This is a genomic window from Halomonas sp. AOP27-A1-41, from assembly GCF_052378605.1.
GTDB lineage: Bacteria > Pseudomonadota > Gammaproteobacteria > Pseudomonadales > Halomonadaceae > Vreelandella > Vreelandella citrativorans.
Genome location: NZ_JBQSXT010000015.1, coordinates 1 through 57,013, shown reverse-complemented (window position 1 = coordinate 57,013; position 57,013 = coordinate 1). Strand labels below are relative to the sequence as shown.

Sequence of the window (57,013 nt, the reverse complement as noted above, 5' to 3'; positions counted from 1 at the left end):
GCATCGGAGTGGACCGGTATTGAACGCTATGAAAGTCTCTCCTCCCTACTGGAGGCAGCTGACGCAGTCAGTCTTCATGTCCCCCTGACCGAGGATACTCGACACCTTATTGATGCTGCTGCTCTTCAGCGAATGAAAAACAGCGCCATTTTGATCAACGCGGCACGAGGCGGCATCGTTGATGAAGGCGCATTAGCAACAGCATTGCGTGAAGGCCGGTTGGCCGGCGCTCTTCTTGATGTGTTTGAGCAGGAGCCATTGATGCAAGGTTCGGTGCTTGAAGATATTCCTAATCTGATCGTGACTCCTCATATCGCTGGTGTTACTGATGAGTCCAATGCTCGTATCAGCCAGATGACAGCAGACAATGTTCGTACAGTCTTGGACAAAGAGGGCGTGAATGTATGAGTGATAACATTGAGCTAAACGTGGCGCAGGTCCGTGAATTAGCTATGGCTGCTATGCGGGGGCGCGGCTTTGGTGAGGTTGAGGCTGCTGCTACAGTGACGGCCTTGCTGGCTGCTGAGCACGATGGTTTACCATCACATGGTCTTTCGCGGTTACCGTTCTATCTGGACCAAGCCGCAAGTGGCAAAGTTGATGCATCAGCAACACCTGCTGTCGAGGTTAATGGCGCCGTGGTACTTGTTGACGCTAAATACGGACTGGCGTTTCCTGCTGTGGAGCGTGGTCTGGAAGCTGGCTATACATGTGTTACGAAATCAGGCATTGCGGCAGTATCCATCGCTCGCTCTCATCATTTCGGCGTAGCCGGTGTGCCGGTAGAAGCTGCAGCACGGCGAGGTTACTTGGCCTTGGCTTTCAGTAATGCCCCTTCTGCAATGGCGCCCTGGGGTGGCAAACAACCCTTATTTGGTACTAATCCCATCGCATTCGCGTGCCCTCGTCGTGCCGGTGATCCGCTTTTGATTGATTTATCGTTATCAAAAGTAGCACGTGGAAAAGTGATGTTGGCAAAGATCAAGGGGGAGCCGATCCCGGAAGGCTGGGCATTGGATACCGATGGACAACCAACAACTGATCCCGATAAAGCAATTGCAGGCAGTATGACGCCTGCTGGTGATGCTAAAGGAGCAGCCTTGGCACTGATGGTTGAATTACTCACCGCTGGTCTTACGGGAAGTAACTTTGGTTTTCAGGCAAGCTCCTTTTTTGATGCAGAAGGTAAACCACCCGGCATTGCCCAACTGATTCTACTGATAGACCCTCAGCGTTTCTCGCCGGGGTTCGTTGAACATGCTGAAACGTTATTTGCCGCTATGCTAGACCAGCCCGGTGTCCGAGTCCCCGGCGAACGTCGCTTTCAGCAACGACGCGAAAGAGGTGAAAATATAACGATAGCCACTTCTTTAGTACACGATCTTGAAAACCATGCACAGGCAAATTAATAACCAGTGTTCTTGTGCCAATGGTTCGATTCTTAAGAGCATAATGTTTGGCATGGTTCTAATAAAATACTTTGCTCGGAATTTACGAGTAACTCTATGAGCAAGTATCTTAGCTAAAGTAAAGATTGTTATAGTTAGTTGGATGCCTTCTTTGTTCTCGAGTATATGTTGTGTGCTGAATGCTTTTTGCGAATAAGTATATTTGGCTAATGTTTTGAGATGAGGTTGCTTATGACCTTGGTTGGTATAAGTAATTGTTTCCAATTTTAGTGCGTTATATCGTAGCTTTAAGAAGTTATTAAGATCAGAAAGATAATAGAGTTTCTTGCGAGGCTATTTTGTGATGTTTTAAATGCGCAGCTTACATCAGTTATATGCCTTGAATAGACATATGTGTATTAGGAGAGCAGGTGGATGAGATTGCCTATGTTCGTGCCGTCTGAAGAAAATAGTTTTACTCGCTTAATGCGTTGGATAAGTAGTTTCCGAAATATTGGCCGGGGGCTATTAGTATGTGTAACGATAGCATTAGCGACAACTTTTATTGCTGATCATTATGGTGGGCCAACGCTTCTTTATGCGCTCCTTTTTGGTATGTCACTGCACTTTCTGAGTGATGAAGAGCGTTGTCGCCAAGGAGTTGAGTTCGCGTCTCGTACTGTTCTTAGGGTGGGGGTCGCATTGTTGGGAGCAAGAATGACATTTGAGCAAGTAGGTGAGCTTGGCATAGTGCCTGTGCTTACTGTTATCGGGTCTGTTGCTATCGTTATTATTATGGGAGCAATTTTAGCCAGGGTGCTCGGGCTGCCGAAAGATCTTGGCCTGTTAACGGGGGGCTCTGTTGCTATTTGTGGCGCATCGGCAGCATTAGCGCTTTCGGCAGTCATGCCGCGTCATGAAAATAGTGAGCGTAATACTATTCTTACAGTAGTTGGGGTAACCACGCTTTCAACCGTTGCTATGGTGGTTTATCCATTGATTGCAGGGGTTCTGAACCTTGCTAACACACAGGCAGGAATTTTCTTGGGAGGGACTATCCATGACGTTGCCCAAGTGGTTGGTGCTGGTTATATGATATCGGAGGAAACCGGAGATACCTCAACACTCGTGAAGCTAGTACGCGTTGCCATGTTGGTACCCACTGTTGTGATTTTTATGTGGATGTTTCGCTCGTCACGTCAGGGCGAAGGGGGGGCTACAAGGGTTCCAATGCTACCAGGTTTTCTAGTGGGCTTTGTCGTTCTTGTGATAATTAATAGCCTGGGCTTAATTCCAGAGATAGTTAATGACGGAATGTCAACGATGTCACGCTGGTGCCTTGTTATAGCCATTGCAGCGTTGGGTATTAAAACCTCTTTCCAGAAACTTGCAGTCGTAGGATGGAAGCCAGTGATATTAATGGTATTGGAAACACTGTTATTGCTTATTATTGTGCTTGGAATGGTGTTGTTCGCTGGCGAAAATATTTAAAGTTTCTAATAAACACGATGTTGACGTTTTTTTACACAAAAAAATTATCGAGCAGTGGGCGCTTATGAATTGCCGAGTGCCTTCAGAATAGCCAGCGGTAATGCCTAAAGTAGCACCGGTGTTGATTGATGCATTGCCCTTAGGGCAAGCATTGGTAGCTGACAAGCAGGATAGCAGCGGGCATGTAAGTGGCAGGCCACTGGTTACCCGTCTTGTACAGCTTACGATCAGGTCGCATTGAGGTAATTATACCGCTTGATTTTTGCGCATACTGCTCCTGCCAGTGACGATGTTTGGAAAAGCTCATGCCATGCATACATCAAAGGTTGAATGGCTTTATTAAAACGCAACATGAGAACCTGTAACGTTTTATAAAGATGTGGTGGTCGAAATCAACCGCCGTCAAGCGGGCTGTACTTGGCATCAGAACAAACCATGACAGCTTATTGTCGGCTTTCAAACCGTAGGGAGTACCCGTGTGAGAATAGGCGCACCTAAGGAAACGAGTCGGGGAGAAGCACGTGTGGCGCTTACCCCTGAAAGCGCAAAGCAGATCCAAAAGCTGGGCCACGAGTGTCTGATTGAAACAGGCGCTGGTCTTGCGGCGGGCTTTAATGACAACGCTTATCGTGATGCTGGCGTTACCGTAGTGGATAGTGCTGACGCTCTTTGGCAGGGCGCTGAGGTGGTCATTAAAGTCCGCGAGCCTTCTGATGAAGAAGCGGCACGACTACGAGAAGGACAAACGCTGATTGCGTTTTTCTGGCCCGCTCAAAACGAAGCGATGCTTGAGAAGTGCCGTGCCCAAGGCGCCACCGTGATTGCGATGGATATGGTGCCGCGCATTTCTCGTGCCCAGAAAATGGACGCGCTCTCCTCCATGGCCAATATCGCCGGTTACCGCGCGGTAATAGAGGCAGGCAATAATTTTGGCCGCTTCTTTACCGGCCAGGTAACTGCTGCGGGCAAAGTGCCTCCGGCTAAGGTGCTGGTAATTGGCGCAGGCGTTGCCGGGCTTGCGGCCATTGGTACCGCCACCAGTCTGGGTGCTGTGGTGCGTGCCTTTGATGTGCGTCCGGAAGTCTCCGAGCAGATCGAGTCGATGGGCGCTGAGTTCCTGTTCCTGGATTTTGAAAACAGCGAAGACAGCGAAGATAGTCAGGATGGCTCGGCAAGCGGCGGCTATGCCTCGCCCTCAAGCCCTGAGTTTCGCGAAAAGCAGCTGGCTTGTTTCCGCGAACAGGCGCCCGATGTGGACATCGTTATTACCACTGCGCTGATCCCCGGGCGCCCGGCGCCCAAGCTGTGGCTTGAGGATATGGTCGCGGCCATGAAACCCGGCTCGGTGATTGTTGATCTGGCGGCTGAAAAAGGCGGTAACTGCGATTTAACCCAGCCCGATGAGCGTATCGTCTCCGATAACGGCGTGATTGTGGTCGGCTATACCGACTTCCCCTCACGCATGGCGACCCAGTCGTCCTTGCTGTATGCCACCAATATTCGCCATATGCTGACCGATTTAACGCCTGAGAAAGATGGCGTGATCAATCACAATATGGATGATGACGTGATTCGTGGCGCGACAGTGACTTACCAGAGCGAAGTGACCTTTCCGCCGCCCCCGCCCAAAGTAAAAGCGATTGCTGCGGCCAAACCGAAGAAGAAAGAAAAACAGCCGACGCCCGAGGAGAAAAAAGCTGCAGAAGCATCAGCGTTTAAGGCCCAGTCCAAGCGCCAGGTCGGCATATTGGCCATCGGCGGAGCGCTGATGCTGCTGCTCGGCCAGATTGCGCCCGCGTCCTTTATGCAGCACTTTATTGTCTTCGTGTTGGCGTGCTTTATCGGCTTCCAAGTGATCTGGAACGTAAGTCACTCGCTGCATACACCGCTGATGGCGGTGACCAACGCGATCTCGGGCATCATTATTTTGGGGGCGATTCTGCAGATTGGCTCCGGCAGCGCCGTAGTGGGCGTGTTGGCGGCGATCTCGGTACTGATCGCAACCATCAATATCGTGGGTGGCTTCCTGGTGACACGCCGGATGCTGGCCATGTTCCAGAAATCCTGAGCGGCGGAGAGACGATATGTTAGGTCAAGGATTCGTATCTGCCGCGGCGATCGCGGCAAGCGTACTGTTTATTCTGTCGCTAGGCGGCTTGAGTAACCAAGAAAAAGCCAAGCGTGCTGTGTGGTACGGCATTGTGGGTATGGCGCTGGCAGTATTTTTTACTGCCTTAGGGCCGGGGATTGGCGGCTACTGGTGGCTAATTCCGATGATGGTGATTGGTGCTGGCATCGGTGTCTATGTGGCGGGCAAGGTCGAGATGACCGAAATGCCGCAACTAGTGGCAGCGTTGCACAGTTTTGTCGGCTTAGCCGCGGTGTTTGTCGCCTGGAGCGCGGATTTAGAGCGCCGCCGAGTACTGGCGGCACAAGCGGCCGATGGCGTTATGCAGGAGTTTTCTGCCTTTGCCGCGCTGGTAGCCACCAAGGCGCCTGACGAACTCACTTTTCTGCAGATTGAAGTGGTGTTCGCTATCTTTATCGGTGCAGTGACTTTCACCGGTTCGGTGGTAGCGTTCGGTAAGCTGGCTGGTAAAGTGGACGGCAAACCTCGCCAACTGCCCGGTGGACATATACTTAACGCCGGCGCGGCGGTGCTGTCACTGCTGTTAGCGATTTTGTACCTTAACAGCGCTGGCTTCTGGACGTTGATTGTATTGGCGGCCCTGTCGTTCTTTATCGGCTATCACCTGATTATGGGGATTGGCGGCGCCGATATGCCGGTGGTGGTGTCGATGCTCAACAGCTATTCCGGCTGGGCGGCAGCGGCTATCGGTTTCACGCTCTCTAATGATCTGTTGATCGTGACCGGGGCGCTGGTGGGCTCCTCCGGTGCGATTCTCTCCTACATCATGTGTAAGGCGATGAACCGCAATTTCGTTAACGTGATTTTGGGGGGCTTTGGCGGAAGCACCGGGCCCGCAGCGGAGATCGAAGGCGAGCAGGTGGCGATTGATGCCGGCGGTGTGGCCAGTGCCTTGAACGATGCTGATAGCGTGATCATCGTGCCTGGTTACGGCATGGCGGTAGCGCAAGCTCAAAGCGCCGTCAGCGATTTGGTGCGCAAGCTGCGTGCGGCAGGCAAGACCGTCCGCTTTGGTATTCACCCCGTGGCGGGGCGTTTGCCGGGTCATATGAACGTGCTGCTGGCCGAGGCCAAGGTGCCTTACGATATCGTGTTGGAGATGGATGAAATCAATGACGATTTCGCCAGCACCGACGTGGTGATCGTGATTGGCTCCAATGACATCGTCAACCCGGCCGCCGAAGAAGACCCCAACAGCCCCATCGCCGGTATGCCAGTGCTGAGGGTCTGGGAGGCCAAGCAAGTGTTTATCTCCAAGCGCGGCCAGGGCACTGGCTACTCGGGTATCGAAAACCCGCTGTTCTTCAAGGAGAACAGCCGGATGTTCTACGGTGATGCCCGCGATAGCCTGAACGCGTTGCTGCCACTGGTCGATTAACGCTCCACAACGCAGTGCAACCCAACGAACAGGGCGCCCAAGGGCGCCCTGTTCGCGTTTAATCGGCACGTCTCGCTCACTGTCATGGTTACCGGGAAAGGGTCTTGTTGCTTGTGGATTAAAAATTACTATCACGTTGTTTGCTAAATGCAAGTTGTAGCTATAGCTAATGTGCTTTAAAACAGTGCCATGTCAATGAGTCGCCCGCTCGCGCGTTTTGAAAGCGTCATGTTGAGAGACGTCATTGGGTGTTCCTCTGGTTACGCCAGGGGGTAAGCGCAATAAAGGGAGATGAACACATGAGTGGTAAATGCCCGATAATGCACGGCGGTAACACAGCCGCCAGCAAGTCCAATACCGACTGGTGGCCTAACGCTCTGAACCTGGACATCCTGCACCAGCACGATACAAAAACGAACCCGCTGGGTGAAGATTTTAACTATCGCGAAGCGCTTGAAACATTGGATGTAGAGGCACTGAAAGCGGACCTTCGCCAACTGATTACCCAGAGCCAAGCGTGGTGGCCAGCGGACTGGGGCAGCTACGTAGGCATGTTTGCCCGGGTTGCCTGGCATGCAGCAGGTTCTTATCGCCTGGCGGATGGCCGTGGCGGCGGTGGTACCGGCAACCAGCGTTTTGCACCACTGAACTCCTGGCCGGATAATGCCAATACCGATAAAGGCCGCCGCCTGCTGTGGCCGATCAAGAAGAAGTACGGCAACAAGATTTCCTGGGCCGATTTGATGATTCTCTCCGGCACCATGGCCTATGAAGTCGCGGGTTTGAAAACCTTCGGCTTCGCGTTCGGTCGCGAGGATATCTGGCACCCGGAAAAGGACACCTACTGGGGCGCTGAAAAAGAGTGGCTGGCGCCTTCCGACGGCCGTTACGGCGACGTGGCAAAGCCCGACACCATGCATAACCCGCTGGCCGCCGTGCAGATGGGCCTGATCTATGTGAACCCCGAAGGCGTGAACGGCCAGCCTGACCCGCTCAAGACCGCCGCCCAGGTGCGTGAAACCTTCAAACGCATGGCGATGAACGATGAAGAGACGGTTGCCCTGACGGCGGGTGGCCACACTATCGGCAAGTGCCATGGTAACGGCACACCCAGCGATCTAAGCCCGGAACCCGAAGCGGCTGGCCCCGAGCTTCAGGGCCTTGGCTGGATGAAAACCAAGGGTCGTGGCATTGGCCGTGACACCCTGGTAAGCGGTATTGAAGGCGCCTGGACTAAGAACCCGACGCAGTGGGACATGGGCTACTTCGAGATGCTGTTTGGCCACGAATGGGAATTGAAGAAGTCCCCTGCCGGCGCTTGGCAGTGGGAACCTGTCGACATTAAGGAAGAGGACATGCCGGTAGACGTGGAAGATCCTTCCATCCGCTGCATGCCGATCATGACCGATGCCGATATGGCCATGAAGGTCGACCCAATTTACAACGAGATCTGCCAGCGCTTTATGGCGGACCCGGCGTACTTTGATGATGTCTTCGCCCGCGCCTGGTTCAAGCTGACCCACCGCGACATGGGCCCGAAAGTGCGCTACGTGGGCCCGGATGTGCCCCAGGAAGACCTGATCTGGCAAGACCCGGTGCCCGCAGGGCCGGCCGATTACGACGTTGACGCCCTGAAAGCGCGTATCGCCGCTAGCGGTTTGAGTATCAGCGACATGATCAACACCGCCTGGGACAGCGCACGCACTTATCGTGGCTCTGACATGCGCGGTGGCGCCAACGGCGCACGCATTCGCCTGGCGCCCCAGAATCAATGGGAAGGTAACGAGCCAGAGCGATTGGCCCGCGTGCTGTCGGTGCTGACGCCGATTGCTGAAGAAAGCGGTGCAAGCCTTGCCGATACCATTGTGCTGGCAGGTAACGTAGGTATCGAACAGGCAATAAAAGCCGCTGGCTTAAGCGCCACGGTGCCCTTTGCCCCCGGCCGTGGTGATGCAACGGATGAAATGACCGATGCCGAGTCGTTCGAGGTGCTTGAGCCCTTGGCGGATGGCTTCCGCAACTGGCAGAAAGACGCCTACGTGGTCAGCCCCGAAGAGATGCTGCTGGACCGCACCCAACTGCTTGGCCTGACCGCAGCGGAAATGACCGTACTGATCGGCGGCATGCGCGTATTAGGCACCAACCACGCAGGCACCCAACATGGCGTGCTCACCGAGCGCGAAGGCGCATTGACTAACGATTTCTTCGTGAACCTGGTGGATATGGCCAATACCTGGCATCCGGCGGGCGACCATTATGAGATTCGTGATCGTCAAACGGGTCAGGTGAAGTGGACAGCTAGCCGTGTTGATCTGGTGTTTGGCTCCAACTCGATTCTGCGTGCCTATGCCGAAATCTACGCTCAGGATGATTACGTCGAGAAGTTTGTCAGCGACTTTATTGCCGCTTGGACAAAAGTGATGAACGCTGATCGGTTTGATTTAGCGTAATGCCACGCGCCCTATAAGGGGCGCGTGAGCAGTCACTGTTATTGGTGTACCCCCTCTTGCCCGCATCGAAAGATGCGGGCTTTTTTTATTGCCTGAGAAAGCATTAGCGATGCAATTAATCTTCAGTAGACGTACACAAGACGCAGGCAAATCGCTACTCTGGCAAACTCGGGCAGCGCGTTGGTGTGGTTTAGAAACCATAGTGGCACTGCATACGCCTTCTCCCAGCTTTGACAACCCAAGGTGAACCGTGAAACGAGGCAAGTGGATAGTGGCCGTTTGGCTAGTGGTGCTGCTCAGCTGCGTAGTGCCTTACACCCTTCTGACAAATACCGCCGCTTGGTACGGCAGCTTTCTTTTCTGGACTTGCGCTGGACTCGTGGTGATTGCACTTAATATCTTTATTACCCAGGATTTTAAGGAACACGATCGTGACTGAGGCGATGATCTGGGGGGCCATTGCCCTTTACCTACTGGTAGCGGTCGGGATTGCGGTTCTCTCGCGGCAGGGGGCTGCGAACAGTATGTCGGGCTATTTTCTGGGTAACCGGCAGATGAATGGGTTTGTCTCGGCGCTAAGCTACAGCGCAACCACGTATAGCGCCTTTATGATGGTGGGGCTGGCGGGGCTAACCTACGCCGGTGGCGTCGGTGCACTGGGCTTTGAAATTATCTATTTTGCGGGTGTTTCTTTGGTGGCTGTTTTCGGTCCGCGTTTTTGGGCTGTCGGCAAAAAATTTGGCTTTGTTACTCCCAGCGAAATGCTGGGGTATCGTTATCACAGTAAGCCGGTCGCCATGGCCGTTGCTATCACCAGCTGTATCTTTCTGATCCCTTACTCTGCTGTGCAGCTGGCCGGTGTGGGCTATCTGCTGGAAGGCATGACGGATGGCGCCATCACGTTTACCACCGGGGTGGTAATGGCGACGTTAATCGCCGTTTTCTTTTCCTATATTGCCGGTATTCGTTCGGTGATGTGGACCGACTCGTTACAGGCGCTGATGATGATTGTTGCCTCAACGCTGGTCGCATTGCTGGTGGTCCAGGGGCTGGGCGGTTTCAGCGGCCTGTTTGGCACGTTTGAGGCGGAGCATCCTGCAGCCCTCACCGTTCCTGGCACGGGGCTTTTTAGCCTGGTGACCTTTTTGGGGCTGAGTATTCCCTGGTTCTTTTTTAGCCTTTCCAACCCGCAGGTCAGCCAGCGTCTGTTTATGCCTGCGTCGTTGCGCGCCATGCGCCAAATGCTGATTGGCTTTTTGGTGTTTGGCTTTATCTATACGCTGGTGTCCGTGCTGTGGGGATTCTCGGCACTGGCAGCGTTTCCCGATCTTGCGCGGGCTGATCTCGCTACACCTACACTGCTGGCCTCTGACTTTGTTCCCCCCGTGTTGGGAGTGATCGTGATGGTGGGTGTTATGGCGGCAGCGGTCTCAACGATTGATTCCATCATGTTAACCTTGGCCGCCATGTTTTCTCGGGATGTTTACGCCAACGCTAAACCCGGCGTAAATGAACAGCGCCAACTGCTGGTGGGCAAGATCGTTGTGCCGGTTATTGCCCTGCTGGCGCTTGGATTTGCTGAGCTGCAGCTGGATTTAATTGCTGTACTCTCCGTGGCAGCTTCGTCAGGGCTGGTCGCCATGGTGCCCGCGATTATCGGCGCTTTTTACTGGAAGCAAGGCACCGCAGCGGGGGCATTGGCAAGCATCGTGGGGACCAGCGTTTTTGTGCTGTTAATGTATGCCACCGGTAATTCGCTGATGGGTTTGCCGGCCGGTATTTGGGGCATCGTGGTAGCGGCAGCGCTTTTTGTGGGCGTAAGCTTCATCACCACCCCTCATGCCGCTTCAAGGGATGCTTTTTTGGCGGCAATAACAGAAGTGATGGAGCGCAATAAGCGTGTGAAGGTTGACGCATCCTCGGCGTAAAAGTATCTGCCAGGTATAAGCCCGGTGATTAACGCCATTCTGCCAACTGCTGGCGATGGCTCACCTGAGCCTGAGTAGCGCTCACCGGCTGTAGCCACACCTCGGTGCCGGGCAGGCACTGGGAGAGCAGGGCACAGGCGCTGGGGGTAATCGCGCCCATGCGTGGGTAGCCACCAATGGTCTGGCGATCATTCATCAAAATGATCGGCTGGCCATCGGGCGGTACCTGTACAGCTCCCAGCGGGATGCCTTCTGAGATCACGCCGCTTACTTTACTTTCAAGCGCATGCCCTGTAAGTCGAATGCCCATCCGGTCAGCGCGCTGATCAACGTGCCATGGTTGATTAAATAATTGATAGAGGCTGCGGCCCGCAAAGAAGGCCGCCTGGGCACCTAATACCATTGGCAGTAGACAGTGGCCGTTGGGGATCGGCAGTTGAGCGCTTGCTGGAAGTCGGCGTGGCGTCACGGACGCGCCCTGCCAATACAAGCGGTCATTGAGCTGTAAGGGTCTGCCATCCTCATAAAGCCCGCCCAGCTGCTCTCGGGCCGTGCAGGCGCGGCTACCCAATACGACTGGCGCCTCAAGCCCACCGGGGAAGGCGAGGTAGGCACGCAGCCCGGCACGTGGCTGGCGAAACGTGAGTGCTTGCCCAGGGCGTAGAGTGAAGGGCGCGTTAACTGCCAGCGGCTTATCATCAATACGCGCGTCAAGGTCGGCACCGGCCAACGCCAGGCACACGCTTGCGTCGGTTTCCAATGTCAGGTTGCCGCCCATCACAATCTCTAGCGCGGCGCTCTCAAGCGGATTGCCCAGCAGCCAGTTGGCCCAGCGAAAGGAGATCCAGTCGGCGGCGCCGCTTTGGGTAACGCCCAGGTGGCCGACGCCGAAGCGCCCGTTATCCTGAATAAGCGCAAGGGGGCCTGCCTGCTTTACGGTAATGCTAGCTTGGCTCATACGCGCTCCTCTAGCGGGGTCGTATCACCACCGGCAGCTTCAAATTCGGCTTGAGAGATGGCCTTGAAGCGTACCTTATCGCCGGGTAGCAACAGCGGTTCGCCGCGTTTTGCGTACTCAAAAAGCGGCATCGCCGTGCGGCCAAGAATATTCCAACCACCAGGCGAAAGCAGAGGGTAAATAGCCGTTTGGCGCTCGGCGATGCCTACGCTTCCGGCCGCCACCCGGCGTCGCGGGGTTTTCAGGCGAGGAGTGGCCAGGTCTTCATCCACCAGCCCCATAAAGCCGTAACCCGGCGCAAAACCAAGCGCAAAAACGCAGTAGTCGTGACCGCAGTGGCGCGCAATCAACTGCTCAATACTTACCCCGGCGCCTTGGGCCACTGCCGGTAGTTCAGGCCCCACGCTTGCGTCGTACCACACCGGGATCTCATGCAGCTGGCCCTGCTGTGTATCGGCAGGCTGAAGGCCCTTTAGGGCTTCACGGATTCGCGACGTTGCCTCAACGAAGGTCATGCGTTGGCAGTCGTAGTGAACGAGCAGGGTCGTATAAGAAGGAATAAGATCGATCAGCGCATCGTTAAAGGCGTGGCGCAGGGCAGTGTCCGCGGCCATGATCCAGCCCATATTGCGCTCATTGATCTCATCAAAAAGACGCACCGTGAGGGCGTCCATGGCAGCGGTTTCCAGACGCAGTTTCACGCGGACTCCAACACCTTGAAAGCTTCACGGATCGCACGTACGGCGGCAATCGACTCAGGGTTGTCACCATGAACACAGAGCGTGTCGCAAGGAAGTCGCAGCGCTGAGCCGTCGCGGGCGGTCAGGGCGTCGCCCTTGGCCAGCGCAATGGCCTGGGCCACGATAGTCGATTGGTCGTGGTGAACGGCACCCGCCAAGCGACGCGATGCCAAATGGCCGTTGGGCTCATAGGCGCGGTCGGCAAAGGCCTCAAACCAGAGCGTGATGCCCATTTTAGCAGCCAGCTCGCGATGCGGCTCGGTATTGGCGGTGGCCATTACCATCAGCGGAAGGCTTGCATCAAACGCTCGAACGGCACGCATCGCGCCTTCCAGCAGCTCAAGGTTGGCAGCCATATCGTTATACATGGCGCCGTGCGGCTTGATATAGCTAAGTTCGCTACCCTCGGCGCGGCAAATACCGGCAAGCGCGCCCGCCTGATAAAGAATCATATCTTCGACTTCAGCCGCCGAGCAGGCCATGGAGCGTCTCCCAAAACCCATCAAGTCAGGATAGCCTGGGTGAGCGCCGATCCGCACCCCATGCTGAACAGCCAGTGCCACGGTACGACGCATAACGTGAGGGTCGGAGGCGTGGTAGCCACAGGCAATATTGGCGCAGTCAACAAAAGGCATGACCTCAGCATCAAGGCCAAGTGTCCAGTTGCCGAAGCTTTCGCCCATATCGCAGTTGAGTAAGGGAATGACCATAACGACTCCAATTATTATTACAGAGGTTATTTGGGATGCGTTATTAAACCCAAACTAATATAGGGGAGAGGCTCTTTCATTTACCAATCGTTTTTCACGATACTTAATATCGGCAGCTTCTATCGTATTGTTATTTCTTATAAAAATAGTTGACGATAGGAAGTAATACGATTATCAACTAAATAAAGCACTCGATAAAACAATAAAGAAAAACGCGTATTTGACTCAAGCTACTCACAATAAATGGGTCGATAAAAAAGCGTTTTCCGGGGTGAATCATGCACTTGCCAGCCACGTACCATCAACGGGGCGGTTTACTGCCAGCGTTGGGCTTGAAATTACATTGCAGTAGTAGCTTGCTCTGTGAGCCAAATAACTGCTCTGTGAATCGATGCGCCTCGATAGACAGCACCGATATCTTTTGGTCATTGCACGCGTGGATTAGGCAACATTATGCTCGATTTCAAAGAACTTGAAGCCTTTGTTTGGGCCGTCAGATTGGGGTCCTTTCGCAAGGCGGCCGCACGCCTGCATTTGACTCAACCCTCAGTCTCAGAACGTATTTCGCGCTTAGAAGCGACGGTAGGCGAACTGCTGCTGGAGCGCTCGGCCCGCCCGGTGCAACCCACGATGCGTGGGCGTGAGTTTTTCTTGCATGCTGAACGTATGCTCAGCCAGCGTGATGAAGCCATGAAACTCTTCGACAGCGAAGAGGACTACTCGGCCCCCCTTCGACTCGGCACTATCGAAACCATTGCCCACAGCTGGTTCCCTGAGTTCATGCGCCAGCTTACCGAACGTTATCCGCGTTTAACCATCGAGCTTACGGTGGATTACTCACCAGCGCTCAATGAGCGGCTGATGGGTAATGAGCTGGATATCTTACTGGCCATGAATGGCTACCTACCGCCCAAGCAGATCGAATACGAAGCGTTAAGCCCTTACGAGATGGGTATGTTCGTATCTCCACGCCATGCCGAGATGCTCAGTGAAAACACTGAAGCCTGGCGCACAAAGCTGCCGTTTATTTCGTTTGGAAAACTGGCCCGCCCTTATGAAGAGCTGGTTCAGTACCTGGCCGAGCAGGGCGTTACCAGCCCGCGTATCCATAGTGTTAGCACCCTGATGACGATTGTGCGAATGACGATGGAAGGTTTGGGTATCGGTGCGCTGCCGGTTGCCACGGTGCTTGATGAATGGCGGCGTGGCGAGCTCTTGCGCTTGGCATTACCGGTACCGCTACCGGCGATGAACTATGATGTGATATGGCGTCACGCCAATCATCCCCGCTTTTGTAGAGGCGTTGGCCGTTTAGCCCAAAAAACGGCTTGTGCCTACGCGCAGGAGCGCCGTGTCGAGATGACCAATGCGTTATTTCCAGGGCACTGGGTCCAGCCAAGTGCTCTCGTTACCAACCCCAACGCAACACCTCCACTAATATGAATAAGAGGAATTATCCCATGCGTATGCGCATTGCGACCCCCCTACTATTTGCCACCGCCTATGGCTTGGCTGCGACAGCCTCTGCCCAAGCGGCTGAATGGAACATGGCAACACCTTATGGTGACGCGAGTTTTCACACCAACAATACCAAGCAGTTTGCTGCAGATGTTGCTGAAGCGACCGATGGCGAATTGACCATCACCGTGCATAGCGGTGGCTCGCTCGTCTCCCACGGGGAAATCAAGCCGTCGGTACGCCGCGGTACGATTGATGCTGGTGAAGTTTTCATGTCGGTGCTATCCAACGACGCCCCGATTTTTGAGGTGGATACGCTGCCCGGTGTAGCCGGTAGCTACGATGATGCTTATGCGTTATGGCAAGCCACCAAGCCCATGATTACAGAGCTGTTTGCTGGTGAAGGCTTGATTCCGCTGTATGCCGTCGCGTGGCCTGCACAGGGGATTTATACCGCCAATGAACTGACAGATCCGGCGCAGTTTGAAGGTTTGCGGGTGCGGGCACCTAATATCAATACCCAGCGGTTTGTGGATAACCTCGGCGGTAGTCCCACTGAAACCGAAGAGTCGGACATTCCCACCGCGTTCAGTACCGGTCGTGTAGACGCCATGATTACGTCAAGCTCTACGGGTAATTCCATGACGGCGTGGGACTACGTGTCCTATTACACCGACGCCAACTTATGGCTTCCGAAAAACATTGTATTTATCAGTCAGCGTAGTTTTGACCGTCTGGATGAGGCAACTCAGGAGGCTTTGATGGAAGCAGCTGAACGCGCTGAAGAGCGTGGCTGGCAGATGAGTCGTGACGATAACGACGCGAGCCTCGCTGCACTTGAAGAAAACGGCATCACTGTAGCGACCCCGAATGAAGAGGTCGCCGCAGCTCTCCAGGAAGCGGGCGATAAGCTCTTTCAGGATTGGCTGAGCCGTGCTGATGACGAAGCGGAAGCGGCCTTGGAAGGTTACCGGGAGCAGTAAGGTAGCTAAACGGCATAAAACCTTTACGGAGGCGGCGCTGGCCGCCTCTTTTCACCCACGCGCTCGGTGAGATAACGAACATGACGTTTAAATTCGACAGACTCTACCGTCTAGGTGCTTGGGGAGCCGCGGTGTGTATGATCGCGATTTGTGCCCTCATTGCACTGCAAGTGGCTTTTCGTGCCATCGATGCGCTGTTGATACTGGTGGGGCTCAACCGCTTGAACATCAGTATTACCGGTGTTTCCGAGATGGCGGCCTATTTATTGGTGGGTGCTACCTTCTTGGGCTTGGCGTATACCTTTGTGCATCACGCCCATATTCGCGTGACGCTTTTGATTTCACGGCTGCCTTCTGCCATTCGGGTGTGGTTTGAAGTGGCCTGCCTGCTGATTGCTTTAGCGATTAGCGTAATACTCGGGTATGGGCTGATTGGGTTGGCAAGAGAAAGCCTTCAATACAACGATGTGTCATCGGGTTTTTTATCTATACCGCTGTGGATACCCCAAAGCGTCTTGGTCATCAGTGTAGGGCTACTTAGTCTTGCTCTGATCGAGGCGCTGATTATTGCATTGCGGATAGCAACACGTGACCCGTCCAGTTTTCGTGAAGCGACATCCACCGATGACAGCGAAATGCACTAACTCTCTGCCATCACTGCTTGGCCACGTTATGTTGGAGAAGACCTTGTGTTAACACTCAGTTTGGCAACGATTTTTACGTTATTGCTTTTGCTGGGCGGGGGCGTTTGGATCGCTTTTGCCCTAATCGGTACTGCGTGGGTGGCATTGGCATTCTTTAGCCCGTTTGACCCGGGCCCGATCCTTGCCTCTGATTTTTGGGGGGCGAGCTATGGATGGGATTTAACGGCGCTGCCGATGTTTATCTGGATGGGCGAGATCCTGTTTCGATCTGGGCTTGCGGACAATATGTTTCGCGGCCTTTCGCCCTGGCTCAACCGCTTACCCGGCCGTTTGCTGCATACCAATATTATCGGTAGCGGCATGTTCGCAGCCGTGTGTGGTTCATCCGCCGCTACCTGCGCCACCGTGGGTAAAATGACTCTGCCGGAGCTTGAACGCCGTGGCTACGACAGCAATATGGCCATCGGTACGCTGGCAAGTGCCTCGACGTTAGGCCTGCTGATCCCACCCTCCATCATGCTGATTGTTTACGGCGTAGTGACCGAGCAATCCATTTCCCGACTATTTATGGCAGGCGTCGGCCCAGGGCTGATGATTTTGGCAATGTTTATGGCCTACCTCATACTCTGGGCACTTGTTAAAGGGAATCGGGAAGGCCTTACCGGTGAAGATGAGTCTGACATGAGCTTCACAGAGAAGCTGCGTAATACTTGGGCATTAATGCCTATTCTGCTGTTGATTGGCGGTATCATCATTTCGATCTACGGCGGGCTGGCATCACCCACCGAAGCCGCGGCGGTCGGTGTCGTGCTATCCATGGTGATTGCCCGCTGGAACGGCCACTTTACGGCCCAGATATTTAAAAGCTCGCTATTCGCGGCTATTCGTACGGCTTGCATGATCGCGTTTATTATTGCCGGCGCCTCGTTTCTGACCTCGGCGATGGGCTTTACCCAAGTTCCCATGCAGCTGGCCCGCGCGATTAGCGAGATGGGATTATCACCCTCCATGCTGCTCATCGCCCTGACTGTGCTCTTGCTGATCATGGGCTGCTTTTTAGACGGTATCTCGCTTATTTTGCTGGTAACCGCGATTATCATGCCGGTGGTCAGCGCTGCGGGGTTCGACCTTATCTGGTTTGGTATTTATCTGGTGGTTGTGGTGGAAATGTCGCAAATTACCCCGCCTGTCGGTTTTAACCTATTTGTTATTCAGGGCCTGACCGGCAAGGATATTTTAACCATCACACGAGCGACGCTGCCTTTCTTCCTACTGATGTTGCTGGCGATTGCTTTAATGCATGCTTTTCCCGCGATAGCGCTTTATCTGCCTTATGCGATGAATAGTTGAGATAGCTTGGCTGCTCAGTAGCAAAAGGTGTTTCGCTTGATCGACGTCTTAGCAGTACCCAAACTGTTAAAGGCGTCATCTTTTTGTCATGGTTAGTGACATACCCTACGCGCCGTCAATCCGCGACGATAGGAGTGCTTTATGCGGCTGGCCTTGTTTGACCTTGATGATACTCTCTTGGATGGGGATTGCAGCGACCGCTGGAATTTATGGATGTTCGAGCAGGGTTGGATCAGCAACGCCGAGACCTTTCTCGCCCGGGCTGAGCAGATGCAGCAGGCCTATCATGCGGGTCAATTAAAGCTGGAAGAGTATCTGGCGATGACGCTGGCGCCGCTTAAGAACAGGCTCGTGACTGACGTCGAAAAAGAAGTAGAGCGTTTTGTTGCGACGCATATTCAGCCGCGTATATTTGCTCAAGCCTTAGCCTGCCTGGCGTCTCATCGTCAGGCGGGCGATACGTTAGTGCTGATTTCTGCCTCATCGCACCACTTGGTCGCACCCATTGCCAAGATGCTGGGTATCGCCCACGTGCTGGCGGTGGACCTAAGCATTGATAAAGAGGCAGAAAAAGCGCGTTATACCGGCGAGAGTGAGGGCATTTTCTCTTACCGCGGCGGTAAAGTGTTGCGTTTGCAGCAGTGGCTAACGGAGCAACAAATTACGCCCAGCCACACGGTGTTTTACTCGGACTCCCGCAACGATCTACCGCTACTGCAATATGTCGATTGCCCCGTGGTCGTTAATCCCGACCCGGTACTGGCTGAGGTCGCAAGCCTTGAAGGATGGCAACGGTTGGACTGGCGAACTTGGCCGCTACAAAGCAGCCGGTTGTAAAGACCCTCTGCGCAAACGTCGTATTGGAAGACGTTTATCTCTTAAGGCGCTAATGCCTGCCAAATCAAATTAACACCCACTAGGAACATGGCCAGTATTACCAGGCGATAAAACAACTGCTCATTAACCCGGCTTTGTAGCCAAAGGCCGCTACGTACGCCTACCCACGCGACTGGCACCAGGAGTAGCGATGCCCAGGCACTGGCCATATTGATTTCGCCAAGCCACAGGTACGGGCCTAGCTTAATCACGTTAACCGCGGTAAAGGTGACAACGCAGGTGGCGATAAAGGTCTCTTTAGGCAGTTTTCGTGGTAGTAGGTAAAGATTGAGTGGTGGGGCGCCTGCATGGGCAATAAAGCTTGTGAAGCCACACACGCTGGCGGCAGGCAGCGCCCAATGCGTTGAGATAGGCTTGGCGGCCAATGGCTTTAACAGCATATACGCAGCAAACACCACTGAGATCGCACCCAATACCAGGCGAACGCCCTGTTCGCTCAGGCTGCCAAAGAGCAGCGTGCCCACCGCAACACCGACGAAGAGCCCTGGCAAAAATCGCCATACTTCGGCCATGTCATGCTTGCCCCACCATGCTTTCACTGCCAATACGTCCATTACCAGCAGTAGCGGCAGCAATAGGCCTGCGGCCTGCGTGGGACTAATCACCAGTGCCATCAGCGGCACCGAAAGCGTGCCAAAACCACCAGCAAAGCCGCCTTTTGAGACGCCCGTCAGATACACCGAAAATCCGATCAATAGCCAAGCGATAATGGAGTAGTCCGGCAGCATGGCAATTCCTAAAAAGCCTGAAGTTGAAACGCCTAGCGGGAAAAAACGCGTGGGCGGGGCTTGGAGTTAGCGAAAATGTTTTGCGGTCTCTTATGTACTTTCACCGATTTGAAGCGTGAAGCCTACATCGTGTTGTCGGCGATAAACATGTTTACCGCGAAGTCTGCGAATGAGCTCCTGTGCGGCCAGACGGCCCATGTCTTCGCGTGGGGAGAGAATGGTAGTGAGTTTCGGCGTGATATGTTGACCTAACGGTAAGCCGTTGAAGCCTGCAATGGCAATATCATCTGGCACAAGAAGATTTTGGCGTTGGGCGGCCAGCAAGGCACCTGCGGCAAGATCATCGTTGGCAAAATGGATGGCCTGCGTGGCGGGGTAGCCTTTCAAAACCTGGGCTAGGCTTTCCGCGCCCGCCTGCAGGCTGCCCAAAGTGTCCAGTTCTAGCAAGGGGGCTTCAAGCCCCTTTGCCTCCAGTACTTCTTTATGCCCTAGGTAGCGCATTCCCGCGCGATAATCGTGGGAGAGCCGTGCGCCAACATACACAATTCGCTGGTAGCCTCTGTCGATAAGATGGCTGGCCATGCACCGGCCGGCAGCTAAATGATCCAGCCCCACGTTGAGATCTATGCCTTTACCGAGCTCCATCACTTCCATAATCGGATGGCCCCAGTTAGCTAATAGCGTCCGACACGCATCGTTATGGCGTAGCCCGGCGGTGACCAAAGCCGAACATGACCAGCCTAAAAACGTACGCACCAGTTGATACTCACGGTCCAGATCGTAATCAGTATTGCCGAGCAGGATCTGATACCCCTGCGCTTCTAGTGTTTCCTGCAGGCCCTTTATGACTTCCACAAACACGCTGTTGATCAGCGACGGCACGATGATGGCAATCAGCCGGGAGCGGGAAGATGCCAGGCTACCCGCTACTAGGTTGGGCACATAGCCCAAACGCTCTACGCTTTCCAAAACGCTTTGGCGGGTACTGTCGCTCACCTTGTCGGGGTGGTTCAGTGCCCGCGATGCCGTAATCGGGGAAACCCCTGCGGCCTGCGCCACCTGACTGAGCGTGATTTGATCGGAGCGACGGCGTGACTTGTTAGCGGCCGAGAGGTCTTTAGACATTAGTCGCACGTCCTTGATGTTCAACTTGTCGATACGCTGAGAGTAATCTAGAAGTAATGGTAGCGCTATCATGACAGCGCTACCATTTTCCTTGTCATGATAGGCAATAAGAGAAGACCCAAGGAAAAAATAAGGCATCGCAACGCTAGTAACCCACACAACAACAGCGAGGTGTCGACCGGTGAGTCAACACGATAAGCAATCACGTCAAGTAGGCGTTATTGGCCTGGGTGCGATGGGAATGGGCACCGCTACTGCCTTACATCACCAGGGATTTAACGTAACTGGATGTGATATTGCCGCTGAGGCACGCGATGCCTTTATAGCAGCTGGGGGCAAGAGTGTGGCAACGCCGATGGAGCTTGCTCACTGTCATATTGTGCTGGTAGTGGTCGTCAACGGTAGCCAGGTTGAGCAGGTGTTGTTTGGTGAGCAGGGCGTGGTGGGCCATCTAGCGCCAAGCAGCCTGATTATACAGTGCGCCACGGTGGCGCCCAGTCAGGCGAAACAGCTTGGTGAGCGCGTGGCAGCAGAGGGATTGATGATGCTGGACGCACCGATTAGCGGCGGTGCTGCAAAAGCCAAAAGCGGTGAGCTATCAGTTATGGCATCGGGCGCCGCGGAGGCATTTAGCTACGCAAGTGACGTGCTTGATGGCATGGCCGCCAAGGTTTATCGCCTGGGCGATGACCCCGGCGTGGGGTCCAGTATGAAGCTGGTCAATCAACTGTTGGCAGGCGTACATATCGCGACGGCCGCTGAAGCCATGGCGTTGGGTATCCGGATGGGGCTTGACCCCGAGGTTATCTTTGGGGTGATTACCCACTCGGCGGGCAACTCCTGGATGTTCGAGAATCGTGTGCCCCATATTCTCAAAGGTGACTACACGCCGCTTTCAGCGGTGGATATCTTTATTAAAGACCTCAATATCGTGCACCAGACCGGGCGCGAGCTTTCGATGGCAACGCCGGTTGCTGCCAGCGCGTTGCAGCAGTTCACCTCGGCCAGTGGGGCAGGCTTTGGTCGAGAAGATGATTCTGCGGTTATCAAAGTCTACCAGCGGCTATCAGGCATTACGTTGCCTGAAGCGGCGAACGATGCTCAGGAAACCTAATCATGAGCACAGTGCAGAGCATAGCCCTTGAAAAGACAGCCCTTGGAAACATAGCCCTTGAAAGCATAGTCCTTGGAGCTATCGCCGACGACTTTACCGGGGCAACCGATCTTGCCAATAACTTGGTGCGCGGTGGCATGCGCTGCCTGCAGGTGATCGGCGTGCCGCAGGAGACGATTGATCTCCAGGACGTTGATGCGGTGGTGATAGCTTTGAAATCGCGCTCCTGCCCGGTTGATGAAGCCATCACGGATTCTCTCACGGCTCTTGAGTGGCTGCGTGGGCAGGGTGCTCGACAGCTATTCTTTAAATATTGCTCTACTTTCGATTCTACGGATAAAGGCAATATCGGGCCCGTGGCCGATGCGCTGCTGGATCGCCTGGGTGCCTCTCAAACGGTGATGGTACCGGCGTTTCCAATTAATGGTCGTACGGTTTATCAGGGCCATCTGTTTGTGGGTGATCGCCTGCTTAACGATAGCGGTATGCAGCATCATCCGCTCAACCCGATGCAGGACGCTGACCTGGTGCGGGTCTTATCCCGCCAAACACCCTTCCCGGTAGGCTTGCTCGGTCACTCGGTAATAGCCAAAGGCGCCGGCGCCGCTTTTGACCACTTATCCGCACTTGCCGAGCAGGGCACTCGCCATGTGATTTGCGACACGCTTGATGAGCAGAATCTGGATATATTGGCAGAAGCTACCGTGCTGATGCCGTTGGTGACCGGTGGCTCCGGCTTGGGGCAGGCTTTACCCGTCCAGTACCGTGCCCAAGGCTGGCTTAAGCCCATTACGGAACCGGGGCGTTTACAGCCTGCATCAGGCAGCGTGTTGGTGCTGTCCGGGAGCTGTTCTACAGCAACCCTGGCACAAGTAGCCGATTTTCTGGCTTGCCATCCTAACAGCGGTTTTGCGCTAGACCCTTTGTCGCTTGCCGAAAGTGACCGACAGTTGGAGCAGGCGCTGGTCTTTGCGCGACAGCGGCTCTCAGAACAGACCCCGGTATTGATTTACGCCTCGGCGGATCTAGAGAAAGTCAGCGCTGCCCAGCAAGCATTGGGTGTTGCGCGTGCGGGGGCGCTGGTCGAAGAGGCACTGAGCCAATTGGCGGTAACGCTGGTTAACGAAGGCGTTGGTCAGTTGCTGGACGCCGGGGGCGAAACCTCGGGGGCAGTGGTCTCGGCGCTGGGAATTTCCACCCTACGTATAGGTGAGCAGATTGATCCCGGCGTGCCCTGGACCCAGGCTCCGCTGGAAGGTCGTGAAGCGCCGCTCTCGCTGGCGCTGAAGTCGGGCAACTTTGGCGGTGTCGATTTCTTTACCCGAGCCTTTGAGGTGTTGGCATGAGCGTCCACTTACGCCACCATCATCAAAACAGCCTGCGCGAGCAGATCAGCACGCTTGGCAAGTCGCTGTTTGATCGCGGCCTGACCATGGGGTCCAGCGGCAACATTAGCGTGCGCCTGGATGACGGTGGCTGGCTGATGACGCCCACCAACGCCTGCCTGGGGCGGCTGGACCCGGCGCGAATCGCCCATCTGGATGATAACGGCCAGCTACTTGGTGGCGATAAGCCTACTAAAGAGCAGTCCCTGCATATGGCGATGTATGCAGAGCGCCCTCGGTCGGGCGCTATTGTGCACCTTCACTCTACCCACTCGGTGGCGGTTTCGTGTTTGCCGGACGTGAACCCTTGCGACTGCATTCCGCCGCTCACCGCCTACTATGTCATGCGGGTGGGCAAACTGCCGATTGTGCCCTATCACATCCCCGGTGACCCAAAACTGGGCGAAGCGGTACGGGGCCTGGCGGGTAAACACAGCGCTGTGCTGCTTGCCAACCACGGTCCGGTAGTGGCAGGCAAGAATCTGGAAGCGGCGGTGTACGCCACCGAAGAGCTTGAAGAGACGGCCAAACTGTTTCTGCTACTGCGCGGCGAAAACCCACGGGGGCTAACGCCTGAACAGGTCGCGGAGCTTGAGGCGCGGTTTCCTCGGGATTAGCCCGCATTGCGATAAAAACAAAGAGGCACCGATACACCATGATTCGATTAGCCGCCAACCTCAGTATGCTGTTTAACGAGCACGATTTTATGGGCCGCTTTTCAGCGGCGGCTGATGCGGGGTTTAAAGGGGTTGAATACCTGTTTCCCTACGCCTATAGCGCTGCAGAGCTACGCCAGGCGCTTGACGAAACACAGTTGGAACAAGTGTTGTTTAACTTGCCGCCGGGTGATTGGGAAAAAGGTGAAAGAGGGCTTGCCAGCCTGCCTGGGCGCGAAGCCGAGTTTCGTGATTCGGTTATCGAGGCGCTACGTTATGCTGAGACGCTTAACTGCCCACACGTTCACGCCATGGCGGGATTACTACCTGAGGATGCCGATGCGACGACCCTGGCCGATCATCAGGCTACTTACCTACGTAACCTGCACTTCGCTGCTACTGAGGCCGCCAAACTGGGCAAGGGCATATTGATCGAGCCCATCAATACCCGTGATATGCCCCATTACTTCTTGTCGGGACAAGCGCAAGCCATGGCGGTATTGAAAGCGCTGGGGGCGAACAATCTTAAGCTGCAGTTTGATCTCTACCACTGTCAGATCATGGAGGGGGACCTTATTCGCCATCTTGAGCGACAGTTCAGCGCTATCGGTCATGTTCAAGTGGCGGGAGTGCCGGAACGGCACGAGCCCGATGTTGGCGAGATCAACTACCCCGCACTATTTGCCAGGCTAGAAGCGCTGGGCTATAGCGGCTGGGTTGGCTGTGAATACAGGCCAGCTGGCGATACGCGCCAAGGTCTGGGCTGGGGTCGACATTATGGGCTTCACTCATGATCGAGTAGCCAAAACATGGTCTCAAACGCTAACAACCTACAATAAAGCGAGGACACCTTAATCATGCATATCTTAATCACGGGCGCCGCTGGGTTTTTGGGAAAGCGTCTTTTACATCGACTGATTAGCCGCAAAGAGCTGTGCGGTCAGCCGATCACCCACTTAACGCTGGTCGATCAAACCCAAGCTGCCGTACCCGACGCGCCTGATATAACGATCCGCAACGATGCTGTGGATATTACTGCTCCAGATGCGCTGGGCAGTGCGCTTGATCGAAAGCCCGATGTCATCTTCCACTTGGCTGCGGTCGTAAGCTCTGCGGCTGAGGCTGATCTGGACCTAGGCATGGCGGTCAATTTTGATGCTACTCGCGCCTTGCTGGAAGGTTGCCGTGCCCGGCAGTTGAATAAGACACGCTTAGTCATGGCAAGCTCCGTGGCGGCTTACGGCGGGGATCTGCCTGATGTGCTGGATGACATGACGGCTTCGCAGCCGCAAACATCCTATGGCACGCAAAAAGCAATGTGTGAGCTTCTCATCAACGACTACAGCCGACGCGGCCTGATTGACGGCAGGGTACTGCGTTTGCCGACCATTGTGATTCGTCCTGGGCGGCCGAATGCCGCGGCGTCGAGCTTTGCGTCCAGCATTTTGCGCGAACCCTTAAACGGGGAGGAGGCCATTTGTCCCGTACCGTTGGATCAGGCGCTTTTCGTTATGTCGCCTGATAAGGTGATCGAAGCGTTGATACATGGCGCCGAAGTGCAGGAAGAAGCGTTGGGTAAGTTTCGCGCATTTATTCTGCCGGGCATCACGACCGATGTTTCCGAAATGCTTGAGGCGTTGCGTGAGGTGGCGGGCGCAGAAGCGGTGGCGCGTGTACGTCATGAGCCAGACCCGCGTATCGAACCCTTGGTGGCAAGCTGGCCCGCGCGCTTTGAAACTGCTAAAGCGAACCAGCTGGGTTTTGTCGGTGACCGAGATTTCAAACAGATTATCGATGCCTATGTGGCAGAGCATCGCTAATGGATCTTCGCCTGCCTGACGGGCGAGCAATAAGGGGCTACTACTCCCCATCGTTCTTACCAATAAATATAATTAGGAGTATCACCATGACCACTCGTTTCGCTCGGCGTACGCTTGCGACCGCTATTGGCACCGCTACCACGCTGGCCCTGGCCGGCTTGGCATTTCAGGCTCAGGCCGCTACAGAGGTAAGCGTTGGCTACGCCATTTCCAGCGACTCCCACTATGGCGCTGGTTCCCGCGCCTTTAAAGAGACGCTTGAAAGCCTTTCTGATGGTGCTTTTACCGTGACGGATCATCCCAGTGGCTCGCTTGGCGGAGAGCGGGCCATGATTGAAGGGCTGCAGATCGGCACCGTCGATATAGTGATCACCTCTTCCGGACCCTTGGGTAACTTTGTCCCCGAGACCTATGTTCTCGATCTACCGTTTTTGTTCACCAGTTACGAACAAGCCCGCTGCGTACTTGACGGAGAGATCGGTCAGGAACTGCTCGATAAGATGGGCGACCACGACCTGGTCGGCCTCTCCTGGTCGGAAAACGGTTTCCGCCATATCACCAACAGCCAAAAAGCCATTGAAAAGCCAGAAGACGTTAGTGGCTTAAAAATTCGCACCATGGAGAACCGTATTCATCAGCAGGCCTTTGAAGGGCTAGGGGCCAGCCCGACGCCCATGGCCATGCCGGAGCTGTTTACCGCCCTGCAGCAGGGTACGGTGGACGGTCAGGAAAACCCCATTACGGTGATTGTGGCTGCGAACCTCTATGAGGTCCAGGATCAACTATCGCTGACCGGCCATGTGTACTCGCCTGCCATTGTGCTCGGCTCACCGGTGCTAATTGATGGGCTGAGCGAGGAGGAGCGTGAATGGTTTAATGAGGCCGCTCAAGCTGCTACCGAAGCCACCCGCGCTGAGGTTACACGTTTGGAAGAGGAGGGCGTGGCTTTCCTGCAAGAACAGGGTATGACGGTCACTGATAATATCGATCCAGCACCGTTCCAGGAAGCAGTAGAGGCCGTTCATGCTGACTTTATTGAGCAGTATGGCGAGGAGATGCTAGAGCGCATTCGTAACAGTAGCTGCTGAACCCATCCCGTGGCGCCCTCTGGGCGCCACTTGCCCATAACCTGACGGGGTGAGGTGATTTATGGTGTCCTGGTTTCTGCGTGTCGAACATGTGTTGACTCGGTTAGCGCTGGCGATTGCTATTTTGATGTTGATCGTTTCAGTGTCGTTGGGATTCTATCAAGTGCTTACACGATTTCTCTTCAATGCACCCTCGACGTGGTCGGAGACGTTGTCACGGGCGACGATGATCTGGTGTGTGTTTATGGCCTCTGCCGCCACGTTCCGCGGCGGCTTTATGATGGCCGTAGAGGTTATCTACAAGCTCGTGCCCAAGCCCACCCTGCTGGCGCTTGAATGGTTTATCGGTCTGTGCTGTCTTCTGGTGCTCTCTGTATTGGTATTCTACGGCATCCAAATGACCCAGCGGGTTAGCAATCAGACGCTGTCCGCGCTTGAGGTCTCGATGTCCTGGGCATATGCGGCTATTCCAGTGGGCAGTGCCTTTGCGATGCTGGCCGTTATTGCGCGGCTGCTGGCCCAAAGTTGCGGTCTTGAAACTTTAGGGCCAATGCATGATGAGACAGTCGAGAAAGAGGCTGCAGCAACGTCCGGCATGCCGCCTGCTACCCCGAGTGAGCCGCGCTTATGAACTTAGCCATTGGTCTTTCTCTGTTGATTTTGTTCGCCACCGGCGTGCCGATCGCAATCTCCATTCTGCTGGCATCGATCATCGGCATTGAGTTTTTTTCGCGCTTTCCCTTGATGATGGTGCCTCAACAGCTGTTTGTAGGGCTGGATAACTTCCCGCTGATGGCGATTCCTTTTTTCATCTTGGCGGGCAACCTGATGGCAGCCGGTGGTATCTCTAGCCGACTGGTTGATCTGGCCAAGTCAATCGTGGGTGGCGTTCAGGGTGGGTTGGCGATGACCTGCGTACTGACCTGCATGATGTTTGCGGCAGTATCAGGCTCCAGTGTGGCGACGACCTTTGCTATCGGTGCGATTCTTATTCCAGCAATGGTCAAGCACGGCTATCCCAAACCCTTGGCCGCCTCCATCCAGGCTTCATCGGCAGAGCTGGGGGTGCTGATTCCGCCCTCTATTCCCTTGATTCTATTTGGGGTAAGTACCAATACCTCGATTGGCCAGCTGTTCATTGCAGGCATTGGTCCAGGGTTATTGGTTGGTGGTGCGCTGCTGGTCTTTGTTTATATTTTCTGCAAGCTGCGCGGTTTTGGTCTTCAAGATCGCAATGACCGCACTCGCTTTACGACGGCCTTCCAGCGTGCCTGGGCGGCAATGCTGATGCCGGTGGTGGTCATCGGCGGCATCTATGGTGGGATTTTTACGCCCACTGAAGCCTCGGCGGTGGCGGTGTTTTATGCCTTGGTGGTCGGTGCTTGCTACCGAGAGCTTAAGCTGGTCGACCTAATTCCCGTACTGCGTCAAAGCGTTGTGTCTACCGCTGCGGTGATGCTGATTATCTCAGCGGCCGCTCTGTTTAGTTTCCTGATTAGCCGTTCCGGCCTTCCCGCCCAAGTCGCCGCTGGAGTCACGGCGATGTTCGAAAGCCCCTGGGCTTTTTTGCTGGCCGTCAACGCCCTGCTGCTTGTGGTGGGGATGTTTATCGAGACCGGCGCGGCGATCCTGGTACTGGCACCGATCCTTACGCCGATCGCCATGCAGTTTGGCGTTCATCCGGTACATTTCGGACTGATCATGGTGGTTAATTTGGCCCTGGGAATGATTACTCCGCCGCTGGGCGTAAACCTGTTTGCCGCGTGTGCAGTGGCGAAGATTTCCATTGATCAGATGCTGCCCTGGCTGGTGCGATTTGTGCTGGTGGTGCTGACGTGTCTGATGGCAATTACCTATATGCCCTGGATCTCGATGGGCCTGGTTAACCTGCTGTATGGCTAAGGAGTATGTTGATGATTGATTTGCCCGAATTTCCACCCCAGGCGGCGCTAATAGGCAATATCTGGGTTGATACCGGCGCGACGCTACCCGTAGAGGCGCCCGCTCGTGGCGAAGTCGTCACGCATATCGCCCGCTGCACGCCGGAGCATGTCGATGATGCCGTCGCCACAGCGCGGCGCGCCTTTTCAGGTGAGCTGGGAGAGTGGGCGCAGTGGAGTGCCCGCCAACGCAGCGCTTGGCTATTTGACTTTGCTGATGCCATCGAGGCCAACCATGAGCATTTATCGGCTTTAGAATGCCTGGACACTGGAAAGCCCTTAACCCAAGCGCGTGCGGATATTAAAGCCTGCGCGCATTACTTTCGCTTTTACGGCGGTGGCGCCGATAAATTACATGGCGAGACCCTGCCTTATGAAGAGGGCTACACCGTCATGACATTGCGTGAGCCGTATGGTGTTTGCGCGCAGATTATTCCCTGGAATTACCCGTCACAGATATTTGGCCGCTGCGTGGCAGCCGCCTTGGCTGTTGGCAATACTATCGTTCTTAAGCCTGCCGAAGATGCCTGTTTGAGCGTCTTGAGCTTGGCAAAGCTGGCGATAGCCTGCGGTCTGCCAGCCGGAGTGCTCAATGTGGTGCCGGGACTTGGGCGTGAAGCCGGTGCTGCCCTGGCCGCGCATCCGGGGATTGATCATCTCTCATTCACTGGTTCTCCTGAGACCGGCACCCATGTAACCCAGGCGGCGGCAAAGCATCACGTGCCCGTCACGCTAGAGCTGGGTGGCAAGTCGCCGCAGATTGTCTTTGCAGATGCCGATCTAGATGCGGCTTTCGACGCAGTGGTGCGTGGGATTATTCAGAATGCCGGGCAAACCTGCTCGGCGGGCAGTCGCCTGTTAGTACAGCGCGATATATCGGAAATGTTTACGGATCGTCTGATAAAGCGCTTCTCGGCGCTACAGTGTGCATCGGGCGAGGAAGATGCCGACTGCGGCCCGCTGATCAATGCCCGTCAAAAATCGCAGCTCGATAATCGGCTAGCCATGGCCGAAGCGGACGGTATTCGAGTTGCGGCAAGAGGGCAGCTCGCTAAAAATGCCTCACCGGCCGGGCATTTCGTCGTCCCGCATCTGCTTACGGACATTCCCGATGAACATGACGTGCTGCACGAAGAGCTGTTTGGCCCCGTGCTGGCCGTGCAGATATTCGACGATGAAGCACAAGCGTTGCGCTTGGCCAATGCAACCGACTTCGGGCTGTGCGCCGGTGTCTGGACGCGCGACGGTGGTCGTCAATTGCGCTTGGCGAGAGGCATTCGCAGCGGCCAGGTTTTTATCAATAACTACGGTGCGGGCGGCGGTATTGAACTGCCTTTCGGCGGTGTCGGGCGTTCCGGGCACGGGCGGGAAAAAGGCTTCGAGGGGCTGCGCAGCTATACCCGGATAAAAACGGTCGCTATTCGCCATGGCTAGAACAAAATCGTAACTACATTAGGCTAGGAGCTTATTCATGAATCAATCCGTTCGTACAGAGCATCGCATCGGCATGGTGGGTGTAGGGTTAATGGGCCACGGCATTGCCAAGAACATTCTCAACGCGGGGTATTCCCTGGCCTTTCTGGACCACCCTGGGAACCAGCCCGTGGACGATCTACTGGCGGCAGGCGCCGTGTCGTGCTCAAGCGCGTGGGAAGTGGCCGAAAAAGCCGACGTGGTATTGCTGTGCGTAACGGGATCACCCCAAGTAGAGGCCGTGCTGTTTGAGCCGGATGGCGTGCTGGAGGGGCTCGCCCAGGGTTCCATCGTGGTGGACTGCTCTACCTCGTTGCCAAGTTCCACGGCTAAGGTTGCCGCCAGGGTAGCAGAAGCGGGTGGCCACCTGGTCGATGCGGCGATGACACGCACGCCCAAGGAAGCTGAGGAGGGGCGGTTGAACCTTATCGTCGGTGCATCCGAAACGCTGTTTGAAGCGTTGCGCCCGCTACTCGAAAGTTTCGCTGAGGTCATTACCCACGCGGGAGGCGTAGGCTCAGGGCATACTCTTAAGCTACTGCATAACTACGTGTCGTTGGGATTTTCAGCCGTACTGGCCGAGGCGACTGCGGCTTCCCGGCGGGCGGGTATCGATGACCACGCTTTTCTGGAGGTTTTGACCAAGGGCGGCGGGGGCGGCGTGGTGCTGGAACGGTTACGTCCCTTTATTGAATCAGGCGATGCTTCGGGGTTTCGCTTTAGCGTGGCGAACGCGCATAAAGATCTCGGCTACTACCACACCATGACCGATGAGCTTAATACGACAAGAGGCGTCGCCGGCGCGGTAGCGGCGCTGTACGCAGGCGTGGAGGATCAGACCATGGCGGTGCCGGAGTTGATTCGTTTGCTAGAGGAGCACTGAATCCTGACCACGGTGATGAATGGTGGATAGTAGTTATATGAGGAGTCATCGATAAGGGCAAAACTCAATGAGCTTTGCCCTTATGTTTCAAGTGCGGTGGCGGAATGCTTTAGTCCCTCGGAAACCGGGCTTCCAATTCAGCAACCTGTTCAGGCGTCAGCACACGCGGGTTTTCGCCGCGCAACAGCAGAAACAGCTTGGCCGTTTCTTCGAGCTCTTCGGTGGCATACACCGCCGCTTCAAGGTTTTTACCGGCGACAACCGGGCCGTGGTTGGCGAGTAGCACGGCGCTGTGCTTGCCTGCTAGGCCGCGTACCGCTTCGCCCAGCTGTTGGTCGCCCGGGATGTGGTAAGGCACCAGGGGAAGCTTGCCTACGCGCATGGCGTAATAGGCGGTGAGCGGCGGAATGCAGTCGCAAGGGTTGATACCCGGCAGGCAGGAAACCGCCACCGAATGCGTGGAGTGCAGGTGCACGATAGCGCCGGACTGAGGGCGCTCATCGTACATCGCCATATGCAGAAACTGCTCTTTGGTGGGCTTATCACCGCTGATTAGCTGGCCTTGGGTATCCAGGTGCGAGATGCGTGCAGGGTCCAGACGCCCAAGGCAAGCGTTGGTAGGCGTCATCAGCCAGCCGCCGTCATCCAGGCGCAGGCTGATATTGCCACTGGAGCCCATGGTCAGGCCTCGATCGAACAGCGATTTCCCCAGCGTGCTGATCTGTTCACGCAGGCAGTTCTGGTCGTGAGTACTCATGCCAATACCTCAAACGCGCGTGTGAAGAAATCCACACTGCCAAAGTTGCCCGACTTGAGTGCCAGAGAAAGTGGGGCCTCGCGGTTGGCAAGTGCCGCCTGTGTCCAGGGCACGCCGGGATCGATCTGCTCGCCGATACGTAGCGCTGAAATGCCCAGGGCAGACACCACCGCACCTGAAGTTTCGCCACCGGCAACTACCAGTCGGCCAACGCCTTCATTGACCAGAGTAACGGCAAGCTGGCTTAGCGCTTTTTCGACGATGAGGCCGGCCTTATCGACGCCCAGTTCCACCTGAGCAGCCTTGACCTTTTCAGGATCAGCTGAGGCATAGATCAAGGCAGGTGCATCTTGTTCAAGACGCTCGAACGCGAAGGCCAGGGCTTGCTCCCATTGTTTGTCGTCTTTCGCCAGAGCCTGCGGGTCAAGCGCAAAACCAGCGCCAGGATGGTGTTCGAGGAAATCAGCAACCTGGGCAAGCGTTGCCCGTGAGCAGCTGCCAGACAGTGCCAGCATGTTACCCGAGGCGGGTTGAAGACGCCCGGGCTCGGCTATCTCGGCAAGCCAACCCTGTTTGCGGTACTGGGCAGGCAGGGCTTGGCCTAGCCCCGAACCGCCGGTTACCAAGGGCATCGTTACCGTTGCCTCCGCCAAGACGTCCAGATCGCTATCATCGACGGTATCGCAAATCACGTGGCGTACGTTTTTAGCCGCCAGAGCGTCAAAGTGTTGGCGAGTGGCTTCGGCCCCTTTGGCTAGCGTGGAGCGGCTGGCCAAGCCAACGGCGTGGGAAGTCTGGCGCGAAAGCACGCGTACAAGATCCGCATCGGTCATGGGCGTCAGCGGGTGGTGCTGCATGCCGCTATCGTTAAGCAGGCGATCGCCAACGAACAGATGCCCTTGATATACCGTCCGGCCATTAATCGGAAATGCCGGGACCATCACGGTTCGCGAGACGCCGAGTCGATCAAGTAGTGCATCGGCAACTGGGCCGATGTTGCCCTTATCGGTTGAATCAAAGGTCGAGCAGTATTTAAAAAATATCTGCCGGGCACCCTGTTCACGTAACCAGTCAAGTGCTGCCAGTGAATCGCTAGTGGCCTCTTCAACCGGGCAGGAGCGCGATTTAAGCGCCACTATCACGGCATCCACGTTGCTTAAATCGGGCGAGGTGGTCGGCACGCCAATCACTTGAACGCAGCGCATGCCGCCGCGTACCAGGTTATTGGCAAGGTCAGTGGCGCCGGTGAAATCGTCGGCGATAGCGCCCAGTACGATGGTCATAGCATTCTCCAGGATACGGGCTTCAGGTAGTGGCCTTACGACGTGCGCGTTTGATCAGCGGCGTAATCAGCGTGACGGCCAGCAAAAGGAAAGCAATACTCAGTAGCGTGGCGCTAATAGGACGCTCAATAAAGATGCTGAAGTCGCCTTGTGACATGGATAGCGCACGGCGCAGCTCGCTTTCTGCGATAGGGCCCAATACCAGTCCCAAAATGATGGATACCAGAGGGAAGTTGATCTTCTCAAGCAGATAGCCCAGTACGCCAAAGCCCATCATCAACCATACATCAAACATGGAGTTGCGCACCGAATAGGTACCCACGATGCAGCACATGATAATAATGGGGCCGAGTGCGGAATAAGGTACATTCAGCAGCTTGGTAAACAGCACGATGAACGGCTTTGAGAAAAGCAGAATCATGAAATTGACGATAAATAGCCCGGCAAACACCGCATAGATTAAGTCACTGCTAGTCAGCATAAACATTGGTCCAGGCTGCAGGCCGTGCATGATAAACGCGCCCAAAATAACGGCCGTAGTGCCGCTACCCGGAATACCCAGTGCAAAAAGCGGTACCAGTGCACCCATGGCCGCTGCGTTATTGGCAGACTCAGGGGCGGCAATACCTTCCGGCGCACCCTTGCCAAATTTCTCGGGATGCTTGGACCAGCGGACCGTTTCGCTATAACTCACCATCGCCGCGGTGCTGGCCCCGATACCCGGCAGGATACCGATGACGACCCCGATAATAGATGAACGCGACAGGGTCATGCCGATCTGGCGCAGGATAGGAAGATCGAAAATCTTGACCTTCACCTTTTTCAAGGGCTGATGGCTTTCATGGTCCAGTGTACGTTTCATGACTTCTGAAACGGCAAACAGACCCACAATGACCGGAATCAAGCCCACGCCTTCGGTCAGATTAAGATTGCCAAAGGTAAAGCGGCTGGTGCCGGTGAGCGGGTCAATACCAATGGTCGCAATGAATAGGCCTAGCGCCGCACCAATCAAGCCAAATATGAGGCGACCGCCTAGTGAAGCCACCACTGTTAAACCGAGTACCGCCAAGGCAAAGTACTCAGGAGATGAAAACTTCAAGGCCATCTTGGCAAGCATGGGCGTGAATATAATAAGCGCGACGGTACCCACAAGCCCGCCGATAGCCGAGCTTAAAACGCCGATGCCCAAGGCTTTGCCTGCCTCTCCACGCTGAGTCATGGGATAGCCATCAAACGCCGTCATTACCGCTTCAGGCGTGCCTGGGGCACGGTATAGAATGGCCGTAATCAAACCTGAAAAGACCGTTGCGCCATAGATGGCGGTCAGCACCATAAAGGCTGTGGTCGGCTCCATGCCATAAGTAACTGGCAGCAGGATAACCACTAGAATAACGCCGCTAACGCCGGGCAGTGCACCACCGATAAAGCCGATAAACACGGCAGAGGTTAAGAGCAGTAGATTGAGTGGCTGCATCACCACGGCTAACCCGGCCAAAAAATGTTCTAGCATGGTCGACTCCCTGGAAGGTTGGGTCTGTTATGGATCAGCCTTACGGCATGGGAATGCCAAGCAGCGACACGAAAACGCCCTGCATCAGTACAGCGGCAAGAACTAACGTAATGGCAATGTTCGTCCACGAACGGGCGCCCAGCAACAGCGTACCGATAAACGTAAATATCAGGCTGGCGATTAAAAAGCCGATGCTTTGTATCAATAGCGTGTAGGTGATAGCCGCTGCTATAAACCACCAATGGCGGGTGCGGCCAAGGGAGAAGCATGATGAGATTGGTGCCGTTTCAGTTGGGGGGGGCGAATCAGCTTGGGGGTCGCTGACCAGTGCCTGTTTGCGGTCACGCCACGTAATGGCGAGCAGGACAATTCCCAGCACAAACAGAACGATCAGCAGGGTCAGCGGCCAAACGCGAGGGCCGATAAACGTGGACACCTGCGCAGAGCTTGGGAATTGCAGCGTGGGATAAAGACTCACCATCGCGAGTGACACGACCCCAAGCGCAAAAAGAGTGATCCTAGCGTGCATGGTAAACCTTGATGGGGATAGTGGAAGAACGGCCCCGCGAGGCCGATCTTTCAGATGGATATAGGAGGGGACATGCCCTTCCACCAACCAGTAGCTGCTGGTTTAGTCGTTTTGCAGCAAACGCGAGTAAAGCTCGTAGTTGTTCTCAAGCCGCTGACGATACTCGTCGCTACTCATCCAGCCTTCACGGTAATCAAGGTTTACGCGCTCTGCGTAGCTTTGGTACTCCTCAGAGTCATATACGTCTTTAAAGGCATCTTCCAGACGCTTCATGATCGGCGCAGGCGTATCAGCATGCACAAATATGGCGCGATCGTTACCGTCTGTCAGGTCCCAGTCGTTTTCAACCGTGGTCGGCACATCTGGGTAGTCTTCAAGGCGTTCATCGCTGAAGACCAAAATTGGCATCATCTGGCCGGCTTCGATGTAGCTTAATAGCGGGCTTAGCGAGGTGGTGGTCGCATCAATATTGCCGCCCAGCACATTGGCAGTGGCGTTGCCGGTACTGTCGTAAGGGATAAAATTTATGTCTAGCCCAGACGCATCACGCAGCGACAGGAAAGCTACATGATCTGGGCTTGCCGTATGGGTGCCCCCAACGGTGACTTTACCGGGGTTTTCCTCAGCGTATTTCACGAAAGAATCAAAATCAGGAAAACGCTCAGGATTAACAAAAAGCGCCATTACGTCAGACTGCATGCGCGCAACCGGCGTTAACTGATCCAGACCCACGGGGTTTTGGCCCGCCGCAAGTGAGGTCACAAGCGTAGTGGACGCAAAGTCTAGAGTGTGGCCATCAGCCTCGCTCGTGGCGGCACGCTGATGGGCTAAAGCACCGGACGCGGCTGGCAGGTTAACCACTGTAATACTCGCGCCGCCAATGGCTTCTTCAAACATCGGGCGAACGACCCGAGCAAAGTTATCAGTACCACCGCCAGCACCTGCGGCTACCAGGAACTGGATTGGCTTGCTGGGGAAGTTGTCGGCATCGCTGGCGCTGGCACTGGTAGCCGCGCCGAGCATGGCAAGACCTAAAGTGGCGTATTTAACATTATGTTTGATAAGCATAATTTTCTCCAAGGTGATTATTGTTGCTTTTAGGGTCCATCAATATGCGAAGTAGAGCACCTTAAAGGCACTCTACCGTTAGTTACTGGCTGTCGCCTGCGTAAAACAGCTTGTCCTGTTTAAGTCGCAGCTTATGTAGTCGAGAAGGTGGTAACGTGACATCGGCTAAAGTAATGGGTTGGTTAGGTGCGATATCGCGAATAACTTCGGCGCCTGGTAACAGATAAAAAGGGACTTTGGCGTCATCTGAAAGCGCCGCAGCGGGGTGAATCTCCGGACGCAGCCCTTCGATGTGCCGATGATGGCCCTTCATCTCGAGCCGCTGGCCCGCCTTGATCGCTTGGGTGGCGCGCGCAGTCAGGTCGAATTTAGGGGTGGTGGCATGGCCGCCACCGGACGTTAAGCCGTTGAGTACCACATCCAGCAGCGAGATGGGCGCTTCCAGGCCTAGCAAATGGCGTGGCAGATATACCATGGCGCTATTGCCGCTGCGGCTTAGTACGTGACCTTTATCGCGCAGCAGTGTCCAGACATGCGGGTCTTCACAGCGCACCACTACAAACACACCGCCAGCAAAGCTCAGCTCATCTGGGCGGCGCAGGCAGTTAAAGACTTCAAGGCGCTCATTACCTTTTAGAACACCGCCTTCTGCTTGGGTATCCAGAAGCGTGGGCACTTCTATGGTTCTGAGCACCATGGCATGAAATTCAGGCAGATCTGGCTGTAGGCCTGTAGCGTTGGCAACATTGACCATCTCACACAGGTCAGGCACGGAAATCTGCGGAATAGCTGACAAGGCCTCGCCGCGGGATTTGACTGTGGTGCGTGCATCGCTATCGTCAAGCTTCCAGAGGGCGGCAATTTCAGTGGCATCGTACTGGGTGCCATTACAGGTCACGGTGCCTTGCGCTTCATCCCAGATAAAGTCGTATTCGCTACTCTTGCCAGCAGAAATGATCTCAAACCCCAGCGTTTTGGCCCATGTGACAAGGCCAATCAGCAGGCTTGGCTGGTCGCCATCCAGCGGCGTGAAAAGGCGTCCTTGGTCTTCGGCCAGGCGAGTCAGGTAGGGTCCGACAACCGACTCGGTTTCCTTGGTGGCAATACCGACATGCTTACCCGCCAGTAAGGCCGCTTCTGCATAATGGGCGCCGACATCAGGAATGCCGGTAGACTCAACCAGAATATCGAACGGAAGTGCCGCGACCGTATCGAAAGAAGCTGTGGCAATGAAAAAGCCTTTCTGCCAAGCGTCTTCGGCATCGCTCGTAGAGTGGCATACCATTATTTTTGTGCTGGGAAAACCCGCGTGGCGAAAGGCTTCAGCCGCCTTTTCAGGATTGATGTCGATCGCAATACGCGCTGACAATCCTGGCATCTGGCGGGCTTGACGCAATACGCCACGACCAAAATCACCAGCGCCCGCGATACAGACTTCAACTATTTTGGTCGTATGAAAGTGTTGTAAGTAATTCATAAATAATGGCATTCCATGTTTGGCAAAAGTATTTTTACAGTGGCCATGAACTTATAGATGCTTCTTTTTTCAACGTAGGCGTAATATATAGATGTGAAATTTAGTGGTATACCATTAGAGAGGTCAACGCTAGAAGGATGATACTTTAGTCGTTGGTAGATTTGTTTTTCTTTAAATCAATGGCTTAAGTGTTATTGAGGGAGTGTTTTTTTATATGTGATTATTTGAAAAGAGTTTTTTGGTATGCCATTATTAATAGACGCTAATCAAAGTGAACAACTCCATGGAAGATATCGCTCCAACCCATAACGCCGGGCTTGTTGAAAAAGTCGCGCATTATTTGCGCGAACATATCGTCATGGATCATTTCCAACCGGGACAGCGGTTACCCGAGCGCACGCTGGCAGTTGAGTTACAAGTGTCGCGTACGCCGCTACGCGAGGCGCTCAAGATTCTTGCGACAGAAGGTTTAGTGGTGATTTCCCCCAACCGCGGGGCTGTGGTTGCGGATGTCAGCGCTGCGGATATGAAAGAAAAGGCCTATGTATTAAGCGTCCTTGAGCAGTCAGCCGCGCAACTGGCGTGTGTCAGGGCTAGCGACGAAGATATTGCTGAGTTACAGGCGCTGCATTACGAAATGAAAGCTTCGTTCTTAAGAAGGGATCGGCAGAACTACTTTCGGCTTAACCAGGATATCCACAACCGGATCGTGGCGCTTTCGGGGAACACGACCCTAATTGATATACACGCCAACCTCAGTCGGCAGCTTTATCGGGTGCGCTATCTGTCCAATCAAAAGAACGATAAATGGGCGAAAGCCATGGAGGAGCACGAGGCCATCATGGCGGCCTTGGAGGCCCGCGACGCCGCACGCGTCGGCGATGAACTGCGCAACCATCTGGGTAAAACGTGGATAAAGTACACGAACGGTGAGGAAGATATCGGTCAGCCGGAAAACCTGACCCTCTAGTCTCGTCCTGGGCAATCTTTATTGCCACATCAATCCTGCTTGGTGGGCTCTGGGCGCGTTGCCAGCCATACCGCCACCCCGGCCAGCAGTGCGATGATGGCCCAGCGCAACCAGCCTTCCCCCAAATGCCAGAGCAGCAGCATGGCGCTGGCGATGATGCTACTCACCGCCACGTACTTGGCGCGACGTGAAATGGCGCGCTCGCACTCCCAGTTCTTGATCAATGGCCCCACGTAGCGCCGCGAACGAATCCAGGCTTCGAAGCGTGGCGAGCCCTTGGAAGCACAGTAGATCGCCCCGAGCATGAACTCGGTAGTCGGCAGTAGTGGCACGAAAATACCTACGACTCCAATGCCGAAGCTCAGCGCGGCCAGTGCTACCCATAGGGCGCGGGCCAGCGGGCTGCGTGCAGGCTCACGCTGGGGCGATGTCGATGAAGGGGGCGTTTCTTTCATGTGTCGTGGCTCTCTAGGCTTCGGCAGTATCGCCGGAAATCGTTTAGAAATAGTTCGCTACCTGGGCGATATCGCTGTCGTCAAGTTGCCCCGCTTGCCAGCGCAGGCTCAGCCAGGCCACTAGGTAATCGTAGCGAGCCCGCGCCAGATCGCGCAACGCCTCGAAGCGTTGGTGTTCGGCATCCAACACGTCCAGATGGGTACGCTCGCCGCCTTCCAGGCTACGCTGTGTCGCTTCCACGCGCTGGGTGGCGGCCTCGACGGATTGCCGGTACGCCTCTTCGCGCCGCTGGCTGCTACGCACCAGCCGGTACTGGCGTTCTACGTCGTTGAGAATTTCTGCTGTGGTCGCATCCAACTCGTGGCGATGCTGTTCGAAGGTGCTCTGTGCCTGGCGGCTGGCGGCCACGACCCGCCCACCCGAATAGAGCGGCAGGTTGACTTCGACGCCGATGCTGTTGGTATCGTAGCGCTGGCCGATGGTGTTCTCGCTGCTGGAGTCGGAGATCTGGCTGCGGGCATAAAGCTGCACCGTGGGCAAGTGGCCTGCGTACTGGGCATGCACCTGATGGCGCGAGGCATCCAGGGCGCTGCGCTGTGCCGCAAGCTCCGGGTTGTAGGCCAGTGCCAAGGTTTGCCACTCGTCTAACGTGGAGGCACTGGCTTGTGCCTGCTCCGCCAGCACTGCCCAGGCGTCTGGGCGAAGCGGTGCCAGGGGGGAAGCAGGCCGTTGGCCGATGAGCAGGTCGAGTGCGTTGAGTGCGTCCTGCAAGCGGTCCTCGGCTTCGATTAGGCGCGCTTCGACCAGTCGCATCTGTGCGGCAATTTCCAACTGATCGGTACGCGTGCCCTCACCATAGGCGACGAACTGGGTGCTTTTCTCCGACTCCTCTTCCAATGCCCGCAGGTGCGCTTCGGCCAAGGCGATGTCGTCCTCGGCGTAGAGGGTATCGGTATAGGCTTGGAGCACACGAACGGCCAGTGCTTGATAGGCGCGGTCGAGCGTTGCCTCGGCAGCTTCGGCACGCGCCCTGCCTGCCTGATACTGGGCGAAAGCCGCCGCATCCAGTAGCGGCTGGGTCAGAGTCACTGCCGAGGTGTGGCTTGAGTAGCGCATGTCGTTGGTGGTCGTGCCCAGCGGGGTCGACTGCTCTACCTCAGAGTGGTTATGCGCGTAGGAGTAGCGGTAGCCGAGCGTAGGCAGCAGCCGCGAGCGCCCCAGGGCACGCTCCTGCTGCCCGGCATCGCGGGCGTTTTGTGCAGCAAGCCAAGTAGGATCGTATTGGCGGGCGTAGTCGTAAGCGGTCTGGAAATCCAGTGCCTGGGCAGCCAGTGGTAGGCAGAGCCAGCAGCCGATGCTAAGTTTCACCGCCGTTGAACGTAACAACCTCATGCATCCCCCCATGCCATGCGTGCCCGGTCGAACAGGGGCTTGAGCAGATAGTTGAGCAGTGAGCGCTCGCCCGTACGGATGAATGCTTCCACTGGCATGCCCGCCTTTAGCGGCGCTGTGCCCAGCACTGCCAGGTCGTCGTTGGCGACCTCGACCTCCAGGCGGTAGTAAGGCAGGCCGCTGACCTCGTCGACCAAGCGGTCGGCGGAGACCTGCGTAACCGTGCCCGGAACGCGCGGCGTGCTGCTGCGCTCGAACGCGGTGAAGGCAAGCTCTACCGGCAGGCCCGGTGCTACGCGGTCGACCTGGTCGACGGGAAGCTGCCCCTCCACGCGCAATGGCTCGTCTTGCGGGACGATCTCCATCAGCAGACTGCCGGGCTGTGCCACGCCGCCCTCGGTGTGCAAGGCCAAGCCCACCACGCGGCCCGAGCGCGGGGCACGAATCACCGCGTGCGCTTGTTCGTAGGCGTTGTTGGCCATGCGCCCGGCGGCTTCTTGGCCGCGCAGGCGGGCTTGAGCCAGCGCTTCGCCCACTTCGCGCTGATACTCCTCCTGGCGCTGGGTCAGGCGCAGCTCAAGCTCGTCGATCTGGCGTTGGGTTTGCTGCAGGGTGCCGTTGGCGCTGGCAATGTCGCCTTGCAACTGGACGTAACTGCCTTCGAACTCCAGCATTCGGTTGCGTGGTATGTAGCCTCCCGATGCTAGCTCGCTCAGGTTGCGCCGCTGCTCGCTGAGCACGTCAAGGCGTGTTCGCTGCTGACTGAGCGAAGCTTCGAGACCGGTCACTTGAGCGCGTTGCCCGGCAAGGCTGGCCGCAAGCCCCGCGAGTTCGGCGTCGAGGGCACTGCGGCGGCTGGCAAAGAGCAGGCGCTGCTGGCTGACGAGAGTATCAATATCGGCATCGCCCGAGGGCATGAGTTCGGGTGGGAAGGTGATGCTCGCTTGCCCATCGCGCTCGGCTTCCAAGCGCGCCGTTTCCGCCAGCGCCGAGGCGTGCTGCAAGCGCAGCACCTCGGCCTCGTTTTGCAGCTGCGTGGTATCCAGGCTAACCAACGGCCGCCCTTGATCCACTCGATCACCATCGCGCACCCAGAGCCTTTCGACCGTGCCCCCGGTAGGATGCTCGACCGCTTGGCGGTTCCCCGACACCACCACCGTGGCAGGCACGGCGATACCATTATCCAGCGGTGCCCAGGCTGCCCAGGCCACAAACAGTGCTAAGCCTCCCAGTAGCAGCCAACTCCCTATGCGAAGCGGTCGTCGCTTACGGCGCATGGCGAGTGCTTGCCAGTCCGGTATGGCTGAGGAGGTGTGTGGTTTTGCATCAGGTGGCGACTGCGAGATATCGCGAAGGGTCATGCGCGCTGCTCCTGACGATTGATGGAAACATTGCCGTAGCTATAAGCGCTTTGCGCATACGGAGTGGCCATCGCGCCATTGGCAGGAGCTACCGCTTGGCGGGCAGTGTTCAAGGCTTGCAAGATCTCTTCAGTGGGGCCGAACTTCTGCAGGTGGCCTTCACGTAGTACTAGCAAGTGAGAAGTGGCCTTGAGTACCTGAGGGCGGTGGGTAATCAGCACCACCGTAACGTGGCATTCACGCAGTCGCTGTAACGCTTCCAATAGTGCTTTTTCACCGGCGTCATCAAGGTTTGCATTGGGTTCGTCCAACACGACGAGTGCCGGGGGGCCGTAGAGCGCCCTCGCTAGGGCAATACGCTGGCGCTGCCCTCCCGAAAGGCCGATCCCACTATCTCCTAAGTAGGTGTCGTAGCCATTGGGTAGGGCCAGAATCAGTTCGTGTACGCCCGCGGTTTTGGCGGCCTCGACGACCTTCATGGGGTCCGGTTCGCTGAAGCGAGCGATATTCTCCGCCACGCTACCTGCAAACAGCTCGACATCCTGAGGCAGGTAGCCGATATGTGGCCCCAGTAGCGCTCTGTTCCAGCCCTTGATATCGGCACCATCCAGCCGCACGGTGCCGACCTTCGGCTTCCAAACACCCACTAGCAGTTTGGCCAGGGTAGATTTGCCTGACCCCGAAGGCCCGATAACACCGAGCACGCTGCCCGCTTCCAATTGGAATCCCACTTGAACCAACGTGGGTATCTTTCCGCCTGGCGGCATGGCGCTTACCGGCTCCACATTAAGCTTGCCCAGCGGGGCAGGGAGGTCCATGCCTGGCTGGCGGGCCGGGTGTACTGTTAGCAGGTTACCCAAGCGCTGGTAAGCCAGCCGTGTCGAGGTCCATTGCCGCCAAGCGTTGATCACCTGATCAATAGGGCTGAGCGCACGGCCCATTAAAATAGACCCGGCGATCATCGTACCAGGACTGATCTGCCCGCCAATCGCTAGCCAAGCGCCCAACCCCAATACCAGTGACTGTAACGCAATGCGCAGGCTCTTGGAGATAGAAGTAACCAGCGCGGTACGCTCGCTGGCCAGCCCCTGCAGCGCGACAAAGCCATCGTGCAGGTGCGACCAGCGGCGGGTAAAGGCCAACAGCATACCCATCGACTCGATGGCATCAGCATGGTGCAGTTGCGCTTCTGCCATGGCATTCGCCTGTACGGAAAGCTTGCCTGCTTCACGTAGCGGCGGCTGGGAAAGTCGCTCGTTGAGCCATGCCAGACCGATCAGCACGATGGCACCCACTAGCGCTAGGCAACCAATCCACGGGTGGAACATAAACATCACCAGCAAATACAGTGGGAACCAGGGGGCATCGAAGAACGCAAATACCGCGTGGCCGGTGATAAATTGGCGCAGCGAATCAAGATCCCGCGTGGCTTGCCCCGCCTGGGCTGCCTGGCCGCTTAGCCCGCGCTCGAAGGCCGCCGCGTAAACCCGCTCCCCCAGTTGTTCATCGAAGCGTTCGCCAATATGAATGACTGCCAGGCTGCGTATGTACTCCAAGGCACCCATTAACGCCAACAGCCCCAGCGCCATGCCCGTTAGCATCATTAGCGTGGTGGTATTGCCGGAAGCCAGTACGCGATCATAGACCTGCAGCATATACAGCGGCGGCACTAGCATCAGCAGATTGATAACCGCACTGAACAGCCCTACCGAGCGCAGTGTGCCGCGATAGCGGCCGAGTGCTTGATTTAGTTCATTACCTGACTGGCGGCGAGGGGGCGCGGGCATGGTGGCGTGTCCTGAAAATGACATGACAAAACAACGAATGTGCTTGAACCTTGAGGCCCAGCCATTCGTCTCGAATTCGTTCTCTCATTAGTGCTTTGGTCACGTCTCTGCTTGACTTCTCGTCTTATCTGGCGAGAATGCCGAGGCACCGCGCCAAGGCATAACGCCCCTGACGCGGTGTTTGAACGTTGCGGCAAGGGGATTCCCCTTGCCTTTTTTATTAGGTGTTTATAGCGATGGCGTTGTTCACGCAGCCAGGGCGAAATCGAAGTCGCTGGCAGCAACGCCGGTGACGGATGCCGGAATGGCATCGCCGAGCAAGCCTGCATCGTCCAGTACCGCCAGCAAGCCACCATCAGTGCCAGTGCCAGCGCTATCGTCGGCACCGTTCACCGAACCGTTCATCAAGCCCCAGATGATGTCGTGTACTTCGTTGCCACGGCCGTCATGGCTGGCAACGATAGGATCGTCAAAGGTGAAGGTAATGAAATCATTAACCACTTCACCATTATTGAGGCCCGCACCCAACGTAAGCTCCGTCAAGGTGCCAGTCAGTGCATGATCAGCGAAGTTATAGGAAAGGCTGCCAGTGGCGGAGAAAGCAAAGTCACCATCATTGTTGGCCATAGCGTAAGTATCGCCCGCCAAGCCTGAGTTAACTCCGTTGGTGAAGAACCCTCCAGTATTAATACCACCCGGGTTATTGTCGCTGTGCTCTCCACCCGCTCCCTCCTTTTGAAACTCTGTTAACAGGAGTTCCAGTGTGCCGGTTGAAAACGTATCAGGGAAATAGGCTTCATCATAAGTATAGCTAATGGACATTTCAGTCTCCTTGATCTATCAATGTTGGCCTTAAGGCCGTGATTGGCAGATAACGTTAATTATCTGCCCTGCATACCCGTAAGGGTGGGCATGTTCGTAAACGGCGCGGGTCATGCGCCGTAATTTAATTAAAAACGCAGTTCTGCTCCGGCCATTAGGGTGCGACCCGCCCCATAGCTCTTGGAGAAAATATCCGAGTAGCCGGTGACGTAGTTACGGTCGCGCACGTTAAGCATGGTGGCTCGCAGCAGCAGGTTAGGGTTGACCTGATAGCTGGCGTAGAGGTCCCAGGTGACGTAGCTGGGCCACAGGTCAAAGTCGAAATCCTCCGGGCCGCCCGCGGCGCTGTAGTTAAGGCGGGTGCCTACATCTAGGCGCTGGTCGAACCAGCGGGTACCGAAGGTGAGGCTTCCGCGATCCATGGGCAATTGCCTGGCACTATTCATACCGATGACATCAATGCCGCAATAAGTTAGGTCATCTCTCATTGCCTCATAAGAGTCGTAACCGGCTTCAATGGCTTCGTAGTAAGCGTCAGAGTAGTTGCCGTTTTCATCCGGTATATCTTCACGGATATTCCCGCTGCCCAGTGGATAGATCTTCTGGCAGAACTGATTATCGCTCCCCAGTACATGGGTATAGTTGGCTTGGGTGTACCAACGTTCGGCGTCATAATCGATCTCCAGCTCCAAACCGCGGAAGTTCATGGGTAGCAGGTTTGGCACGAACATGGTATGGCCTAATCCCCCTTGCTGCCCTGGCATCACGTTAACCATAGAGGTGATCAGGTAGTTATCCACACGGGTGTCGTAGTAAGAGAGCTTGCTGAAGAAGCGATCCCCACTTTTAAATAGATCCTGGGCGGTAAAATTGGTGCCTATATCCCAACTGCGTGAGGTTTCCGGTTGTGCATGAGGGTTGGGGAATAGCACCGCGAAGGGGTCGCCGGGGTGACTGCCCTGCATGAGTGTTTCAGTGAGTGAGGGTGGCCGCCAGCCACGGCCCCAGTTAGCAAATAGTTCGACGTTCTCATTGGGGCGATAGGCTGCGGATAATGTGGGTAGCAACTTATCCATGCTGTTATCGACGTCGTAATCTTGCATCACAGTGTCCGATAACCAAGTAGGTTCGTAACGCCAACTTGTCTCATAGTCGATCATAGAGGTTGGGTCGTTAACATAACCTTCCCAAGTCGGAATATCATCGCAAGCTGTCTGCCTACTTTGCTCTGGAATGATAGCGCTGATGCAGTTGGATCTCCTGGTTCTCAGACCGTTTTCAGCTCTTCTTGACGCTCTGTCATAGCGGTTATGATATGTCCACTCTACTCCAGGCAGCTTTGTAGAGCCTTTAAGCTTGTAATAGTCGTAGCGAAGCCCTGCCGCTAGGGTAAAGGCTTCGTTTTCCCACTGTAAGTTACTAAAAGCGCTTGCAATACTGCGTTCACCGCTGGGCTGCATGGTGTTGTCGATCGAGGCCAGCTGGCGGCCGCCGCGCTCCTGTGCAGTGGTGGACTCGCCTTTGTCGATAAAGTACTCAACCCCGTGGTTGGAAGAGAAACCATCAATCCCGCCGAGTGCAAAATGCGCAGTATTTTCCAGCGTAAAGCCGTAGGTATCGATTTGAGTGCGGTTATTGTTGTCAAGCCCCGCCCGGCAGGCGCTATATGCATTATCTGGGATGGGATTCTGTTCACAGACGCCCATCATCCAGTTAAGCTCGGTCATATCGGTGCCGTTTAGCACCACGGGCCGGCCAGCTTCGGTATAACGCTGCCCTTCTGTTGAAACGAAGTAAGCGTTAGCCTCCAGGTTGATCAGAGGGGAGGAGGGGTTAAGGTTATAGCGCAGGCTGACCGAGTCGGAGGTTGTACTGGCGTCGCCAAAGCGGTGCCAGGCATCATCGCCGTCGACCACCTCACCAGCCCTCATTATCTGCCGATCCGAGACGTTGTTGTAAGAGAGTTCGGTACCCAGGTAGGAAAACGTCAGTGACTGGTCGTCATCGATATGCAAGCGCGCCTTGAACAGGTTTGAGTCCTGCTCGTTGTCGGTGAAGCGGACTCGGTCGACATCCTGAACGATGTCTTTATGAAACTCATCCTGGACTCCTACCGTAAGAAAATCGTAGTTTGGTCGACGGCGGCCGGGGGCGTATTCGCCGAAATTACGGTTGCTGCGCGCCGCCAGCAGTTCCCAGCGATCGCCAAGGCGCCCGGCTACAGCCGCGCTACCAATAAAGTTGACTCCATTGCCTTCTCCACCTACGCCAGTCATGCCGCGTAAGCGCACGCCGATATCTTTACCCGGTAGAAGAACATCATCCACATCGATGGTGCGGAAGTTGGCACTGCCAGCGATGGCACCCGCACCATGCACGCCCGTGCTGGACCCCTTCTCGACCACCACGTCCGAGAGCAGCTCGGAATCGACATACATGGTGCCGTTACGCTGTTGGTGACCGTTGTCGTTGAAGTTTTGGCGCATGCCGTCGACCATCATGTTGACGCGCCCAAAGTCCTGCATGCCCCGGATATTGACCGAGAGCCCCGGGTCCTGGGCGTTGACGGCACTGTAGACACCAGGGGTCTCCTGCAGCATATCGGCGGCGTGGCGCGGCGGCGTGCGATCAATCTGTTCGCGCGTGATCACGCTTACCGAGCGTGGCTCATGATAGACCCAGTCGTCACCGATACGGTCTGCCGATACGGTCAGAGTGCTAAAGGCTGTTTGGTTGCCCACGGTGATTGAGGTGGTTGGTTCCAGTAGTTCTGCCGTTCTGCCATTGCGGTATGAAAAGGTCAGTGATGAGTCGGCTAGCAGTGTGCGAAGTGCTTCATCGGCAGTCATTTCGCCGCGTAAGGCCGGTGCGGTACCGTTGATGGGCTGGCCATCCTGACGGACGACAGCAATCTGCGTGGTAGCGGTAAATTCACCCAGCGAGTAGAGCAGGTGCTGTTCGGGCAGGTCGAACGTGTAGCGCTGCTGCAAAGGATTTTGCTGCAGCGCCTTGGATGAGTTCGGTACAGAGGGCTGGGCCTGTGCCAATACCTGAGTTTGCGCGGCAAGCAGGCCCAGTATCACAGCGGCAGTGATTGGGGATCGGGAAAAAACCTTAAAATGCATTGAAATAAAGCTCCCTTGTTACGCTAATAATAATCGTTTGTATCTTAATTAACGATTGGGATGAGAATTTCCCTCATCTGAAATAAATTTTTTGCCAAATTATTTTGTGGGGCCGTGGTATGGGACGCGATGCGTGGCATGCCATGCATGCAGGTTTCCCTCTGGGCATACGAGCATGCGTTATATACCCCTCGTTCAACTTCGGGGTTAATCATAATCAATTGCAATTGATATTTGCTTATATTTGAGATTGTTTATATTTTATGGTGATCAAATCAAAGGCAGATTAGGTACATTCAAGGGGGGGATGGTATGGCTCAGGAAATCGAGTGGGATGATATCACCGTATGCCTCCCTCCCGGTATGAGGGAGCGGGCATGGTTCAGGCGTTTATCTTGGTGGAGGCTTCACCATAGACGGTATGCGAATGGGTGGCATGGGCGACGATATTTTTGTCATTCATGGCGGAAGTAATTGTATCGTTTTTAACGATGGTGGTTTTATAACTCCCAATGAAGAGGGTATAACACGAAAAGAAGTGCACGGGTTGGTGACTATTCATGAGTCCAAGGTGTTTAATTTCCGCAATTATGTGCCTTATCTCGGCGTACATTACCGCTTGGCTGCAAAAACTGAGTGCAACACCTGAGCATTTCGCTAAGGTGTTGCGCTCAGTTTCTGCAGCCGCCGTTTGTAGTTGAGCGAACTGCATCAGCAGGTTTGTTCGGCGGTCACGGCAATCGTCAATGCAACTGCGATCAGCACGCTATGCAGAAAAACGCCGCTTGCCAAGGCGATCATTAGCGAAATCCATACGCTAGGTGTTTCTGTCATTAGCCCATAGAGTGAGCCTAAACACCCGCTTATCAGTGAAATCATGAATAAGCTGGCTGCCCACCAGTTGAGCAACAGAGAGGCGGCAGGAAAGGCGTATACAAGCAATCTGGACGAGTGTCCCTGTAGAGTCTGGTTCACTAAAATTCCCCGTTATATCGTTTTAGTAACGCTTCTTTTGGCGTTATTTTTGGTTATTAGTTAGTACGTTAGAGGCCAGCGATTTAACGAAAGTAAAGGCCGCTCTGGCGCCGTTTAAGGCTTCGTTTGCCTGTTCTTCAGAGAGCGGGATGGCGTCTAGCTGTGCAGTGAAGCGGCGCCAGTGCAACCCACGTCCTGCATCGCTGGGGGCGAGGTGACGGGCACCAAAATTGATGGAGAGGTTAAGTTGGCTGGCGTATTTGAGCAGAAAAGCCGCACCCAGGTTCGAGCCTTCATTGACATAAAGCCAGCCAACCGCAGCCGCTTGAGATTCGATAGCGGGTACTGAGAGAGCATCGTCAGTCAAGTCATCGAGGTTGAGGGCAAGATCCTGGCAATCTCTGATCACTGCTTGGTAACGACTGCGCTCGGCCAGCCCTTCCAGCCAGTCGTTCAGCTCAGGCTGAAGATAAAGCACTTCAGTGTGACGTTGGAACTGATATTGAACCGTTAGAAATCTCTTGTAGCCTTCCAGGCTGGCAAAAGGGGCGAGTTCCATAATGGCTTTATCAACATGTTCATGAGCAGTATGGGTATCCAACTTTAGACGCTTGCTCAAGGGGAGAGTATTCGTCTCTCTTGAAGGGGAAAGAAGTGTTTCCATGAGTCGTTCTCTTTAGTGAGATGAATGAAATCAGGGACGTAAATGGAGGCGCAATCCCCGTGTGTGCGTGTATTACCTATGAGTACTTCACCCCGTGCGTAGCCACAGTAAATCGCCGGGTAAGCGATGAACCTCAATGTCAGATACATGAGTCAAGGCTGAAAGCAGAGCCTCCGGCTGGTCGACAGGGAAGCTTCCGGAAAGACGTACGTCAGAAAAAGCGTGAGTATCGAGTAGTAGGCGGCCTGGTAGCATGCGTTCCAATTGAGCAACGATCTCACTCATTCCTGCGTCATCGAATACAACTCTTCCTTCCTTCCAGCCAAGTGCTACAGGCAGAGCTACCGGTGAGACAGGGCCAAGTTCGCCATTGATAAGTGCCACTTGCTTACCGCCACCCAACAGGGCTTGGTGTCCTTGACTGTCTGTAATGGCTACTTGCCCCTCTGCCACCGTCACGGTGACACTGTCAGTGCTATGCATCACAGCAAAGTGAGTACCGATAACCTTTATCGATGCTTCGCCAGCGGTAATGGTGAAGGGGCGCTGGGCATCTTGCGTAACATCAACCCATAATCGCCCGCGTCTTAGCGTTAGTCCTCTGTAGGTTTCGTCAAACTCAATGTCCAGCGCGCTATTCCCATCCAGTAAAAGAGACGAGCCGTCTGCCAGTAGAAGTTGTTTCATTTGCCCTGGTGTCGTGACGGCATCGGCTGTCAGTCGATCCCAGTTGGCTGGTTCACGCCATAGTTCAAGGCTCAACAGCAAGCCGAGCATGCATAGGGCAGCGACTGCCCATCCCCACGGTCGTTCATTCCGCCGTTTGGATGGCGTGGCAGACTGTTGAAGGTGAAACAGGCGAATGGGGGCTTCAATATCCTGCCAAAGCTGTTTCGCTTCTTGATACGCAAAGTGGTGAAGCGGGCTTTGTTGTAGCCACGCGTTGAACGCCTGTTGATCATGTTGGGTGACGCTTGCATCCTTGAGTTTAAGATACCAAGCGATGGCATCATCCATGGTGGCGTCATCTATTGCAGGCGATGGCGCTGGCTGGCTCAAAGGTTCGTTTGGTTTAGTCACGGTCTAACCCTTCCTGGGAACGTGGCCTGTTGTTATTAATACAACGAGTGGACTGAATGTTTTCCTCATTGATTGATTGTTTTTTCCATTTACGACACTGGCGCATCGCGTGCATCATGTCTTTTTCAACCGTGCTAACAGAAATGCCCAAGCGCTCGGCAATAGCCTGATAGGTCTCACCGCTAATTCGATTGAGTAGGAATACGCGTTTAGTTCTGGGGGGAAGGGTATTTAATTGATCGATTAGTTTCTGCCACTGTTGAGTCTTATGAGCAATTTGTTCTGGACTTGGCTCCTGAGGGGGCTCATCAATAGTGGCATTAAATTCTTGAGTTTGATGACGCTTACGCACCCCTTGGGATCGTAAATAGTCCAGCGCTAGGTTGTGCGCCGTGCGGTGTAGCAAGCCAGCAGTATCTGTTTCTTTAGAGGGGCGTTGCCACAGCTTAACAAAGGTGTCTTGTGCCAGATCCTCTGCAACACTAGTGCTACCAACAACCTGCTTGATACGTTTTATAAGACGATGCCGCTCGTTAAGAAACATGCGAAGCAGAGCAGAAGAAGTTTTGGTCATGCGAGGCTTGCTCATCTCATTAATAAAAAAATCACGGCGCAAGGGTAATAAGAGGAGCCAACGCCATGTCGCTTTGGATGCAGTAAAGTTCCGCTCCATACACCTTGGCGATGGTCGTAGTCTTTAAAACGTGTCGGGGTTTACCATGCGCTATACGCTGTCCCTTTTGCAGTAACCAAACGCAGTCGGCGTAAGTGCCGGCCAGGTTCAGGTCATGTAGGACGCATACGATGGCCATATGATGCCGTGTGGCCCAAGTGCGTAGTTGACGCATTAGCCGCTGCTGCTGGCCGATATCCAAGGCGCTGGTGGGTTCATCCAGCAGAAGTAGGCCGCCATCCCTGGCAGCGTCTGAGCGCCGCGAGAGTAACTGGCAGGCGCCGCGGGCGATCATCACTCGCTGGCGCTCGCCGCCCGAAAGCGAGAGTACGCTGCGCTTGGCGAGCGGGACGAGGTCCAGGTCATCGAGTAGTTCGGCGATGAGTGCTTTATCGGGGTTGCTCCCCAGACACACCAGTTCTTCCACTCGCCAATCGAAGCCGACAGGCTCCTGCTGAGCGACAAGCGCACGACGGTTGGCGAGCGCGGTGATCTCCCATTTATGTAGCAAGTGGTCATCCAACTGTACGGTGCCCTGCTCGCAGCGGCGATAGCCTGACAGCATGCTGAGCAGCGTGCTCTTGCCTGCGCCATTAGGCCCTACAATCGCGAGCAGTTCGCCTGGATGGATCTCACCATTCATGGGCGCTAGTGCGGGAATTGAGGTTAGCCCCGCGTGATGCAGGGTCAGCATGACGGGCTCCGGCGCATAAGCAGATACAGAAAGTAGGGCCCGCCCAAAAGGCTCGTTAGCAGCCCGACCGGGATCTCGGCAGGAGCGGCTACCGTGCGCGCCAAGGTATCGGCGACCACTAATAACAAAGCACCGCCCAGCATTGAGGCAGGCAGGAGTAACCTGTGTCCGGGCCCTAGCCAAAGCCGTAGGCAGTGGGGAACCAGCAGGCCAAGAAAGCCAATGACACCGGTGAGGGCTACGCACAGCCCGACGCCAAGTGAGGTGGCCACGACAATGCGGCGTTTGAGGCGGTTGGCGTCCAGCCCCGCCGCATGGGCCGTGGTTTCGCCTAGTTGAAGCAGGTCAAGCTCGCTGGCGCTGCGCATTAGCATCCATAGTGCCAAGCTAATCAGTACCAAGGCGATAGCGGTGGTTCGCCATAAGGCATGGGTTAGCGTGCCCATGCCCCACAGGCTCAGTTGGCGCAGCTGTTCATCGCTGGCGATAAACGCAAGGACGCCACCTGCAGCGCCGGCCAGAGTGTTAATCGCCAGGCCCGCTAGCAGCAGGGTCATAACGGCGGCACTCCCACCCTGACGTTTGGCCAAGCCAAACACGATGACACATACGCTCAGCGCGCCCAAAAAGCCAGCAGCAAACTGGCCGTAAAGGCTGTTGACGGCGCTATCCTGAAAAATAACGATCCATAGCGCCACAAATAGCCCGGCACCGCTGGCAAGGCCGAGCAGCGTTGGGTCGGCTAAAGGATTACGAAATAGCCCCTGCATGGCAGCGCCGCTGCCCGCAAGCATGGCGCCTACGACAACCCCCAGCAGCAAGCGCGGTAAGCGCAGCTGCCACCAAACCTGTGTGCTGAGTGTATCGGCATTGCCGCTTAGCAGTGCCCATGGGGAGAGCCCTAACGCTCCCGACGCCGCGCCCCATGCCAAGGCAAGTAATAGCGCAAGCGTTAGACCGATAAGGACTCGTGGGGCGCGCCCCATCGGTTGCATCGTACGCTGACGATAAGCCGTTAAGCTGACCATTACGGCGCAGCCAGTGCAGTGGGCGAGGCGTTGAGCAGCGCTTCAACATCCTGGCGTAAGGCTAACAGCTGGTCGGGCGCCCGTGGCCCAAAGCCCAGCAGTGCCTGATCATCGATAACGATTAACCGCTGCGCTTGGCCTGCCGGAGTAAGAGCCATGCCGGGTAATTGCCATAAGGCTTCTGGGCCACCCATGGCGTCTAAACCGCGCGCTGACATAATGATCAGCTCAGGTGCCTCGCGCACCAACGCCTCGGCGCCAACACTGTGGTAGCCCTCCATCGCTGCAAAGGCGTTTTCCATCCCGACGGCTTCAAGTGCCGTATGCGCCGCGGTTTGGCTTCCGGCAGCGCGCGGCGTTAAGCCACTATGCTGGAGAATAAACATCGCCCGGGTTGAAGGTAAGGGGGGCAAATCGGCCAGGTATTCAAGCTTGTCAGTCAAGGTTTGCGCTAAAGCGTTGGCTTGTTCACGCCGGTCAGTGTAGCTACCCACCGCGCGAACCTTTTCAGCAATGGCCGCTAGCGTCGCGGGTGCGCTAACCACATCCAGCGTAACGCCGACAGCGTTCAGCTGTTCAAGCACTTCTTTAGGGCCGGCATGCTGATTGGCAAGGATACGGTCAGGCTGAACCGACAGTACGCTTTCGGCCGAGAGCTGGCGTAAATAACCCACAGAGGGCAGCGCTGTCAGGGTCTCAGGATAGAGAACCGTATCGTCACGGGCGACCAGGTTAATGTCAGCCTTCAAGGCTGAAAGCGTTTCAGCAATATCGCCGCCCAGCACAACCCAACGTTCGCTGGCGCTTGTTTCCAGGCTGAACAGCAGCGCAAACAAAACGCCGGGCAGCAGTCGAACAGGCTGCTTCATGCCACGGCCTCACGCTGACGAAGCCCATTCAATAACTGTCGCCAGGCGCTGGATTCGGGATTGCCCTCTCGGCGCTCGGCGTATATTTGCAGGACTAATGCGCCTTGTGCGTCAAACGCTTCAATGCTGGTGACGCCTCCATCACGATTGGGTTTAGACACTTGCCACACCTGATCAATGGCGGTGTCGTCCAAGTGCAGGGTAAAGCTATCGCCAAACAGATTCAGCCAACCCCGTGCGCGCTGGGGCGTAGGCAGCGTCCCCGTGCGGATTTGTACGCAGCCGGGGCTGGCGACAAACAGCATGAGCGGCAAGGCGTGTTGGCTTGCCTGATGGAGCAGGTTTTCCAGTATGTTAGCCGGTAGCGCCCGGGTGTAGTGGCCCTCCATCAGCTGGTTGGCCTCAATACGCTCCAGGCGATGGCGCTGCAGCAGAGCGAAGAATTGATGCACGTCCTGCATCGCTCCCCATTCGCTCGCAAGGTCGGGGGCGTTGGGAAGCGGGCGTTTAAGGCGTGGTGCACTCTGGGTGAACGCCGGAGTGTCCTGGGTGCCGAGTGCTGCTAACGCGTCCCAGGCGCTGGGAAGCGGTGTTTCTAGCGCAAAGCATTTGTGCACGGCGCAGCCATGCTGGTTAAATATTTGCAGGCTCCAGCGCCACTCCTCCGAGCCATCTTGTGAAGGCATGGCATCGCGAATCAAGCACACCCAGTGCCAGTGGGAATACAGCAAGCGAAGATCCAAACCGCAGGGGTCGAGCAGTAGTCCCGTTTGGGCTCCACCGCGCAGTTCAGGATAGTCCCCGGTTTGTTCAAGGACGGCCAGGCGCGAGCGGGTCAGCGATTTTACGCGGCCAAGCGTGGGCAGATAGCTTGCGATCTCACTGGGTGGCAGGGGCAGTGTCCATACATCACGCCCCAGGCGAGCCGCCTGTAACTCGCCTTCGCTAATAGCCAGACGCTCGGCAATGTCGATGGCGGGCAGGCGCGGCTGGGCCGCCCGCGCAGCATCAAAGGCTTCCAGAATAGCGATCTGTTGGGATTGCGTCATGAGCTCACCTCCATCGGGTGCATGGTGTGGCATTACCACTGCCAGTTGAGGGTGGCGAACAGGCTGCGCCCATCGCCTAAGCTGCCATCGGGGCGGTACCACACTTTATCGCCCAGGTTGGCCAGGCGTAGCGAGGTATCAATGGCGGGAGTGAGGCGCCAGGCCAGGTGTACATCGTGTAGCCCGTAGCCTGGCAAGCGCTCGTCATCGCCTTGTTTGTCGAAATTACGGGCAAACCGACCTTGCCAGCCCAAGCGAACATTACCGTTGTACAGTGCAATATCACTGCCTAAGGTCGCTTCCAGCGGTGTTTGATTGCCTAGCGGCGCGCTGGTGTCGCGGTCTTTGCCGGAGACCTCGGAAAGGCCTGCAAAACTGGTAAGGAAAGAAAAAGCGCTGGGCTGCCAGAAAACGCGGGCATCATAGCCCCACAGCTGGGCGCGCTGAACGTTCACGGCTTGAGTGGTGCCTGCCATAATATCGACCTGAGTGTCGATAAAGTCATTGGCACGGGTATCAAAGTAGCTGGCACGCACTTGCCAATCTCCCTGATGCCAAACCACGCCGCTCTCCCAGGTATGACTGGTTTCAGGGACAAGATCCGGGTTGGGTATCCAATAGTTGTCGGGCGTACAGAAGAACGGCCCGGCACAGAAACCCGCAAAGTGGCGTTCATTAGCATATAACTCAGAAAGGCTCGGGGCGCGGAAAGCCTCGGCGTATCCGGTAAATAGCATCAATGCGTCGTCGGGCCGCCAGGCAACGCGAAAACGTGGGGAAATCTGGTCATGTACGCTGTTGGCCTCGCCTTGGCCGGTGGCATCGTAACGGTCATAGCGGGCGCCTAGCCCAATGTCGAATGCTCCCGCGCCGCCCTCCGTCAGGTAACGGCCGGCGGTGAGCGTTGTATCCAGGTAGGCTGCTTGCGTATCAATGTTGGCATGTGGGAAACCATTCGCATCGCCTTCAGGACGTTGGCGGGCCTGCTCCAGTTCAGCACCAAATACCAGCGTTTGAGAAAGCCAGCCATGCTCCATTCGGTGATAGCCGTCGCTTTGCAGCCCCGCATGCTCCAGAGTGCGGCTGGCCCTTGGCTCATCAATATCTTGCTGGCTAAAGGTGAGTCGTGAGGTGATCTCGGTAGCCGCATCTGGCTGCCAGCGGTGGCCGAGCTGCACATTGTTGCTCTGAACGTCGCGGTCGCGCAGTGGGTTGCTGGCATCTGTAGAACGCTGTTGCGGATTAGCGGGTTGGGTGGTGTGCTCGTCGTAATGTTGCCAGCTAACAAACACCCGCTGGTCGTCATCCGGCTGCCAGCCACCTTTTAGTAACAGGCTGTTGAGCGAGGCATCTTCATCGGCCATCTCGCCACCGGCGCGACGAATATCACCGGACTTGCTACGGCCTATGGATAGAAGACCATCGACGCGGCCACTTGATGTATCACGACGACCAAAAGCGGTAAGGCTGCCACGTAACTCGTCACTGGCGCTTGCGCCACCGACAGAAAGCCGTACACCGCTTTCCTCGCCGGGCGCAAGCAGGTCATCGGCATCTACGCTGTTAAAACTAACCACACCGCCCATCGCGTTACTACCGTAAATGCTAGAGAGCGCTCCGCGGGCAATCTGGACATTTTGAATCAAGGCGGGATCAAGGAAAAAGTTACCGATATGACCCGTGGAAATATCTTGCCGAACACCATCCAGGCGGACCAGTACGCCCTCACGGCCAAAGCCACGCAGGCTCAGCGTTTGGCCGTTGCGGCGCCCTTGTCCTGCAACGTGTAGGCCAGGCTGACGGCTAAGTATGTCTTCCACTCGGCTTGCGGTGGCCAACACAGCATCATCGCGCTCAATAATATCGATGATGAGTGGGGCACGGGAAAGATCCGTGGGCGCTCGTGTACCGGTGACAGTGACAGGATCAAAGGAGTGAGGCTCAATCTCTGGTTGCGCCAAGGCAGGTGCTACCAATAGAGGGCAAAACGTAAGATAAAGCGGGCAAAGCGAGTAAGCGCGTTTCATGGGCCAGACCATTCCAACAATAAGAAGGTAATAGGTGCTGGCTGGGTGCGTCGGCTACCTGGCTGGCATTAAGCTTGGGACGTACTAATAGCAAATGCTAAGGGGGCGTAACGGTCAGTTGTTAAGCCGTTAAAATAAGTTTTCCGCTTTTGGTAAAACGTAGCAGATAGCGCCGGTTTTCGTGATGAATCACCAACTGGCCTTCTGACCCCAGTAGCTCTCGACTTTCCACTTCACGTGGTGGCGGTGTTTTCTCCCGCGAGGTGCTTTTTTCTATGCTGCACATGAGATGAAATTCCCTATGCTAATGATAGTTATTATCGATAAGATATCAGCCTGCTTGCGTTAACTCAAGCATCGACTATGGGTTGGCTAAGGCCAAACCAGGGCAGGCAGAGATCAAAATGGGAATCGTGCGGAGTTACCCCGCTTTTTTGTTAACGTTGGCTTCTGCCAGTTTCCTTAAGCTTTAAATTGAAAATCAGTTGGTACGTGGTTAAACGTTTTATTGTAGAAATAGTATTAACCTGCGTTAAAACTTCACAGATACTTATTGTATGAAGGGGTTACAGCCCACCCATCATCAGTTGGACAGCAATCGTCAACATCATTATCGCAACCCCAATATCGATTAGCCGCCAGGTAAAAGGGCGTGATAGCCAAGGCGCCAGCCAGGCAGCG

At 55.5% G+C, this 57,013-nt stretch carries 52 protein-coding genes (1 of these 52 cut by a window edge); 25 read left to right on the top strand and 27 right to left on the bottom strand.

Translation table 11 applies throughout. From position 1 onward, the window contains the following. From ACT3TC_RS11305 to ACT3TC_RS11270, 8 genes are all read left to right on the top strand, one after another. Positions 1 to 408 carry the 3' portion of a hydroxyacid dehydrogenase gene (locus tag ACT3TC_RS11305; protein WP_444640139.1) on the top strand. 531 nt of this gene lie to the left of the window's left edge, so the window shows 408 of its 939 coding nt (coding positions 532-939); its start codon lies off the left edge, out of view; the stop codon is at positions 406 to 408. Beyond that, entirely contained in the window at positions 405 to 1,409 is a 1,005-nt protein-coding gene (locus ACT3TC_RS11300) for an Ldh family oxidoreductase (protein ID WP_444640138.1), read from the top strand. The genes ACT3TC_RS11305 and ACT3TC_RS11300 overlap by 4 nt, the downstream gene beginning before the upstream one ends. Before the next feature lie 426 nt (positions 1,410 to 1,835). Continuing rightward, positions 1,836 to 2,879 carry a YeiH family protein gene (locus ACT3TC_RS11295; protein WP_444640137.1) on the top strand — a complete coding sequence of 348 codons (1,044 nt, stop codon included), beginning with the start codon at positions 1,836 to 1,838 and terminating at the stop codon, positions 2,877 to 2,879. A 478-nt stretch (positions 2,880 to 3,357) separates the two neighbouring features. After that, positions 3,358 to 4,947: a Re/Si-specific NAD(P)(+) transhydrogenase subunit alpha gene (locus ACT3TC_RS11290; protein ID WP_444640136.1), complete on the top strand. Its 1,590-nt coding sequence runs from the start codon at positions 3,358 to 3,360 to the stop codon at positions 4,945 to 4,947. A gap of 16 nt (positions 4,948 to 4,963) precedes the next feature. Further along, entirely contained in the window at positions 4,964 to 6,406 is a 1,443-nt protein-coding gene (locus ACT3TC_RS11285) for an NAD(P)(+) transhydrogenase (Re/Si-specific) subunit beta (protein WP_444640135.1), read from the top strand. A 299-nt stretch (positions 6,407 to 6,705) separates the two neighbouring features. Next, on the top strand, positions 6,706 to 8,856 hold the full coding sequence (gene katG / locus ACT3TC_RS11280; RefSeq protein ID WP_444640134.1) for a catalase/peroxidase HPI: 2,151 nt from the start codon (positions 6,706 to 6,708) through the stop codon (positions 8,854 to 8,856). 250 nt (positions 8,857 to 9,106) lie between these two features. Beyond that, positions 9,107 to 9,295, top strand: coding sequence for a hypothetical protein (locus tag ACT3TC_RS11275; RefSeq protein ID WP_087110851.1), 189 nt, complete (start codon positions 9,107 to 9,109; stop codon positions 9,293 to 9,295). Next, positions 9,288 to 10,784: a sodium:solute symporter family protein gene (locus tag ACT3TC_RS11270; protein ID WP_444640133.1), complete on the top strand. Its 1,497-nt coding sequence runs from the start codon at positions 9,288 to 9,290 to the stop codon at positions 10,782 to 10,784. Before ACT3TC_RS11275 ends, ACT3TC_RS11270 begins: the two co-directional genes overlap by 8 nt. Positions 10,785 to 10,812: 28 nt before the next feature. On the opposite strand, the gene ACT3TC_RS11265 is transcribed toward ACT3TC_RS11270, so the two are convergent. The 3 genes from ACT3TC_RS11265 to ACT3TC_RS11255 are packed head-to-tail and all read right to left on the bottom strand — an operon-like array spanning position 10,813 to position 13,192. Next, entirely contained in the window at positions 10,813 to 11,742 is a 930-nt protein-coding gene (locus ACT3TC_RS11265; RefSeq protein WP_444640132.1) for a biotin-dependent carboxyltransferase family protein, read from the bottom strand. After that, on the bottom strand, positions 11,739 to 12,443 hold the full coding sequence (gene pxpB, locus ACT3TC_RS11260; RefSeq protein ID WP_444640131.1) for a 5-oxoprolinase subunit PxpB: 705 nt from the start codon (positions 12,441 to 12,443) through the stop codon (positions 11,739 to 11,741). Before pxpB ends, ACT3TC_RS11265 begins: the two co-directional genes overlap by 4 nt. Further along, positions 12,440 to 13,192 (bottom strand): 5-oxoprolinase subunit PxpA, encoded by a 753-nt coding sequence (locus tag ACT3TC_RS11255; RefSeq protein ID WP_444640130.1) that lies wholly within the window; start codon positions 13,190 to 13,192, stop codon positions 12,440 to 12,442. Before ACT3TC_RS11255 ends, pxpB begins: the two co-directional genes overlap by 4 nt. A 453-nt stretch (positions 13,193 to 13,645) precedes the next feature. Here ACT3TC_RS11255 and ACT3TC_RS11250 point away from each other — a divergent pair, with 453 nt between their 5' ends. From ACT3TC_RS11250 to ACT3TC_RS11230, 5 genes are all read left to right on the top strand, one after another. Further along, positions 13,646 to 14,635 (top strand): LysR family transcriptional regulator, encoded by a 990-nt coding sequence (locus ACT3TC_RS11250; protein ID WP_444640129.1) that lies wholly within the window; start codon positions 13,646 to 13,648, stop codon positions 14,633 to 14,635. A gap of 17 nt (positions 14,636 to 14,652) precedes the next feature. Continuing rightward, complete coding sequence (locus ACT3TC_RS11245) at positions 14,653 to 15,633, top strand: TRAP transporter substrate-binding protein (protein WP_444640128.1); 981 nt, start codon at positions 14,653 to 14,655, stop codon at positions 15,631 to 15,633. An 80-nt stretch (positions 15,634 to 15,713) separates the two neighbouring features. Beyond that, on the top strand, positions 15,714 to 16,277 hold the full coding sequence (locus tag ACT3TC_RS11240) for a TRAP transporter small permease (protein WP_444640127.1): 564 nt from the start codon (positions 15,714 to 15,716) through the stop codon (positions 16,275 to 16,277). 45 nt (positions 16,278 to 16,322) lie between these two features. Next, complete coding sequence (locus ACT3TC_RS11235) at positions 16,323 to 17,627, top strand: TRAP transporter large permease (protein WP_444640126.1); 1,305 nt, start codon at positions 16,323 to 16,325, stop codon at positions 17,625 to 17,627. A 141-nt stretch (positions 17,628 to 17,768) separates the two neighbouring features. Beyond that, positions 17,769 to 18,464, top strand: coding sequence for an HAD family hydrolase (locus tag ACT3TC_RS11230; protein ID WP_444640125.1), 696 nt, complete (start codon positions 17,769 to 17,771; stop codon positions 18,462 to 18,464). Between the two features lie 41 nt (positions 18,465 to 18,505). Here the strand turns inward: ACT3TC_RS11230 and ACT3TC_RS11225 are convergent, their stop codons facing one another. Then, positions 18,506 to 19,252: a sulfite exporter TauE/SafE family protein gene (locus ACT3TC_RS11225; RefSeq protein WP_444640124.1), complete on the bottom strand. Its 747-nt coding sequence runs from the start codon at positions 19,250 to 19,252 to the stop codon at positions 18,506 to 18,508. A gap of 90 nt (positions 19,253 to 19,342) precedes the next feature. Then, on the bottom strand, positions 19,343 to 20,377 hold the full coding sequence (locus ACT3TC_RS11220; RefSeq protein ID WP_444640123.1) for a LacI family DNA-binding transcriptional regulator: 1,035 nt from the start codon (positions 20,375 to 20,377) through the stop codon (positions 19,343 to 19,345). Between the two features lie 181 nt (positions 20,378 to 20,558). Here ACT3TC_RS11220 and ltnD point away from each other — a divergent pair, with 181 nt between their 5' ends. The 10 genes from ltnD (at position 20,559) to ACT3TC_RS11170 (ending at position 30,736) form a co-directional block, all read left to right on the top strand. Beyond that, positions 20,559 to 21,491 (top strand): L-threonate dehydrogenase, encoded by a 933-nt coding sequence (gene ltnD, locus ACT3TC_RS11215; RefSeq protein ID WP_444640122.1) that lies wholly within the window; start codon positions 20,559 to 20,561, stop codon positions 21,489 to 21,491. A gap of 2 nt (positions 21,492 to 21,493) precedes the next feature. Then, a complete protein-coding gene (gene otnK / locus ACT3TC_RS11210) occupies positions 21,494 to 22,837 on the top strand; it encodes a 3-oxo-tetronate kinase (RefSeq protein WP_444640121.1) in 1,344 nt (447 codons plus the stop codon). Beyond that, entirely contained in the window at positions 22,834 to 23,493 is a 660-nt protein-coding gene (gene otnC, locus ACT3TC_RS11205) for a 3-oxo-tetronate 4-phosphate decarboxylase (RefSeq protein WP_444640120.1), read from the top strand. The genes otnK (ACT3TC_RS11210) and otnC (ACT3TC_RS11205) overlap by 4 nt, the downstream gene beginning before the upstream one ends. 38 nt (positions 23,494 to 23,531) lie before the next feature. Next, a complete protein-coding gene (gene otnI / locus ACT3TC_RS11200) occupies positions 23,532 to 24,326 on the top strand; it encodes a 2-oxo-tetronate isomerase (RefSeq protein ID WP_444640119.1) in 795 nt (264 codons plus the stop codon). Between the two features lie 63 nt (positions 24,327 to 24,389). Further along, positions 24,390 to 25,352, top strand: coding sequence for a D-erythronate dehydrogenase (gene denD, locus ACT3TC_RS11195; RefSeq protein WP_444640118.1), 963 nt, complete (start codon positions 24,390 to 24,392; stop codon positions 25,350 to 25,352). Between the two features lie 86 nt (positions 25,353 to 25,438). Beyond that, on the top strand, positions 25,439 to 26,440 hold the full coding sequence (locus ACT3TC_RS11190; protein ID WP_192528270.1) for a TRAP transporter substrate-binding protein: 1,002 nt from the start codon (positions 25,439 to 25,441) through the stop codon (positions 26,438 to 26,440). Between the two features lie 61 nt (positions 26,441 to 26,501). Next, positions 26,502 to 27,071, top strand: coding sequence for a TRAP transporter small permease (locus tag ACT3TC_RS11185; protein WP_444640117.1), 570 nt, complete (start codon positions 26,502 to 26,504; stop codon positions 27,069 to 27,071). Next, a complete protein-coding gene (locus ACT3TC_RS11180; RefSeq protein WP_192528268.1) occupies positions 27,068 to 28,342 on the top strand; it encodes a TRAP transporter large permease in 1,275 nt (424 codons plus the stop codon). The genes ACT3TC_RS11185 and ACT3TC_RS11180 overlap by 4 nt, the downstream gene beginning before the upstream one ends. Before the next feature lie 11 nt (positions 28,343 to 28,353). Continuing rightward, positions 28,354 to 29,814: an aldehyde dehydrogenase family protein gene (locus ACT3TC_RS11175; protein ID WP_444640116.1), complete on the top strand. Its 1,461-nt coding sequence runs from the start codon at positions 28,354 to 28,356 to the stop codon at positions 29,812 to 29,814. A 37-nt stretch (positions 29,815 to 29,851) separates the two neighbouring features. Next, on the top strand, positions 29,852 to 30,736 hold the full coding sequence (locus ACT3TC_RS11170; RefSeq protein ID WP_444640115.1) for an NAD(P)-dependent oxidoreductase: 885 nt from the start codon (positions 29,852 to 29,854) through the stop codon (positions 30,734 to 30,736). Between the two features lie 109 nt (positions 30,737 to 30,845). On the opposite strand, the gene otnC (ACT3TC_RS11165) is transcribed toward ACT3TC_RS11170, so the two are convergent. From otnC (ACT3TC_RS11165) to ACT3TC_RS11140, 6 genes are all read right to left on the bottom strand, one after another. Next, positions 30,846 to 31,493: a 3-oxo-tetronate 4-phosphate decarboxylase gene (gene otnC / locus ACT3TC_RS11165; RefSeq protein WP_444640114.1), complete on the bottom strand. Its 648-nt coding sequence runs from the start codon at positions 31,491 to 31,493 to the stop codon at positions 30,846 to 30,848. Next, entirely contained in the window at positions 31,490 to 32,776 is a 1,287-nt protein-coding gene (otnK, locus tag ACT3TC_RS11160) for a 3-oxo-tetronate kinase (protein WP_444621598.1), read from the bottom strand. The genes otnC (ACT3TC_RS11165) and otnK (ACT3TC_RS11160) overlap by 4 nt, the downstream gene beginning before the upstream one ends. A 22-nt stretch (positions 32,777 to 32,798) precedes the next feature. Further along, a complete protein-coding gene (locus ACT3TC_RS11155; RefSeq protein WP_193053379.1) occupies positions 32,799 to 34,286 on the bottom strand; it encodes a tripartite tricarboxylate transporter permease in 1,488 nt (495 codons plus the stop codon). 40 nt (positions 34,287 to 34,326) lie between these two features. Further along, positions 34,327 to 34,815, bottom strand: a complete 489-nt coding sequence (locus ACT3TC_RS11150) for a tripartite tricarboxylate transporter TctB family protein (RefSeq protein WP_444621597.1) — start codon at positions 34,813 to 34,815, stop codon at positions 34,327 to 34,329. 102 nt (positions 34,816 to 34,917) lie between these two features. Further along, positions 34,918 to 35,883, bottom strand: a complete 966-nt coding sequence (locus ACT3TC_RS11145) for a tripartite tricarboxylate transporter substrate binding protein (protein ID WP_444621596.1) — start codon at positions 35,881 to 35,883, stop codon at positions 34,918 to 34,920. Between the two features lie 82 nt (positions 35,884 to 35,965). Beyond that, positions 35,966 to 37,360 (bottom strand): NAD(P)H-dependent oxidoreductase, encoded by a 1,395-nt coding sequence (locus ACT3TC_RS11140; protein ID WP_193053382.1) that lies wholly within the window; start codon positions 37,358 to 37,360, stop codon positions 35,966 to 35,968. A gap of 283 nt (positions 37,361 to 37,643) precedes the next feature. On the opposite strand from ACT3TC_RS11140, the gene ACT3TC_RS11135 reads away from it, so the two are divergent. After that, on the top strand, positions 37,644 to 38,330 hold the full coding sequence (locus tag ACT3TC_RS11135; RefSeq protein WP_193053383.1) for a GntR family transcriptional regulator: 687 nt from the start codon (positions 37,644 to 37,646) through the stop codon (positions 38,328 to 38,330). A 29-nt stretch (positions 38,331 to 38,359) separates the two neighbouring features. On the opposite strand, the gene ACT3TC_RS11130 is transcribed toward ACT3TC_RS11135, so the two are convergent. The 6 genes from ACT3TC_RS11130 to ACT3TC_RS11105 all read right to left on the bottom strand — a co-directional run bounded on the left by ACT3TC_RS11130 (position 38,360) and on the right by ACT3TC_RS11105 (position 47,273). Then, the gene (locus ACT3TC_RS11130) at positions 38,360 to 38,785 is read right to left on the bottom strand and encodes a YbaN family protein (protein WP_193053384.1); all 426 of its coding nucleotides are present in this window, start codon (positions 38,783 to 38,785) and stop codon (positions 38,360 to 38,362) included. A 43-nt stretch (positions 38,786 to 38,828) separates the two neighbouring features. After that, positions 38,829 to 40,178, bottom strand: a complete 1,350-nt coding sequence (locus tag ACT3TC_RS11125; RefSeq protein WP_193053385.1) for a TolC family outer membrane protein — start codon at positions 40,176 to 40,178, stop codon at positions 38,829 to 38,831. Next, positions 40,175 to 41,539, bottom strand: coding sequence for an HlyD family type I secretion periplasmic adaptor subunit (locus tag ACT3TC_RS11120; protein ID WP_193056656.1), 1,365 nt, complete (start codon positions 41,537 to 41,539; stop codon positions 40,175 to 40,177). The genes ACT3TC_RS11125 and ACT3TC_RS11120 overlap by 4 nt, the downstream gene beginning before the upstream one ends. Continuing rightward, positions 41,536 to 43,326 (bottom strand): type I secretion system permease/ATPase, encoded by a 1,791-nt coding sequence (locus ACT3TC_RS11115; RefSeq protein ID WP_193056657.1) that lies wholly within the window; start codon positions 43,324 to 43,326, stop codon positions 41,536 to 41,538. Before ACT3TC_RS11115 ends, ACT3TC_RS11120 begins: the two co-directional genes overlap by 4 nt. A 246-nt stretch (positions 43,327 to 43,572) precedes the next feature. Then, a complete protein-coding gene (locus tag ACT3TC_RS11110; protein WP_193056658.1) occupies positions 43,573 to 44,148 on the bottom strand; it encodes a heme acquisition protein HasAp in 576 nt (191 codons plus the stop codon). Positions 44,149 to 44,276: 128 nt separating this feature from the next. Next, positions 44,277 to 47,273, bottom strand: a complete 2,997-nt coding sequence (locus ACT3TC_RS11105; RefSeq protein ID WP_444640113.1) for a TonB-dependent hemoglobin/transferrin/lactoferrin family receptor — start codon at positions 47,271 to 47,273, stop codon at positions 44,277 to 44,279. 436 nt (positions 47,274 to 47,709) lie between these two features. Here ACT3TC_RS11105 and ACT3TC_RS11100 point away from each other — a divergent pair, with 436 nt between their 5' ends. Then, positions 47,710 to 47,922, top strand: coding sequence for a hypothetical protein (locus tag ACT3TC_RS11100; RefSeq protein ID WP_192535744.1), 213 nt, complete (start codon positions 47,710 to 47,712; stop codon positions 47,920 to 47,922). Positions 47,923 to 47,984: 62 nt separating this feature from the next. On the opposite strand, the gene ACT3TC_RS11095 is transcribed toward ACT3TC_RS11100, so the two are convergent. The 10 genes from ACT3TC_RS11095 to hemP all read right to left on the bottom strand — a co-directional run bounded on the left by ACT3TC_RS11095 (position 47,985) and on the right by hemP (position 56,618). Next, complete coding sequence (locus tag ACT3TC_RS11095) at positions 47,985 to 48,107, bottom strand: hypothetical protein (protein WP_264298670.1); 123 nt, start codon at positions 48,105 to 48,107, stop codon at positions 47,985 to 47,987. 184 nt (positions 48,108 to 48,291) lie between these two features. Then, on the bottom strand, positions 48,292 to 48,912 hold the full coding sequence (locus tag ACT3TC_RS11090; protein WP_192535742.1) for a biliverdin-producing heme oxygenase: 621 nt from the start codon (positions 48,910 to 48,912) through the stop codon (positions 48,292 to 48,294). A gap of 87 nt (positions 48,913 to 48,999) precedes the next feature. Further along, positions 49,000 to 49,992: a FecR family protein gene (locus tag ACT3TC_RS11085; RefSeq protein WP_193054573.1), complete on the bottom strand. Its 993-nt coding sequence runs from the start codon at positions 49,990 to 49,992 to the stop codon at positions 49,000 to 49,002. Then, the gene (locus ACT3TC_RS11080; RefSeq protein WP_192535740.1) at positions 49,985 to 50,566 is read right to left on the bottom strand and encodes an RNA polymerase sigma factor; all 582 of its coding nucleotides are present in this window, start codon (positions 50,564 to 50,566) and stop codon (positions 49,985 to 49,987) included. Before ACT3TC_RS11080 ends, ACT3TC_RS11085 begins: the two co-directional genes overlap by 8 nt. 31 nt (positions 50,567 to 50,597) lie before the next feature. Continuing rightward, entirely contained in the window at positions 50,598 to 51,359 is a 762-nt protein-coding gene (locus ACT3TC_RS11075; RefSeq protein WP_192535739.1) for an ATP-binding cassette domain-containing protein, read from the bottom strand. Beyond that, positions 51,353 to 52,387, bottom strand: a complete 1,035-nt coding sequence (locus ACT3TC_RS11070; protein ID WP_225734175.1) for a FecCD family ABC transporter permease — start codon at positions 52,385 to 52,387, stop codon at positions 51,353 to 51,355. Before ACT3TC_RS11070 ends, ACT3TC_RS11075 begins: the two co-directional genes overlap by 7 nt. After that, on the bottom strand, positions 52,387 to 53,256 hold the full coding sequence (locus ACT3TC_RS11065; RefSeq protein ID WP_444621594.1) for a heme/hemin ABC transporter substrate-binding protein: 870 nt from the start codon (positions 53,254 to 53,256) through the stop codon (positions 52,387 to 52,389). Before ACT3TC_RS11065 ends, ACT3TC_RS11070 begins: the two co-directional genes overlap by 1 nt. After that, complete coding sequence (locus tag ACT3TC_RS11060; protein ID WP_444640112.1) at positions 53,253 to 54,305, bottom strand: ChuX/HutX family heme-like substrate-binding protein; 1,053 nt, start codon at positions 54,303 to 54,305, stop codon at positions 53,253 to 53,255. Before ACT3TC_RS11060 ends, ACT3TC_RS11065 begins: the two co-directional genes overlap by 4 nt. Positions 54,306 to 54,337: 32 nt before the next feature. Continuing rightward, on the bottom strand, positions 54,338 to 56,332 hold the full coding sequence (locus ACT3TC_RS11055; protein ID WP_444640111.1) for a TonB-dependent receptor domain-containing protein: 1,995 nt from the start codon (positions 56,330 to 56,332) through the stop codon (positions 54,338 to 54,340). A gap of 121 nt (positions 56,333 to 56,453) precedes the next feature. Then, positions 56,454 to 56,618: a hemin uptake protein HemP gene (hemP, locus tag ACT3TC_RS11050; protein ID WP_444640110.1), complete on the bottom strand. Its 165-nt coding sequence runs from the start codon at positions 56,616 to 56,618 to the stop codon at positions 56,454 to 56,456. Positions 56,619 to 57,013 lie beyond the last annotated feature (395 nt).

What these genes read in the sequence shown, in the direction of transcription:
- otnC (WP_444640114.1), bottom strand. Translation starts at nt 31,493, where the DNA reads ATGAGTACTCACGACCAGAACTGCCTGCGTGAACAGATCAGCACGCTG.
- ACT3TC_RS11075 (WP_192535739.1), bottom strand. Translation starts at nt 51,359, where the DNA reads ATGCTGACCCTGCATCACGCGGGGCTAACCTCAATTCCCGCACTAGCG.
- ACT3TC_RS11065 (WP_444621594.1), bottom strand. Translation starts at nt 53,256, where the DNA reads ATGAAGCAGCCTGTTCGACTGCTGCCCGGCGTTTTGTTTGCGCTGCTG.
- ACT3TC_RS11175 (WP_444640116.1), top strand. Translation starts at nt 28,354, where the DNA reads ATGATTGATTTGCCCGAATTTCCACCCCAGGCGGCGCTAATAGGCAAT.
- ACT3TC_RS11105 (WP_444640113.1), bottom strand. Translation starts at nt 47,273, where the DNA reads ATGCATTTTAAGGTTTTTTCCCGATCCCCAATCACTGCCGCTGTGATA.
- ACT3TC_RS11220 (WP_444640123.1), bottom strand. Translation starts at nt 20,377, where the DNA reads ATGTCTAAAGACCTCTCGGCCGCTAACAAGTCACGCCGTCGCTCCGAT.
- ACT3TC_RS11250 (WP_444640129.1), top strand. Translation starts at nt 13,646, where the DNA reads ATGCTCGATTTCAAAGAACTTGAAGCCTTTGTTTGGGCCGTCAGATTG.
- otnI (WP_444640119.1), top strand. Translation starts at nt 23,532, where the DNA reads ATGATTCGATTAGCCGCCAACCTCAGTATGCTGTTTAACGAGCACGAT.
- ACT3TC_RS11095 (WP_264298670.1), bottom strand. Translation starts at nt 48,107, where the DNA reads ATGACAGAAACACCTAGCGTATGGATTTCGCTAATGATCGCCTTGGCA.
- hemP (WP_444640110.1), bottom strand. Translation starts at nt 56,618, where the DNA reads ATGTGCAGCATAGAAAAAAGCACCTCGCGGGAGAAAACACCGCCACCA.
- ACT3TC_RS11180 (WP_192528268.1), top strand. Translation starts at nt 27,068, where the DNA reads ATGAACTTAGCCATTGGTCTTTCTCTGTTGATTTTGTTCGCCACCGGC.
- ACT3TC_RS11120 (WP_193056656.1), bottom strand. Translation starts at nt 41,539, where the DNA reads ATGACCCTTCGCGATATCTCGCAGTCGCCACCTGATGCAAAACCACAC.
- ACT3TC_RS11170 (WP_444640115.1), top strand. Translation starts at nt 29,852, where the DNA reads ATGAATCAATCCGTTCGTACAGAGCATCGCATCGGCATGGTGGGTGTA.
- ACT3TC_RS11150 (WP_444621597.1), bottom strand. Translation starts at nt 34,815, where the DNA reads ATGCACGCTAGGATCACTCTTTTTGCGCTTGGGGTCGTGTCACTCGCG.
- ACT3TC_RS11125 (WP_193053385.1), bottom strand. Translation starts at nt 40,178, where the DNA reads ATGAGGTTGTTACGTTCAACGGCGGTGAAACTTAGCATCGGCTGCTGG.
- ACT3TC_RS11145 (WP_444621596.1), bottom strand. Translation starts at nt 35,883, where the DNA reads ATGCTTATCAAACATAATGTTAAATACGCCACTTTAGGTCTTGCCATG.
- ACT3TC_RS11090 (WP_192535742.1), bottom strand. Translation starts at nt 48,912, where the DNA reads ATGGAAACACTTCTTTCCCCTTCAAGAGAGACGAATACTCTCCCCTTG.
- ACT3TC_RS11285 (WP_444640135.1), top strand. Translation starts at nt 4,964, where the DNA reads ATGTTAGGTCAAGGATTCGTATCTGCCGCGGCGATCGCGGCAAGCGTA.
- ACT3TC_RS11295 (WP_444640137.1), top strand. Translation starts at nt 1,836, where the DNA reads ATGTTCGTGCCGTCTGAAGAAAATAGTTTTACTCGCTTAATGCGTTGG.
- ACT3TC_RS11225 (WP_444640124.1), bottom strand. Translation starts at nt 19,252, where the DNA reads ATGCTGCCGGACTACTCCATTATCGCTTGGCTATTGATCGGATTTTCG.
- ACT3TC_RS11190 (WP_192528270.1), top strand. Translation starts at nt 25,439, where the DNA reads ATGACCACTCGTTTCGCTCGGCGTACGCTTGCGACCGCTATTGGCACC.
- ACT3TC_RS11100 (WP_192535744.1), top strand. Translation starts at nt 47,710, where the DNA reads ATGGGCGACGATATTTTTGTCATTCATGGCGGAAGTAATTGTATCGTT.
- ACT3TC_RS11055 (WP_444640111.1), bottom strand. Translation starts at nt 56,332, where the DNA reads ATGAAACGCGCTTACTCGCTTTGCCCGCTTTATCTTACGTTTTGCCCT.
- ACT3TC_RS11080 (WP_192535740.1), bottom strand. Translation starts at nt 50,566, where the DNA reads ATGACCAAAACTTCTTCTGCTCTGCTTCGCATGTTTCTTAACGAGCGG.
- otnC (WP_444640120.1), top strand. Translation starts at nt 22,834, where the DNA reads ATGAGCGTCCACTTACGCCACCATCATCAAAACAGCCTGCGCGAGCAG.
- ACT3TC_RS11140 (WP_193053382.1), bottom strand. Translation starts at nt 37,360, where the DNA reads ATGAATTACTTACAACACTTTCATACGACCAAAATAGTTGAAGTCTGT.
- ACT3TC_RS11155 (WP_193053379.1), bottom strand. Translation starts at nt 34,286, where the DNA reads ATGCTAGAACATTTTTTGGCCGGGTTAGCCGTGGTGATGCAGCCACTC.
- ACT3TC_RS11130 (WP_193053384.1), bottom strand. Translation starts at nt 38,785, where the DNA reads ATGAAAGAAACGCCCCCTTCATCGACATCGCCCCAGCGTGAGCCTGCA.
- ACT3TC_RS11245 (WP_444640128.1), top strand. Translation starts at nt 14,653, where the DNA reads ATGCGTATGCGCATTGCGACCCCCCTACTATTTGCCACCGCCTATGGC.
- ACT3TC_RS11230 (WP_444640125.1), top strand. Translation starts at nt 17,769, where the DNA reads ATGCGGCTGGCCTTGTTTGACCTTGATGATACTCTCTTGGATGGGGAT.
- ACT3TC_RS11240 (WP_444640127.1), top strand. Translation starts at nt 15,714, where the DNA reads ATGACGTTTAAATTCGACAGACTCTACCGTCTAGGTGCTTGGGGAGCC.
- denD (WP_444640118.1), top strand. Translation starts at nt 24,390, where the DNA reads ATGCATATCTTAATCACGGGCGCCGCTGGGTTTTTGGGAAAGCGTCTT.
- ACT3TC_RS11060 (WP_444640112.1), bottom strand. Translation starts at nt 54,305, where the DNA reads ATGACGCAATCCCAACAGATCGCTATTCTGGAAGCCTTTGATGCTGCG.
- ACT3TC_RS11255 (WP_444640130.1), bottom strand. Translation starts at nt 13,192, where the DNA reads ATGGTCATTCCCTTACTCAACTGCGATATGGGCGAAAGCTTCGGCAAC.
- ACT3TC_RS11185 (WP_444640117.1), top strand. Translation starts at nt 26,502, where the DNA reads ATGGTGTCCTGGTTTCTGCGTGTCGAACATGTGTTGACTCGGTTAGCG.
- ACT3TC_RS11135 (WP_193053383.1), top strand. Translation starts at nt 37,644, where the DNA reads ATGGAAGATATCGCTCCAACCCATAACGCCGGGCTTGTTGAAAAAGTC.
- ACT3TC_RS11110 (WP_193056658.1), bottom strand. Translation starts at nt 44,148, where the DNA reads ATGTCCATTAGCTATACTTATGATGAAGCCTATTTCCCTGATACGTTT.
- ACT3TC_RS11300 (WP_444640138.1), top strand. Translation starts at nt 405, where the DNA reads ATGAGTGATAACATTGAGCTAAACGTGGCGCAGGTCCGTGAATTAGCT.
- ACT3TC_RS11070 (WP_225734175.1), bottom strand. Translation starts at nt 52,387, where the DNA reads ATGGTCAGCTTAACGGCTTATCGTCAGCGTACGATGCAACCGATGGGG.
- ACT3TC_RS11115 (WP_193056657.1), bottom strand. Translation starts at nt 43,326, where the DNA reads ATGCCCGCGCCCCCTCGCCGCCAGTCAGGTAATGAACTAAATCAAGCA.
- otnK (WP_444640121.1), top strand. Translation starts at nt 21,494, where the DNA reads ATGAGCACAGTGCAGAGCATAGCCCTTGAAAAGACAGCCCTTGGAAAC.
- ACT3TC_RS11265 (WP_444640132.1), bottom strand. Translation starts at nt 11,742, where the DNA reads ATGAGCCAAGCTAGCATTACCGTAAAGCAGGCAGGCCCCCTTGCGCTT.
- otnK (WP_444621598.1), bottom strand. Translation starts at nt 32,776, where the DNA reads ATGACCATCGTACTGGGCGCTATCGCCGACGATTTCACCGGCGCCACT.
- katG (WP_444640134.1), top strand. Translation starts at nt 6,706, where the DNA reads ATGAGTGGTAAATGCCCGATAATGCACGGCGGTAACACAGCCGCCAGC.